Source organism: Lacinutrix venerupis (genome assembly GCF_003663945.1).
GTDB lineage: Bacteria > Bacteroidota > Bacteroidia > Flavobacteriales > Flavobacteriaceae > Lacinutrix > Lacinutrix venerupis.
Genome location: NZ_RCCH01000002.1, coordinates 250,612 through 308,282, shown reverse-complemented (window position 1 = coordinate 308,282; position 57,671 = coordinate 250,612). Strand labels below are relative to the sequence as shown.

The window sequence follows — 57,671 nt, the reverse complement described above, 5'->3', positions numbered from 1 at the left end:
GATAAAAAAAGCCGTTTAATTATTTCTGGAGGAAATAGACGAGATGTAGAGCAAATAGGCGCAAGTTTAACAAGTTCTACAGATGTTTTAGGAAGAAGTTTAGCATCATCTTCTGTAGTTGGAACAGGTACTAACGATAAATTAACTAATGTTAATTTAACAACAATGGCTATAGAAGCCGAGCCGTCTAGGAATTTTGTAACACGAATAAGCGGAACATATAAAACATTAGAATCTGCATCCTCAACATTTAGTTTAGACTATTTTACCGATGCATCTCAAACAGAAACTAAATCTGAAATTAAGCAATATGAAACGGCCTTATCGTTATCGTATTTTCCAAAAAGGGAAATGACAGGTTTTGGTGTAGAACGCCGAATAAAAAATGATGACTTTGCAAGATTATTTGCTCAAGTAACTGTAGGAGATCCAAATATGTTTAATAGTGATTTCGATTATAAAAAACTTCAATTTTCTTATTACCAACCATGGTCTTTAGGAGGTTTAGGTAGATTAACAACTAGTATTGAAGTTGGAAAAACTTATGGAGATATTCCGTTAGGTTTAATGAGTGTTGTTCCTGGTAACCAAAGTTACTTCTCAATTTACAATACATTTTCAAATTTAGATTTTTACGAATTTGTTACCGATGAGTATGCAACACTTCATGTAGAGCATAATTTTAACGGACGTTTATTTTCTAGAATTCCATTTCTAAAAAAATATAACCTTAGAGCTATTGTAGGTTTTAGAGGTGTTATGGGTGACGTATCACAAGATAATAGAAATATTAATGCTTCTGGGCTAACTTATGTGGCGCCAAATAAGGAGGCTTATTATGAATATAGTGTAGGTGTAGGGAATATTTTTAAAGTGTTTAGAATAGATTTTAATTTTAGAGGCAACTACTTAGATCCTATTTTAAATCCTGATGCTAGAAAATTTGGTGTTACAGGTAGTTTTGGTTTTTATTTTTAAAACTAAAACTTATATTTTATCGTTAATAAAAAAAACTATTATTAAATAATAATTTACATATATGAAAAAGACATTTTACATTTTACTTTTAATTTTTATTGTAGCTTGTTCTAGTGATGATGACAGTGCTGCTAGTGGAAACAATAATACAGATAATCCAACATCACACCTTCAAGGAACAGGAACTTCTTCTAACGACTTGCTTTCAAGTACAACTTTTAAAAGTATGGTTGTTGAGTTGGTTTATGTAGAAGGTTTTGAGCCAACTCAAGCCAGTGTAGATAATTTTGTTTCTTTTCTTGAAGATAGAACATTTAAACCAAATGGTATTACAGTAGAGAAAAGAGCAATTGCTTCACCTGGACTATCTCCTTATACTAATGATGAGATTAGAGCAATAGAAGATGCAAATAGAACAAAATTTAATACTGGAGATGAAATTGCTGTTTGGGCATTTTTTGCAGACGGAGCATCTGCTAGTAATACTGGATCCGGAGTTGTTTTGGGAACAGCTTATAGAAACACATCGTTTGTTATTTACCAAGAAACTATTGAGGATTTAAGTAATAGTGCAGTAGAACCAAATCGTACAGTTTTAGAAACTACTGTAATTACACATGAATTTGGTCATATTTTAGGATTAACTAATTTAGGAGCATCATTACAATCTGCTCACGAAGATAGTGAGCATCCAAAACATTGTAATGTTGATACTTGTTTAATGTATTGGGCAGCAGAAACTGGTTCTGGAATAGATAACTTAATAGGTTTAAGTCAAGCGCCTCAATTAGATGCACAATGTATTGCAGATTTACAAGCTAATGGAGGAAAATAAAATACTAATTGGTAATTTATAAACTAGAAAAGGCTTCCATAACGGAAGCCTTTTCTGTTATTAAACTATTATATTTTTTTAAAATGAAGTAGATAGGTTAAGTGTTAATCCTGTATTTTCAGGCACAAATCTACATACGCCACCTACACAAAGTAATCCACCGCGTTGTCTTCCGTAATTTAAAGCTACTCTTGTGGCTCCTTTGGTAAAACTACCACCAATGTTGTAATAATGATTTTGATCTTCTTCTATATCATTTCCGTAATTATATATGTCTGTAACATAAAAGGCTAGTTTTCTGCTTGCCACATACTCTAATGTTCCGCCAGCCCAATTTTTCTTGTCATCTTTGGTCCATAAGTGTTGAGCTTCTATTCTTATAGATTTTCCGTTACCTAATTTGTGTGTAATATCTGCAATAGCAACCTGAGATTTAATATCACCATCTGTTCCTAAATTACCACCTAATGCAACTCCTTTGTCAACAATAGTGTTAACATATGTAAATATAGAAGACCAATTTTTTGAAAACCTTTTTCTAACTTCAAAATTAATATCTCTGTTAAGTCGTTTTCCAAATTTTAAAAACTCAGCCTCGTAAGTAGATTCAGCTTGATCAAACTCAGCTTCTAATAAAGCCCAATAAGAAAAATTCATTGTAAATTTCGTTCCGTATTTTCCACCTAATAAAGAACCTTTTTTAAAGTTGTAAAAAATATCTAAAGTATTTCCTATCTCTCCTGCTTGACCTCCAAAGTTTTGTAAAAATAATCCTGGTTGAGTATTATATATATAAATGTTTGCTAACGAATAATCTTGTTGTTTGGTTAAAGTTGGTAGGTAGTTAACATTTTGCATATTAAACTGAAATTCTGTTGAAGAAATATTCTTAGCCTCTCTTTCTGCAGTGAAAATCATGTTTTCCATACGTCTAAACGTATTGCTTACACCTAGGCCTTTTTTACTATATCCTGCAGTAAATAAAAGTGCATTACCATCAAAATACTTTCCTTCAATAATACCAGTTCCTGGTAATGCAGGAGGAATATAAGAGACGTCTTCACCTTTTAAAGCGTACTCTGTTTTAAAGTAAACGTTGCCAAAATCGACATCTAGTCTTGCGGAATAAGAGTTTATCATTTCTGGAAAATCTGTTGTGTCAAATTCATTAGTTGGATCAAACTCATCAACAGGAGGTGTAAAATCTTCTTTTTTGCCAACATAGCTTAATCCTAAATTTAATCTGCTAAAACCTTTAATTTCAAATGCTTTGGCAAAATCAAAATTTGTGTCGAAACCAAAAATATCACTTTCAGAAACATCAAAAGCAACACGTTGTTGCCCGTATAGTGCAGTTACGTCTAAATACTCTGTTGGATTGTATTTTATACGTCCACCTCTAAGCGCAGTATTTAAACCAAGTTGTCTTTCTTCAAAAGCACGAAGTAATAATCCGCTTCCAAATTGTTCGTAAAAATATCCTGCGGTAACATCTAAAGTTTTGTTTCTGTAATTTGCGTAATATGTGGCAATTTGTGTGTCGTTATATTCTGGATAATAGTTAATAAGTGGTAAAGGTTCGTAGCTTTCTACCTGTAAACCTACAGTAAAATTATCTAAAAAGCTATAGTCTAAACGTAAGTAGCTATTAACTCTAACATGCTCATCTCTTAATTCAAAATCTGGATTCGGATCTTCAAAATCACCTAATACAGCATCGTTTGTATACCATTGTGCGTTAGATTCTAAGTTACCCGATAAGTTGTTTAAAAACTCCTTAAAAATTGTATTGTTCTCTTCTGTATCTACTTCTTGCGAAAAATTTAACATAGGTAGTAATAGCACAAGAAAGATTGCGATTTTTTTCATAATAAAAATGGTTGGTAGTTGTAAGGTTTAAGAATGTTTTTTTATTTCATCGAATAATACATCTTCGGCACCAGGAGTGTACCCAGAATGTCTATAAACAATTTTTCCATTCTTTATAATTAGTGTTAAGGGCACGGTAGAAGCTCCTAATTCTCTTTTTAAATCGTTGTTGGTATCAAGTAAAATATCAAAATCCCAAGCTTTTCCATTAACCAACGGCTTTACGCGACTCACTGTTCTAGAGTCGTCTACAGAAATAGCATATAGTTTAACGTTTGTTTCGTCTTGCCAATCTACATACACATCATTAATTGCATCAAGTTCATTCTTGCAAGGCACGCACCATGTGGCCCATAAGGAAACTACAATAAGGTCGTTTTTTTTACTAATCTCTTGTAGAGTTGTTGTGTCTCCATTTAAAGATTTAATTTCTGCAGAAGGCAAATTTTCTTGCGCATAAAGATTGAAACTTAATGTTAATAGGAATATGTGAAAAAATTTTTTCATTAGTAAAATAGGAATTGTTTAGTTTAAAATAATGTTATTTTTTTGATAAAATTAGTGTTTTTTTTGTTAAAAAAATTAACAAAAAAATTATAAATTGCGAATATTACTTTTAATAACATAATATATACCATAATGAAATCTAAATTTTTTTTTAAAGAACTGTTTGTAATATCTTTTTTGATTTTTGCATTTTCGTGTAGTTCTGATGATAGTACAGATGAAGGACAAGTGCCTGCTAATGTTGCTTATATTACAGTAAGTGGAAAAGACTCTACAGCGTATGTTGATGCGCCATTAACTTTTGGTGTAGTAAACCAACTTGGTGAAGATGTAACAGCAAGTTCCGAATTTAAATTAGATGGTGTAACAATTACTAATCCTTATGCTTTTAATGCAGTTGGTAGTTTTGTTGTTACTGCAATTAATGGTGGTTTAACAAATACTACAACAATAACAGTTCAACCTTTGCCAACAGATATAACCTTAACTGTAAATAATGATGCGTTTTGGTACGATAATGGAGAGGCTAAATTTACTGCTGTAGATAATTTGGGTAATAATATTACAGATATGGTTACTTATTCTGCAGAGTCTGGTTCATTAAGTAATCCGGCTACTTTTACTGTTTCTGGAGAGTACAATGCTGTAGCAACTTATACAATGCCAGATAATTCTGCATTAAATTCTAATTCTGTTACTATAACAGCAGCAGAATCTACACATACGACTAAAGTTATGATAGAGGATTATACAGGAGCTTGGTGTGGATATTGCCCAAGACTTGCTACAGCTCTAGAGGATGCAATTACCGAAAATGCTAATGTAATTCCCGTTGCGATACATAATGGTGATCCTATGGCGTTTACTTACGATGCACAATTAAGAAGTTCTTTTGGAGTAACTGGTTGGCCTTCGGCTAGAATTAATAGAGTAAATAACTGGGCTAGTGAAAGTTTTATTCAAGTAGATCCTTATTTAAATGTTAGACAAAATATGGGTTTAGCTATAAACTCGTCTATTGCGGCTAATGTAATAAATGCTCAAGTTAAAGTGCATTATGATTTAAAAATAGGTTATGCTAATAGAATTGTAGTTTATTTATTAGAAAATGGTTTAGTGTATAACCAAGTAAATTATTATAATGGAGATGCTTCAAGTCCATGGTATCAAGCAGGAAATCCAATTGTTGGTTTTGTGCACGATCATACAGCACGAGCAGTGTTAACAGATGTAATGGGAGATGCTATTCCTGCTGCAGAAACAGAAACAGGAAACACATATGTTGTAAATTATACTACAACGGTTCCTTCTAATGTTCAAAATACAAATAACTTAGAGTTAGTTGCATTTGTAGTTGGTCCTGATAATAAAGTATTAAATGTGCAAAAAGCACAGTTAGGAGAAAATAAAGATTTCGATTAAAGGTTTTAATATAATTCAAACAAAAAAACGCAAGCTCAAAAGGCTTGCGTTTTTTATTTATATTTATTAAAAAAATAAATTATCTATTCTCCTAAAAAAGGATATCTATAATCTGTTGGTGTAACAAATGTTTCTTTAATCATTCTTGGCGATACCCAACGTTGTAAGTTTAAAATACTTCCAGCTTTATCGTTAGTACCAGAACTTCTTGCTCCTCCAAATGGTTGTTGTCCTACAACGGCACCTGTTGGTTTGTCGTTAATATAAAAGTTACCTGCACAATTTTGTAATGCTTTAGTAGCTTCAACAATAGCATATCTGTCTTGTGCTAAAATAGCTCCAGTTAATGCGTATTCAGAAGTTTCATCAACAAGCTTTAATGTTTTAGAGTAATCTTTATCTTCAAAAACATAAATTGTAATAACAGGACCAAATAACTCATCACACATTGTAGTGTATTTTGGGTCTTCAGTTACAATAACTGTAGGCTCAATAAAATAACCTTTACTCTTGTCGTAGTTTCCTCCAACAATAATTTCGGCTTTTTTATCTTTTTTAGCTTGATCAATATATTTTGCTAACTTATCAAAAGAAGCTTCGTGAATTACTGCTGTAATAAAATTCTCCATATCTGCAGGAGAACCCATTTTAAAAGATTTTACATCTTCTATAACTTGAGCTTTTACCTCGCTCCAGATACTTTTAGAAATATAAGCACGAGAGGCAGCACTACATTTTTGACCTTGAAATTCAAAAGCACCACGTGAAATAGCAGTAGCAACTTGAATTGGGTTTGCAGTTTTATGGGCAACAATAAAATCTTTACCACCAGTTTCTCCTACAATTTTAGGGTAGGTTTTGTAGTTGTGTATATTGTTTCCTATTTGTTTCCAAAGTTCTTTAAAAATATATGTAGAACCTGTAAAGTGTAAACCAGAAAAATCTGGACTAGCTAAAACAGTGTCTGTAATCATTTTTGGATCTCCAAAAACAACATTAATAACGCCTGCAGGAACACCAGCTTCTTCAAATACATCCATAATTACTTTTGCAGAATATACTTGAGAGTCACTAGGTTTCCATACTACAACATTTCCCATTAATGCCATACAAGATGGTAAGTTTCCAGCAATAGCTGTAAAGTTAAATGGAGAAACAGCGTATGTAAAACCTTCAAGTGGTCTGTATTCTAAACGGTTCCATGCGCCACTTGTACTTTCTGGTTGTTCGTGGTACATATCTGTCATGTACTGCACGTTAAAACGTAAAAAATCTATTAACTCGCAAGCAGCATCAATTTCTGCTTGGTGTATAGTTTTAGATTGTGCCATCATAGTTGCTGCATTAATTCTAGCTCTATAAGGTCCGGCAATTAATTCTGCAGCTTTTAAAAATATACCTGCTCTATGTTCCCAAGGTGTGTTTGCCCATGACTCTCTTGCTTCTAATGCAGTAGAGATAGCTTCTTCAACGTGAGATTTTTTTGCTAAATGATAGTGTCCAACAACATGTTGATGGTCGTGTGGTGGAGACATTGGTTTTGTATCTCCTGTTTTAACATCTTTTCCATTAATGTACATTGGTACGTCTAAAACGCTGCTGTACATTTCTTGATAAGCTTTAGAAATAGCTTCACGATGTTCGCATCCTGGCTCGTAAGCTCTTACAGGTTCGTTAACTGCAATTGGCACATTAAAAAATCCTTTTCCCATTTTATTTTGTGTTTTTAGTTGTCTAAATTTTAAAGCATCAAAGTTAAGCAATTTTAAACTATTTCTTTCTCAGGCAAATGTCAAAGAATTCTTATTTTTTTGTAAGTTGCTAATTCAATTTAGGACTATACTATTTATGTGTACAGTAAGTATTTTTTATAAAGGTGATAATAATTTTGTGTTAACTTCTAATAGAGACGAAGCACCAAGTAGAGTTGCTTTATCTCCAGATTTTTATTCCATTAATAATACAGAATTATTAATGCCAAAAGACGAGCAGTCTGGCGGAAGCTGGATAGGAGCAAGTGAAAAAAACAGAGTAGTATGTTTGCTTAATGGAGGTTTTAAATTACATAAAAGAAAACCAACGTATAGGCAAAGTAGAGGCGTTGTGGTTACCGATTTGTTAACCACAGATAATATTGAAGCAACCATAGCTTCGTATAATTTTAAAGACATTGAACCTTTTACAATCGTGATTGCCGACTGGAATACTAATTTAAAATTTTATGAACTAGTTTGGGATGAAACCCAAAAACATTTTCAGCAATTACCATTAGCAACAAAAATATGGTCTTCAACTACACTATATACTGAAGACAAAATACAAGCCAGACGCGATTGGTTTAATGTGTTTAAAGCTGAAAATAAATTAACAGCATCAACACTTTTAGAATTTCATAAAACAGCAGGAAAAAATAATAACGACTTTGGTGTGGTAATGGATCGTGGCTTTGTTAAAACAACAAGTATTACACAAATTGAAAAAACAGACAACCTTGTTGAAATGCGTTTTAATAACTTAAATACTAAAGAGCATACCATTAAAAATCTTAATTTTTCTGAAACTATAAATGGATTACATTAAAGAGAATACTGGTATTATTTTAACTTTAGCTTATCCAGACACTATTGTATCTCATGCTGAAGAATGGTACTCACCCTATTTAAAATATTTAGGAATAGGAAGTAAAACAAGTGTTCGTGCAGGTCATGCGGCTCTAGTTTTAATTGATAAGGAAACTGGAATTTTAGAATATCATGACTTTGGAAGGTACATTACATCTGAACCTAACGGAAGAGTTCGAGGAAGACTTACAGATAACGAATTGTATTTTCCATTTAAAGCAGAAATTAAAAACGAAAAGATTGAAAATCTTGAAGCTATTTTGCAATATTTAGCTACAAAACCAAAAATTACACATGGTGATGGAAGATTAATTGCTTCGGTTTGTAGTCAAATAAATTATAAAAAAGCAAGGTCTCATATAACCAAAATGCAAAATCGTGGTTTTATTTATTATGCAGCTTTTAAAAAAGATGCCTGTAATTGTGCTCGTTTTGTAACCGATAGTTTAATAGCTTCAGTTACAAACCTAAAAATTAAAAAAGCATTACAGCAATCAAAATGGTTTACACCAAGTACAGTTAGTAATGTGTTATTGGCAAACACTGGAGACTATGTTTTTGAGGTTTCAGAGATTGGAGAAATTACAGAGTATAAAGGTTCTCAAAAAAGTGAAAATCTAAAGAATTTTTTAGATAGATTAAAAGATTATACACCAAATCATGAAGGAACTTTAAAGCCTAGGAAAGTAGAAGGTCTTCATGAAAATGCACAATGGTTATCTGGTATTGCTGCTGGTGCATGGTATGAAATACATAAAACTGATATAGAAAATGAATACAGATATCGTCGTATTTCTCCTTACGGAAATGTAGATTGTGATGCTGTTTTTTTAGCTGAAGATGCTCAATTTAATTACAAAGAGTCTTATCAAATTGTACATTATTCAAATTGTCATTTTTTTCATGTAGAACAAAACGGAAAGAAATTTAGGTTTAATAGAAAATCAAATACTTAATTAATTGCAAAAGGTGCACTTAACTTAAAAGTAGGTATGGCAACATCAAACTTTTTAGTTGTTGTAAAGTTTACCATTTCATAATGGCCTTGCATTGCACCAAAAGGAGAAGTAAGTAAGCACCCAGATGTATAAGTATGAGATTCTCCTGGTTTTAATACAGGTTTTTTGCCTATAACGCCTTCTCCAGAAACCGTTTCTACGTTATTAAGAGCATCAAAAATTATCCAATGCCTTACGTTAAGTTGCACAGAGTCTTTACTCTGATTTTCAATAGTAACTTTATATCCAAAGGCATAATGTATTTTATAATTTTTATAAAATGTACCTTCAAAGTTCGTTTCTACAGAAATTTTTATGCCTTTTGTAACTTGTTGAACCATTTTTTGTTTTAAATATGCCAAGCTAAAATACTAATATTAGCTTAATTATCACAATAATAGCGTTTAATAAAGGTATAATTTAACTTTATATTTTTCTTTTAGTTTGTAATGTTGACAGAGTTGCCTTCTCCAACACCAATTATTCTATCGTATCTAGATCCTAAATCTCTATAATAAACTAATACTTTATAGTTGTTTTCTGTTTGGTAAAAATTACCACTAATAGCATTTTCATCAAAGCTACCGTCTTTATTTTTTATTATGTATTTATAATTGTAAAATCCTTGTTTTAAAAGTAGTTTGCCTTCGTAAGTGCTTCCTTCTTCATTGTATGTTAATTGAGTGCTTTCGTCTATGGCGTAGTTATTAAAATTACCATAAACATGTACGCTTTGTCCTTGTTTTACTTTGTTTAATTCTAATGTAAAATGTACTTGCGTATAATCTGCGCCAATAGCTGGATCGTCCGTATCTAAAGCTGTAATTAAAAAGTTTCCGTTAATATCTGGGTTGTATGTATAAGCACGATTTGCGCGTAATACATCTTTGTATAAATAGCTATTATAAAGGTCTTTAAGTTGTATAAATTGAATAGCATTGTTAGCGCCTCTTAAATCTTTATTTTCAAAATAGAGGTATTCATTACCCGCATAAAAACTAGTTTCCTTAGTGTAACGGTATTGCAATTCATTCCCTAACACATATTGCGGTTTTACATTTTTTATGGCAGTTTTTAAATTATTATTTTGAATAATTACTGTTTTTACAGTTTGTAAAGGATTGTTAAATCTTAGGCTTGAAGAGCTAATAGCTATGTCCACAGCGTGTTTTTCTTTTATTTCACTAACATCACGTGATCTTTTTATAGCTACTCCTACCGATGCAATGTCTTCGTAAACCATAAATTTTCTTGTAAATTCTATTTCATCATCTTCATTGTAAATTGTAATAAGATAGTTTCCAGATTTAGTTATAGCTCTTGTTTGTTCATTTGGAATTGTTAAAGTAAAATGCGAATAAATTTGATAGGTGTTAAAAGCGTTATCCCAAGTCCTAATTCGTTGTTCGTTAAAACCGTCTAAATATTCCGATTGTACTAAAACTGAAGGAGTCCAGTCGTAATTGTAATGTTTTATTTCGTAATAATAATCATCTTCATTTCCATTTAGTACATCAAACTCTAAAATTAAAGATTCTCCAAGTTTTAAAATAGGAAGTTGACTTTCTGGAGTGTCTCCTTTAAAAGTAATAGTTTTTATTTCTTCTGTAGGATTTATTTCTTCGACCTGACTAAAAACAGAGGTTGAAACTAATAAAATAAATAAAAAATGTCTAATGTTAAATGCCATTATTAAAGGTTTTCGAGTGGTAAATATAATCAAAATCTATGCCTTATTGGAAATCATTATTTAGAATAATTATAAATAGATTATCTGTATGCTATAATGGGAAGAATTTTTATTATTAATTTGTACTTTTGCAGCGATTTTTTACCATCATAAAATCATATAGCTAAACTATTAACAAATAGATTTATACGCATGTCAAAAGACATTAAGATTAAAAAAGGTCTAGATATAAAACTTAAAGGTGCTGCAGAAAAGGCTACAGAAAATGCCATTATAAGCAATACTTGTACAGTAAGACCAGAAGACTTTCACGGTGTAATTCCTAAATTATTGTTTAAAGTTGGAGAAAAAGTAAAAGCTGGACAAGCTTTGTTTTACGATAAATCCAATGAAAACGTAAAATTTGCTTCGCCAGTTTCTGGAGAGGTAATTGAAATTGCTCGTGGAGAAAAACGTAAAATACTTTCAATAAAAATTCAAGCCGATAAAGAGCAATCTTTTGAAGATTTTGGAGCTTTAAATGTAGATTCAGCAAAAGCTGAAGATATTAAAGCAAAGTTATTAGCTTCAGGTTGTTGGGCTTTTGTAAAGCAACGTCCTTATGATATTGTTGCAAAACCAGACGTAGCGCCAAAAGCAATTTTTATATCAGGTTATGCAAGTGCGCCTTTAGCAGCAGATTTAGATTATACTTTAGCAGGAAAAGAAGCAGAATTGCAAGCAGCAGTTTCAGCTTTAGCTAAATTAACAGAAGGTCAGGTGCATATAGGAGTTGGTAAAAGTAATAACTCACCATTAGCAGGATTATCTAATGCTACCATTCACAAAGTGTCTGGGCCACATCCAGCAGGAAATGTAGGGACACTTATTAATAAAATAGACCCAGTAAATAAGGGAGAAACAGTTTGGACTGTTGCTGCTCAAGATTTAGTTATTATAGGTGAGTTATTATTAACAGGAAAGTTTAATGCAGAGCGTACAATTGCTTTAGCAGGATCATCTGTTAAAAAGCCACGTTATTTTAGAACCAAAATAGGAAGCGAAATTGCGACTATGGTTTATGATAATGGAGTAGATAAAGATGGTAACGATCGTATTATTTCAGGAAATGTGTTAACTGGAAAACAAGTTAAACCAGATGGTGCTTTAGATTATTACAGCAATGTAATTTCTGTAATACCAGAAGGAGATGATTATGAGTTTTTTGGATGGAATAAACCAATTTTTAATAAAGTATCGACTTCTAGAGCGTTAACATTTTCATGGTTGACACCTAAAAAAGAGTTCGATTTAAATACAAATACTAATGGTGAGCATAGAGCCTTTGTTTTAACAGGTTCTTATGAAGAAGTATTTCCTTTAGATATATTTCCACTTCAAATATTAAAAGCTTGTATGTATCAAGATTTAGATGAAATGGAAGCTCTAGGAATGTACGAAGTTGCACCAGAAGATTTTGCTTTAACAGAATTTATTTGTGTGTCTAAACAGCCACACCAAGACATTATTAGAAATGGTCTTGATTTAATGTATAAAGAGATAGGATAATGGGTTTAAAAAGTAATTTACATAACTTAAAAGAAAAGTATAAAGGCACTAAAATGGCTCCTGCGTTTAACGCAATCCATACTTTTTTATACTTACCAAATGAGACCACACATAACGGAACTCATATTAAAGCTGCAGACGATTTAAAACGTACCATGAACATTGTTATTATGGCAATGGTACCATGTTTAATCTTTGGAATATTTAATGCAGGTTACCAACATTATTCTGCAATAGATACCTTAGCAGGTGTAACAAGAGAAGTTTCCTTATTTGGAAATTTTTTAACATGGGATAATTTTGTTGTTGGAGCATGGAAAGTGCTACCTCTAGTAATAGTATCTTATGTTGTAGGTTTAATAGTTGAATTTATTTTTGCTGTAATAAAAGGACATGAAGTAGAAGAAGGTTACTTAGTTACAGGAATGTTAGTGCCATTAATTGTACCTATTGATATTCCATTATGGATGTTAGCAGTAGCTGTTATTTTTGGTGTAGTAATAGGAAAAGAAGTTTTTGGAGGAACAGGAATGAATATTCTTAATCCTGCTTTAACAATTCGTGCATTTTTATTCTTTGCATACCCAACATGGATGTCTGGAGATAAAGTTTGGGTTCATGGAGCAGATCCTAGAGTACAAGATTTAGCACCAGGAGCAACACCAGATGCATTATCTGGAGAAACAATTTTAGGAAGTCTAGCACAAAATAATTCTAGCATGTTAGACTCTGCTGGAGATGTATGGAATGCATTTTATGGTTTTATTCCAGGTTCTATAGGTGAAACTTCAACATTGTTAATTCTTTTAGGAGGATTATTCTTGATTTTTTCTAAAGTAGGAAGTTGGAGAATAATGTTATCTTCTGTATTAGGAGCCATTGTAATGGGATTAATTTTTAACGGAGTTGTTTCAGCAGAATGGATTACAGAATCAAGTAAGTTTTATGGCTTAATGAGTACAGATTTCTGGATGCATTTACTAATTGGAGGTTTTGCATTTGGTACAGTATATATGGCAACAGATCCTGTAACAGCATCACAAACAAACAAAGGAAAATGGATTTATGGATTTTTAATAGGTATGATTTCTATTATGATTCGTGTATTTAATCCAGCATATCCAGAAGGAGTAATGTTAGCCATTTTATTAATGAATGTCTTTGCTCCAACAATCGATCATTATGTGGTACAAGGAAATGTAAAACGAAGAATGAAACGTTTAAAAGTTAAAACAGCATAATTATGGCAGTTAATACAGAAAAAAATTCATATACAATACTCTTTGCTATTGCAATGGTTGTGGTAGTTGGTTCATTATTAGCGTTTACCGCGTCTTCTTTAAAACCAGCAATTACAAAAAATAAAGAGATTGAAAAGCAACAAAATATTTTATATGCTTTTGGTGTAAATGAAAATGAAGGTACAGGAGATATTACTTTTGTATCTAAAGAAAAAGTTTCAGATGCATTTAAAGCTAATATAAAAGAGCAAATTGTTCTTGAAGCAAAAGATGGTAAGATTTTAAAAGAAATGACTCGTGAAGAGTTCATAAATTCTAAAGACCAAGGAGCTGGAATAGAACCATATTTAATAGATATTAAAAAGGAGCAAACTAAAGCAAAAAATGGTGAATCTAGATTTTTACCATTATTTAAAGGAACTCAAGACGGTAAAACTATTTATGTTGTGCCAATTAGAGGAAAAGGTCTTTGGGATGCTATTTGGGGTTATGTAGGCTTAGACGAAAGCATGACAGTTCAAGGAACGTTTTTTGATCACGCAGGAGAAACACCTGGTTTAGGAGCAAATATTAAGCAACGTTACTTTATGGACGATTTTTATGGTGAAAAACTTTTAACAGATGCAGGTGTCTTTAAAGGAATTAATGTTGCTAAAGGAAATAACGATCCAGTAAATAAGATAAAAGACGATTTTGAAGTTGATGCTTTAGCTGGAGCAACAATTACAGGAGATGGTGTATCTGCAATGATTAAAAAAGATTTAAAATTGTATTTACCATACTTTAAAAACTTAAAAAATAATAATAACTAATATGGGACTACTTTCAAAAAAAGACGCAAAGTTAATTACAGATCCATTAGCAGATAATAACCCAATTACTATTCAGGTATTAGGTATTTGTTCTGCTTTAGCAATTACTGCAGAGCTTAAAGCATCTTTAGTAATGGGAATTGCTGTATTATTTGTATTAGGTGTTGGTAATGTTGTTATCTCTTTAATGAGAAATATTATACCGTCAAAAATTAGAATTATTGTACAACTAATTGTAGTTGCAGCCTTAGTAATTATTGTAGATCAAGTATTAAAAGCATTTGCTTACGATTTAAGTAAAACGTTATCTGTATTTATTGGTTTAATTATTACCAACTGTATTATCATGGGACGTTTTGAAGCTTTTGCTTTAGCAAACAAACCATGGCAATCTTTTTTAGATGGAATTGGTAATGCTTTAGGTTATGCAGTAATTTTAGTTATTGTAGGTTTCTTTAGAGAGCTATTAGGTTCTGGAACATTATTTGGAATTCCTGTTTTAGGAGATCCAATCGAAATGACTGGAGTATATGCACTAGGTTACGAAAACAACGGATTTATGTTAATGCCTCCTATGGCATTAATAATTGTTGGATTAATTATCTGGGTACAACGTAGTAGAAATAAAGATTTAGTTGAAGATTAACACACAGTGTTATCCTAAATTTTAAAAAAATAAAAAAATGATAGAACATTTAGAATTATTTTTCAAGTCAATTTTTGTTGACAACATGGTATTCGCGGTTTTTTTAGGTATGTGTTCATACTTAGCCGTTTCTAAAAAAGTAGCAACAGCAGTTGGACTTGGAGCAGCAGTAATATTTGTATTAGCGATTACGGTACCATTAAACTGGTTATTAGACCAGTATTTATTACAACCAGGTGCATTAGCATGGATAGATGGAAGTACAAACGGAGAAGGTTTCTCTGGTATGGACTTAGGTTTCTTATCTTTCATCATGTTTATTGCTACTATAGCAACTATGGTTCAATTAGTAGAAATTGTTGTTGAAAAATTTTCACCTTCATTATATAATTCACTTGGTATTTTCTTACCACTAATTGCTGTAAACTGTGCTATATTAGGTGGTTCATTATTTATGCAATCTCGTGAAATAGAATCTTTTGGATTAGCACTTAATTATGGAATATCTTCTGGAATAGGATGGTTTTTAGCAATTTTAGCAATTGCAGCTATTCGTGAAAAAATTAGATATTCTAATGTACCGGCTCCATTAAGAGGTTTAGGAATCACATTTATTATTACAGGTTTAATGGGAATAGGATTTTTAAGTTTTGGTGGAATGTTAACAGGAGGAGATGAAGAAGGAGAACCAACTTCTACACCAACTTCTCAAGTTGAAGAATTAGAAACTGAACAAGCTAAAGAATTAGCAGAAAACACTAAAATAGTAGAGTAATATGATATTAGCAGTTGATTTCGGAATTATAATAACAACAGTAGTCGCGTTTTTATTAATAGCTTTAATATTAATAAGCTTACTACTATTTGTTAAACAAAAATTATCACCATCAGGACCTGTAAAAATCTTGATTAACGGTGAGCGTGAGATAGAAGTAGCTTCAGGAGGAACTTTACTTTCTACTTTAGGAAATAATAAAATATTCTTACCATCAGCTTGTGGTGGTGGTGGTACATGTATTCAATGCGAATGTCACGTTTTAGAAGGTGGAGGAGAAGCTTTACCAACCGAGACACCTCACTTTTCTAGAAAAGAATTAGCTCATGGTGCGCGTTTGTCTTGTCAAGTAAAGGTAAAACAAGACATGGAAATTACTATTCCAGAAGAAGTTTTTGGAATTAAAAAATGGGAAGCAACTGTAGTTTCTAACTATAACGTGGCAACCTTTATTAAAGAATTTGTAGTAGAAATTCCTGAGGATATGGACTACAAAGCAGGAGGATATATTCAAATTGAAATTCCAAAATGTGAAGTAAAATATTCAGATATGGATATTACTGCACACCCTGAAGATCATCCAGGAGAACCAAATAAATTTGAAGCAGATTGGGATAAATTTGGATTAAGACCTTTAGTTATGAAAAATGACGAATTGGTTGAACGTGCTTACTCTATGGCTTCTTATCCTGCAGAAGGAAGAAAAATTATGCTTAATGTACGTGTAGCAACACCTCCTTTCGACCGCGCAAAAGGTGGTTGGATGGATGTAAATCCAGGTGTAGCATCATCTTATATTTTTAATTTAAAAGTAGGAGATAAATGTACTATTTCTGGACCTTATGGAGAGTTCTTTATTAACGATTCTGAAGCAGAGATGCTTTATGTAGGTGGTGGAGCTGGTATGGCACCAATGCGTTCACACTTATACGAGTTATTTAGAACGCTTAAAACAAACAGAAAAGTAACATATTGGTATGGAGGACGTTCTAAGGCAGAATTATTTTACATCCATTACTTTAGAGCATTAGAAAAAGATTTCCCGAATTTCAAATTCTTTATAGCTCTTTCAGATCCTACTGAAGCAGATAACTGGAAATTAAAAGAAGACATTAACGACCCTAATGGAGATGGATTTACAGGATTTATACACCAAGTAGTAATCGATCAATACTTATCTAAACATGAGGCACCAGAAGATATAGAATTATATTTCTGTGGACCACCATTAATGAACCAGGCGGTTCAAAAAATGGGAGAAGATTTTGGAATCGACGATGAGAATATTAGATTCGATGACTTTGGAGGTTAATATCTAAGCCATATTTGGCATTATATAAAAAAACCAGCACCTATTAGTGCTGGTTTTTTTTATAGTATTTTGTAAGTTGTATTAATTAGAGAGAATATTTATTTAAAGAACAGAATCTATTAAATACTTGGGTTTGTTGTTTTCAATCTCGAACAGTTTTGAATAATTCATAACATTTTCTATATTATCTAATTCACATAAAAATGCTATAACTTCAGTTAAACCATTAAATAATACCGTTTTATTTTTTGGGTTTTGTGGTTTTTTGTTACTTCCGTCAAGTGGAAGAATATAACCACAACCTTTTAAAAATTTAGCTTCTATTTGTAGTAGCTCTAAAGGAGTGTAACCAAAAAAGCGTTTGCCAAAATTTTGATTTACCATTCCGACATAGTTTAATTTTACAGACCCATGTACGTCTGTTAAATGCGTCCAAAAATCAAGATTATCACAAATATTCCCAACTGCACATTTTGTACAATATTCAGGATTTAAAGTTCCATTATGGAAGGCATTATATAACTTTCTTAATGCATATTCTAATCTTTGAGGAAGTTTCATTACAAAAATTTTTATATAAGTTACAAAAAATAAATTCTGCTAAATAATAATTTTTTAAAATTAATGTTTTATAAGTTGAGCCTTAATAACTGTTTATTAATTATATATGAAAAAAAATCTCTTTCTGTTACTTTTTCTTATTGTGGTTGTTGCTCTATTATTTCAGTTTAAACCTTTAAATAAAACAGTTAATTATATTGCTAAAGGAGTAGTTTCAAAACCAAGATTAATTAATAAAGATAGTTTAACAATTAGATCTAGAGTAAACTTACCAAAAGGTTTTAAAAGAGTAAATTATGCTAAAGGTTCATTTCAAGATTATTTACGTAATTATAAATTAAAACCATACGGTACTAAAATAATTAATTATAATAACAGTCAATATTATTGGCAAAAAGGACATATAGGAATTTTAGATATTACAGTCCCTAAAAACGGTTTACAGCAATGTGCAGATGCTTTAATTAGAATAAGAAGCGAATATCTTTGGGATAACAATAGAAAGGATGAGATTGGCTTTAATTTTACATCTGGGCATTATTGTTCTTGGAAGAAATTTGCAGAAGGATATAGACCTATAATTAATGGTAATAAAGTAACTTTTAAAAAAACAGCTTCTGTAGATTATACAAAATCCAATTTTTACAAATATCTTAATTTAATATACATGTATTCTGGCACTTTGTCTCTATCTCAAGAATTGGAAGAAATTACAGAGGTTAAAGATTTGAAAATAGGAGATATGCTTATTTTAGGAGGAAGTCCAGGACATATTGTTATGCTTGGTGATGAAGCTATAAATACTAAAGGAGAAAAATTGTTTTTGTTATTTCAAGGTAATACTCCTGCGCAGAGTGTACATTTGGTGAAAAATCTTGAAAATATAAATATTTCTCCTTGGTATAATTTAAAAATGAATGCAGTAATTCCTGTATCTAATTTTACATTTTATAATTCAAAATTTGCAAGGTTTAAATAGCTTAATTACTGTTTTTTATAAGCCATTACCTTAATTTCTACCACCAAATCAGGATGCGGTAATTGGTGCACAGCAACTGTGGTTCTTGTTGGACCTGTTTCTTTGTCAAAAAACTCACCATATGCTTTGTTGTAATCTGCAAAATCGTTCATGTTTACCAAAAAAGAAGTAACATCTACTACGTCTTTTAAACTTGCTCCAACTTTTTTAAGGTTGGTATCAATATTTTTTAAAACTTCTTGTGTTTGGGTGTAGGCGTTTAGTTTTTTGGTGCCCATTTCATCAATAGTATCTACACCAGCAATGCTGTTGTCTGCTCTACGAGAACTAGTTCCTGATACGAAAATAAAATCGCCTACTTGTTTTACGTGTGGATATGCTCCTCTTGGTGTTACCTTAGTTCCTGCAGAAGCAAGAATCTCATTGTTTTTATTACTCATATTTTCTTTTTTATCTCTGTTCATTTTGCCTTGATGCAAAACGAACCAAAAAATCACGATCTAGCCAAGGAATTTTCAGTTTTGCAAACTGAAACCGATTTAAAAACTCCGCGTCGAACTGCGTTCTCCTGTTTTCGGAGCTTTTCTTCATCTATTCTTCGCCTTGATGTTTCAATTCTTTTGAATTGATCTGAGGACTTTATAATTTACTAAGTTAATTTTTAAGCCCTAAATTATTTTCATTTTTGCTAATTTTAATTTACTTCAATCCAGCAATTTTATCTTCTTCTAAAATAGCTTCTGTTTCTAGTTGTACTTTTTTTAATATACTATTTAAATCTTCGGTGATTGTGATTTTTTTATCTACTAAAAGGTTTAAAATAGCTTTGTCTTGCGCTCTTCCTTTTGTCATTGCTGTATGGTAAGGAATGTCTTCTTTAAAAGTAACCATAGAATATTTAGAAAAATAATTGTTTGGAAATTCTTTTTCTAAAGCCATTTCAATTACTCGTTTTTCTTTAAAAATAGGATTTGCAACGTGATCACGCATTTCGTAATAATTATCGATTGCCAAATCTGCTATAGCATCTGTATCTGCTTTTCTAGTTTTTTCGTAGACTTTAAAAATTGTTTCCCAATCGCCTTCGTGTTGTTCTAAAATAGCGTCGAAAACGGTAACATCTTCAAACGATGCATTCATCCCTTGGCCGTAAAAAGGAACGATTGCATGTGCAGCATCTCCTAAAATAACATTTTTGTTTTTATAATGCCAAGGTGAACATTTTACTGTTCCTAATGCGCCTGTTGGGTTGTTGGCAAACTCTTCAGCTATATTAGGAATTAGCGCTAATGCATCTGGAAATTTTGAATTGAAAAAGTTTTTTATAGCTTGTTCTGTTGTTAAATTATTAAAATTATATTCACCTTCATCATAGCTTAAAAATAGCGTTACTGTAAAACTTCCGTCTAAATTAGGAAGCGCAATTAACATGTAATCGCCTCTTGGCCAAATGTGAAGATAATCTTGACTAATAAGATGTTTTCCTTCCGCGGAAGCGGGAATTTCTAACTCTTTATAACCATGTGTAAGATAATTTTGCGAGTAGCTAAATAAAAATTTACGTTCTAAATAATAGCTTTTTCTAAGCGAAGAACCTGCACCATCTGTACCAAAAATAACATCGCCTTTGGCTGTAAATTCTTCTTTAGTTTTATAATCGTAGAAGCTAGCTATATTATTTTCTATATCTACACCTGTACATTTTTTATTGAAATGAATAGTAAGGTTGTCATACAAATCTGCTTCGGTTAGCAATAAGCCATTTAAATCTCCTCTAGAAATAGAGTTAATATATTCGTTATCTCTTCCAGAATAATTGGAAGGAAAAGTATTTCCTTCAGTATCATGAACCAATCTTCCGTACATAGGAATACAAAGTGGTTTTACTTTGTTTTCAACACCTGCAAGTCGCATGGCTTTTAATCCTCTATCTGATAATGCAAGGTTAATAGATCTACCAGCAGAAATATCTGTAGCACGTAAATCGGGTCTGCTTTCGTAAACATTTACTGTGTAACCACGTTGTGCTAAACGTAAGGCTAATAGTGAGCCACAAAGTCCTGCTCCTATAATTAGTATGTTGTCTTTTTTACTCATTTAGGTTAGTACGCTTTTAATATATTGAATCTCTTCATAAGATAATCTGAGTTTTTGCAATGCTATTGTTTGTTCTATATTTTCTTTATTTGAAAACTTTAAAGTGTCATTTAAAGCATTGAAATTTAATTTTTTAAAATCGGAATATTCTTGATTTATTATTATTTCTCCTTTTATTTCAATTATAATTCTGCGATTTGTAATAATAAAATAATCATGAGAATGATTAGTAAAAAAACTAAGAAGCCCTAAGATTTGATAATGCCAAAATGATATATCACTTTTCTTTTTAATTTTTAATAAAATTGTTTCTTCTGTAATTATTTTATTGATACTCTTCAAAATAATTAATCTAAGATCTCTTTCAATTTTTCTACCATTTTATATACATCTTCAAAGGAGTTGTATAAAGGCACAGGAGCACAACGTATTACATCTGGTTCTCGCCAATCTGTAATAATATTTGCTTCGGTTAATTGTTTGTGTAGGTTTTTGTCTGCATCTTTTACTTGAATAGATAATTGGCAACCACGTTCTTTTGGATTGGTTGGCGTGATTATTTTAATCTTATTGTTATTCAATTCGTTAATTAAATACTCGAAATAACCTGTTAGTTTTTCAGATTTTTCACGAAGTGCATCCATACCAACTTCATTAAATATATCTAAAGAAGCTTTAATTGCAGCCATAGATAAAATGGGCGGATTACTAAGTTGCCAACCTTCTGCTCCTGGAATAACGTCTAACGGTTGACGCATATTAAATCGTGTTTCTTTATTATGACTCCACCAACCAGCAAAGCGTTTTAAGTCTTTATTATGCGCATGTTTTTCGTGTACAAAAAGTCCGCCTAAACTTCCTGGTCCAGCATTTAAATATTTATACGTACACCAAGCAGCGAAGTCTACTCCAGAGTTATGGAAGTCTGGTTTTATGTTTCCTGCGCCATGCGCTAAATCGATACCAACCATACAGTTTTTTGCATGACCTATTTCTGCTATTTTTTTGATGTCTAAATATTGTCCTGTGTAGTAATTTACACCTCCAATAAGTAATAATGCAATTTCATCACCTTGTTCTTCTAAAATAGTTTCTAGATCTTCTATGTTTAAAAGCTCTTCGCCTTCACGAGGTTTCCATTCTATCACACCTTCATTAGCATCAAAACCATGAAACTCTAATTGTGTTTGTACTGCATACCTATCACTAGGAAAAGCATCACTTTCAATTACAATTTTATATTTTGTTTTTGTAGGTTGGTAAAAACTAACCATTAACAGGTGTAAATTGGTAGTTAAGGTGTTCATTATAACTACTTCAATAGGTTTTGCTCCTACAATTTTTGCCATGCTTTCGGTTAAAAATTCATGGTAAGGCATCCAAGGATTTTTAGCTTCAAAATGTCCTTCTACACCAAGGTTTGCCCAATCTTCTAACTCTTGATTTATGTACTCTTTTGTAGCTTTTGGTTGTAAACCAAGGGAGTTCCCAGTAAAGTACAACCAATCGTTTCCGTCCTTATCTTTAGGAATATGGAATTGATTTCTGTAATGTGAAATTTTATCTTCTTTATCTAATTGCTTAGCGTAATCGCTGCCTAATTTATAGTTTGACACTTGGTTGTTTTTTAATGTTATTCTGTAATTACTTTAATGTTGGTGAAGTTAAGGTTCCAGTTGCCTTCAGCCATTTTATGTTCTTGAGCTATTTTAATTCCATTAAAATCTTTATAGTTTTCAAAGGTATTTGTCATAGACGGCTCTGTAGCATTAGCTTCTCTAAAATTCCATTCTTTAATGTTATAGTTATCATCATAAAAAATATCGTAAACATCTCCAGGAGTATAACCACCATCTGTAGGATAGGTTAAAGTGACTTTGTTAAGTTGTTTTTTGCTAATAGGAGCTTCGGTTATAGAAGGCTCACTTAGCGTAGCACTTTTGTCCCATATTAATTGAAATGGTAAGAGTGCCCAGTATTTGTCGTTTATAAAAGCACGATCTGCTTTTAAACTTTCTTGTTCAACTTTAAATGTGTTGTAGGTAATTGTATCTTCTTTTGTAAGCATGGTAACCTCGTTTAGTTTAGGTTTCCATATCCAAGAACGCTCAAAATGAGAACTGTCTTTATCAACATTAAATGTAAAATGAAATGCTTTAACTTTATCCCAGTTTGCGAATCCATGCGCATTAGCAATTTTTTCGGCTAGTGTATATTCTTTTTTTTGTTCTTTTTCTTTACAAGATGAAAAAAGAAGTAAGCAAATAATTAGTAATCTGTACATGGATTTTGGTTTTCTTTCAAAACTAAGAAATATTAATTAGTTTTGGTAAAATACCAACAAGATATGAGTACTAATTCTAAATATTTTAGCACAAATAAAGCTACTTGGAACGACAAGGTAAAAGTACATGCTAAAAGTGATATGTATGCTATGGATGATTTTAAGAAAGGAAAATCTTCTTTAATGCAATACGAGAGAGAAGCTTTAGGTAATGTACACGGAAAAACGCTATTGCATTTGCAATGTCATTTTGGTCAAGATACTTTAAGTTGGAGTAGATTAGGTGCAAAATGTACAGGAATAGATTTAAGTGACGAAGGAATAAAACTTGCGCAGCAGTTAAATTTAGAATTAGAGTTAGATGCTAAATTTGTGTGTTGTAATGTACTTGACACAGCTAAGCACGTTGATGGTGAATTTGATATTGTGTTTACTAGTTATGGTGTTATAGGTTGGTTGCCAGATTTAAAACCTTGGGGACAAATGATAGCTCAAAAACTAAAAAAAGGAGGCACATTTTACATGGCAGAGTTTCACCCAATTGTTTGGATGTTTGACTATTTAGAAAATAAATCTATTATGAAATATGGTTACATGCAAGATGAAGTAATTTACGAAGAATATGAAGGAACTTATGCTAACCAAAACTCAAAAATGGTAAGTAAAGAATATGGTTGGAATCACGGTTTAAGTGAGGTTATAAACGCTTTAACTGAAGCTGGTTTGCATATTGAATATTTAAATGAATATAACGAAAGTCCTTACGATGTATTACCAGCATTAGAAAAAACATCATCAGGAATGTTTGCAACAAAAGATAAATTGTATCCTTTAATATTTGAAATAAAAGCAACTAAGCTTTAGGCTTATTTATAGAATATAAATTAATGAGAATATTGAAATAAATATCCAAAGTGACAGTGCTAAAAAAATAGGTTTAGTGCCTGTTAATTTTAAGTCTTTTATAGAAATTGTAGAACCTACAAGAAATAATGTTACTATTAAAAAACGTTTAGAAATTGTAACAATAGATTGAGTTATAGGTTCTGGTAAAATATGATAACTATTTATTATAATTGCTGCAATAAACAGAACAATAAAATAAGGAATCTTTATTTTTTCGCCTTTTGTTTTAAAAAGAAACATAGAGAAAATAGATAAAGGTATAATCCATAATGTTCTTGATAGTTTTACTGTTGTGGCTACACGTAACGCTTCTTCTCCATAACCTAATGCAGCTCCAACTACCGAACTTGTATCATGTATAGCAATAGCACACCATAAACCAAATTGTTCTTGTGTTAAATTTAGCCAATGCCCAATAGCAGGAAATACAAATAATGCTATAGAATTTAATAAAAATACAATACCTAATGCAACGCTTATAGTTTTACTTTTAGCTTTTATAACTGGTGAAATTGCTGCTATCGCACTTCCTCCGCAAATAGCAGTGCCAGATGTTATAAGATGCCCTAATTTTAAGTTTATTTTAAAAACACGTGTCAATATTAAACCTAAAGACACCGTTAAAATTATGGAGAATATGGTTAAACTTAGTCCTTCTTTACTCGTTTGTAAAGTTTCTTTTATAAACATACCAAAGCCTAATCCTACTACCGATATTTTTAAAAAATAGTGAATGGCTTTGTGGCTATATATTTTAAAAGGATTATTAAAAATAATAGTAAAAATAAAACCTAGAATTAAAGCTGTTGGACTGTTTATATAGCCTAATAGAGCAATAATAATTATAAGGAAGTAAATTGTTTTAGATAAATAAGCTTTCATACTGTTTAGTATTATTCAATATAAAAATAGTATGCACGGATAACTTTTTAGCAATTTAAAAAGTTATTGAGGATAACTAAAAGTTATAATTGTAACGAATAAATGTTTTGAAGTATTCGAAGGTTTGCGATAAATATCCGGTTCTATTAACAAAATAAAACCACCGCTCAATACTTAAATCTTTAATGTCTATTATTTTGAGTTTATTATTTATTAAATCATCTGAAATAGAATGAATTGAAAGCAATGCATAATGATCTGAATGATATAAATAATTTTTAATCGCTTCAGTACTATTAAAGAATACTACAGCATTAAGTTGTTTTACATTGTGTTTTGATAAAAAAGTATCTATAATTACTTTAGTTCCGGATCCTCTTTCGCGTTCTACGATTGGGATTTCTTTTAAGGTGTCTATATCAATACTTCCTTTTTGAAATGCATTATTATTTACATTGGTAACAAGAACTATTTCATCTTTAATAAATTTTTCGAATTGCAATTTTGGATTTGCAGTACTACCTTCTGTAATTGCAAAATCTATATCTTCATTTAAAATTGAATTCTCAATATTTTCAGAATTATTACTAACTATATTAAATTTTGTTTGTGGATATTGAGTTGTAAACTTAGCAATAACTTTGGGTATAATATAATTAGACAAAGTTGTGCTTACACCAAAATTGATAAAATTTGGAAACTCATCTTTTTTATGTAAAAATTTCTCGTCCATTTGAGCATAGATTTCTAAAATTTTATTGGTGTAAATTAGAAAAGACTTTCCTTCTGTTGTTAATTCTATAGAGTTTCTTTTTCTTATAAATAAAGTTGTTTTGTATTCCTGTTCTAAATTTTTAATAGCTTTAGAAATAGCAGGTTGAGAGATGTGTAGTTGTTCTGCAGCTTTTGTGAAACTTAAGTGTTTTGCAACAATTTTGAAGATATGTAATTTAGTTTTCATTAGCCAATGTGCAATTTTATAACATTTTCAATTTATTTTAAATAAGAGCTTATTAAAATAAACCGAAAGTTAGTATTTTTTATAGACTTATATAAGTTACTTAAAAGCTATAATTAACTAATGAAATTGTGTTAATATTTTAAAAGAAACCACTGCTAATGTTTAATTAGCAGTGGTTTTTTAGTTTTAATCAAAATCCATTCTTATTCCTAATGAAATATTGTTTTGATCTAAGGCATCATTTTTAAAAGTTTTAGATATATCGTACTTAGCGTATAAGCTAATATCTCCAACACCTATATACGCACCAACACCGTAAACTATTGGGTTTGTATTGTAATTTCGTTTAATCTTTTCTTTAACTCTATCACCATCTTGCTTATATTTTAGTTTTTGCATAGTTCCGGTTCTTAGTCCTGCAAAACCACCAACTCCAATTTTAAATTTACCATCGTTAACATATCTTACATAATCTGTTTTTTCAATTTTACGCATTTTACCAAATTCAAAATAAAAAGGAATAACAAGGTTTGTAATTCGTAACTCGGCTAGTTTTAAATTTTCACTAAAAGGTTCTAATGTTGTCGTGTTTCCGTTTTGAACAAATATTTTATTGTCTTCTAAAGAATATCTATTGGTTTGAAAAGTTAAACCATATTTTATTCTTGGAGCATTTCCAGAAACTCCAAGTCTTGTTTTCCAGTTTAAGCCTATTTCCCAAAATTCAGAATCTTGTATGTCGTATGGAGAATCGTTTAAGCTTCCACCATCTACAATAGCATTGTTAAAACCTCCCGCATATGATAGTTCAAAAGTTGTGCGAGTATCGTATTTAATTTTTTTCTTCTCTGGATTAACAACTGTAACGCCTGTAAAACTATTAACGCTATTTAGGTCTTTAAAGAAAAGATCGTATTCTTTTCTTTTTAAATTACCATTTTCATCTATTGGTGTTGGCAGGTTATTTCTTTCGTAAAAAGCTAATTTGTTTTCAAGAATTAATATTCTATTTTCAATATTTAAAGCTCGTTTTTTTGCGGCTATTTCTTTTAGGTTTTCTGCTTGACCATAAGTAATTTTTTTTTCTGTTACTTGTTGGTTTATTGCTTCTACTTCAATTTTTAATGCCTCTTTTTCTTCATTTTTAATGTTTTGTTTTAATGTTTTAATGCTTTGTTCTTTAGATTTTGGAATACTGTCTTGAGCAGCAGCATTAGAAGCGAATATTGCTAATATAGCAATGATAATGTACTTTGTAATTGATGTCATAAATGTTCGTTTTTGGGTGCAGATAGTAGTACCAGCACATGTTGATAATTGATTTTTATTGATGATTTTTTATGGTTATTCGTTACGTTCTGCAACCGATTCTTTTACCGTTTGGTAGCCTTTTCTTACCGTTTTTAGTATTTTATCTCTAAATCTCTCGTCTAGATCGTCTTCTACAGCAATTAGTAACTCGTTATGGTCAATAGGTGTATGTTTATTTATAGTTTTTTTACTTTTAATACTTTCTGTTGCTTGAGCAAGAAGCATATCTACTTCATCTCTCTCAATAGGTTGTTTTTTTATTTTGGGTATTTTTATTTCAGTTATAATAGTATTATTTTGAGGTAAGTTATTTAAGGTTTCTTTATTTTTAATTGGAGTTTTTTTACTGTTATTATTTATGGCTAACTCATTAGAAACTTTAAGATTCTTACTATTTGTTTTTTTAATATTTCTTTTAACTTCAACAATTACTTCGTTTTTAGGAATTACTCTTTCTATTTCTTGTTTTTCTATTTTTTGAGTGTTTTGAGTTTTATTTTGGTTAACAATAATTGTGTTGTTATTATTTGTTTTAGAAGAAAAAAATAAATTTGTTACTAATAATATACCAACAATACTTGCAGCTATGCCAAGCCACCATAGTCCTTTTTTATTATGCTTTTTTTCCTCGTTATCTAAACGTTGAGATAGTGTCTCCCAAGCTTTAGCTGAAGGCTGAATTGTTCTTTTTTCGAGCCTCTTTTTCATATCTTCTTCATTTTTAATTGGTGCCATAACTCGATGTGTTTAATTTTTTTATTTCTGCTTGAAGCAATTTTCGTGCTTTAAATAATTGTGATTTTGAGGTGCCTTCATTAATGTTTAATAGATTGGCAATTTCACTGTGTTTATAGCCTTCTATGGCATACATTATAAAAACAATTTTATAACCTTCTGGTAGTTTGTCTATAATTTCTTGTATGTGTTCTACTTCAATTTCACTATTTATATGGTCTGAATAATCATTTTTTATATCTATATCTTCTACCGCAAATTCTATATTTTTTTGTTGTCTTAAAAAGGATATAGATTCACGAACCATAATGCGTCTTATCCAACCTTCAAAACTACCTTCGTTTTTAAAACTTTTTATGTTTGTAAAAACTTTAAAAAATCCATTTAACATTGCTTCTTCTGCATGTTGTAGATCTTTAATATAATATCTACAAACACTTAACATTTTTGGTGCATGCAACTCATACAATACGTGTTGTGCTTCACGATTGTTTTTTTGAGCTCTTTTTATAAGCTTTGTTTCATTTTTATAGAGTTGAATGACTTTCAAAAAACTTTTAGTTTAGTGGTTCTATTTATAAAGACGCAAAATTTAAATAAATGGTTGCCTAGATATTAAAAAAATCTACTTTTTTTTTAATTTTTAAAAAAACAGTCTTGTTTTAAAATCTTAAAAAAAGCACATTTTATGCTTTTATTTCAAACAATTTCTCTATTCTCCATTTAATTAGCAGTAAAGTACGGTTTTTATTGAATTATTTTTATGTATTTTAGTGCTATTATTAATCAACAAAATTTTTAAGGGTATGAAAAAAATTACTTTACTATTACTATTATTATCTATAAATGTCACTTTTGCGCAAGTGTTATTTGAAGATGACTTTGATGGTTCTGGACCAGGACTAGCTGGTTGGACATTATACGACGAAGATGGCTTGACACCTAATGCTTCTGTAGCTCAATTTACATCTGCATGGATTGAAGCCGATGATTTTGATAATACAGGAGACGTTGTTGCTATGAGTACATCATGGTATAATCCAGCAGGTACGTCGGACGATTGGATGGTAACTCCTGCAATAACACTAACGGGTAATGCAGTATTAACTTGGGAGGAAGAAGCTCAAGATGCAGGTTATCCAGATGGATATGAAGTTCGTGTATCTACAACAGGTAATGCAGTTGCAGATTTTACAGATGTAGTATACTCAACTACTGCTGCTTCTGGTGCTGTTTGGTCTACTCAATCTGTAGATTTAACTGCCTATACAGGAAGTACTATTTATATAGCTTGGAGAAATAATTCTACAGATCAATTTGTTTTAATGATAAATAATGTTTCTGTAGAGGTGCCACCTGCTTTTGATGTGGCAATTACTAGTTCAGGAGAATTACAAAATCAATATACTCAAATTCCACTAGAGCAAATTTCTTCAGTAGGAACAAATGCAACTATACAAAACACGCAGGCTGGAGCAGTAACTAATGCAATTGCTACTGTTACTGTAACAGATGCTACAAATGCAACTGTATATACAGAGTCTAGTGCACCATATTCTATTGCAGGAAACGCAACTCAAGATGTTACATTTACAGGATTTACACCAACTGCAGTAGGAACGTATTCAACAACTTATACAGTAACAATTACTGAGGCAGATGGAGATGCTACTAACAATACTTTTACAACTATGGACACTGTAGTTACTACTAATACTTATGCAAGAGATGATAATACAGTTACAGGTACATTAGGTATTGGAGCAGGAACTAGCGGTCAACTTGGTCAACAATTTGATGTTTTAGTTACCGAAGATATTTCTTCTGTTACATTTCAATTAGAAGATACTAATGGAGAATTAGCTGGTACAACAACATATGTAACGGTTTGGGACATGGTTGGAGGTGTGCCTAATGCAATTATAGCACAAACAGATCCTGTTACTTTAGTAGCTGGTTCTAATGTGTATACAGCACCTATTGCTGTAGAGCCTTATACGCTTGCTCCAGGTCAATACCTTGTAGCTATAGAAGAAGGTGCTTTTAATATTACATTAGCAACAACTACTCAGATTTTTACTCCAGGTACAACTTGGGTTAACTGGCCAACAAACCCAAATGGAACATGGTCTAATAACGAAGATTTTAATTTTAATGTTTCGTATCTATTACGTCCTAATTTCCAAGATGAAAACTTAAGCGTTGATAATTTTTCAATTAATAATATAACTATAGGTTTATTTCCAAATCCAGCAAGTAATATGCTTACTATTAGTAATCCTAATCAAGAACAACTTGAGCAAGCTACTATAACAGATATTACTGGTCGTGTTGTAAAAACTTATAACTTAAATGGAACGGTAGAAAATAATACTACTATTGATGTTTCTTCTTTAAGTAGTGCAAGTTATTTTATGACTATAAAAAGCAACGCAGGAGCTGTAACTAAGCAATTAATTATCGATTAATTTCCTAGTAGAATAATTATTTAAAAAGCCAGTAGCTAAATTTAGTTACTGGCTTTTTTATTTTTTTAAATAAGAAAAGTATTTTATTTCTTCCTTTCTATTACGTAATTCACCATCAACTCTAATGAAGATTTATAATCGGAATCTGGAAACTGTTGTAGTATTTGTAACGCTTCGTATTGAAAAGCTTTCATTTTTTTAACAGCATATTCTAAACCACCATTATCTTTTACAAAAGCAATAACTTCGTTTACACGTTTTTTGTCTTTATTATGGTTTTTAATAGAGTTTATAAGCCATTTCTTTTCTTTATTACTTACTGTATTTAAAACATGAATAAGTGGTAAAGTCATTTTTTGTTCTTTAATATCTATACCAGTTGGTTTTCCAATACTTGTAGAACCATAATCGAAAAGATCGTCTTTTATTTGAAAAGCCATACCTATTAATTCTCCAAATTTCCGCATCGTTTCTACTTCTTGGCTATCTGGTTTAACAGAAGCTGCACCAAGACTACAACAAGCAGCAATTAATGTTGCAGTTTTTTGTCTAATTATTTCGTAATAAATTGTTTCTGTAATATCTAAGCGTCTGGCTTTTTCAATTTGAAGCAACTCACCTTCGCTCATCTCACGTACAGCAACAGATATAATTTTTAGTAAATCGAAATCATTATTATCTATAGAAAGAAGTAAGCCTTTAGATAATAAATAATCACCAATAAGTACTGCTATTTTATTTTTCCATAATGCATTAATGCTAAAAAAACCACGACGTTTATTACTGTCGTCTACAACATCATCATGCACTAAAGTAGCGGTATGTATTAATTCTATAACAGATGCTCCTCTATAAGTTCTGTCTTTTACCTCTCCATTTGACACCATTTTTGCAACAAGAAATACAAACATTGGTCTCATTTGTTTGCCTTTTCGGTTTACAATGTAATGTGTAATTCTATTTAATAAAGCAACTTTAGAGGCCATTGCTAAACGGAACTTTTGTTCAAAAAGATCCATTTCGTAAGCAATAGGTTGTTTTATTTGTTCGGTTATTTTCAAAGGAAAAATTTCAGTGTTACAAAGCTACTGATAAAAAGTGAATAGTTAAAAGTGAATATTAAAACTAAAAACAAAATTTAATAGTTAAATAATTACCATTCATTTATTCTATTAGAATCTAATTTAACAAAAATAAATACAAGAATAGTAAATCCCCAAAGACCAGAACCACCATAACTAAATAAGGGTAGTGGAATCCCAATGGTTGGTATCAAGCCCATAACCATACCTATATTAATTAGAAAGTGTATAAATAATATGGCTCCCACAGCGTAACCATAGACTCGACTAAATTGAGATTTTTGAAGTTCGGCTAGATGAAGTATTCTTAAAATTAAGAGCACAAAAATAAGTACTACTCCAAAACTGCCTATAAATCCCCATTCTTCACCAACGGTAGTAAAAATGTAATCTGTATGCTGTTCTGGTACAAATTTACCTGTAGTTCTCGTACCTTCCATAAAACCTTTGCCTTTAAAACCACCAGCGCTAATAGCTTTTTCGCTTTCTAAAAGATTGTAGGCAGCTTCTTTTTTCATTTTTTCTAATTTGTCGGCATCTTTTTCTAAGCTTAACCAAATAGTAATTCTATCTTTTTGATGAAAAGGTAAAAGCGAATCGTAAGTGTAACGCACAACAAAAGAGATAAGTAATGCAATAACTAAAGCTATTATAGGTTGAAAAAATGAAGGCTTTTTCTTTAAAGTGAAATAATATCCAAATACTACAATAGCTGCAACAAGCATAGTTACAATTACTCCAAATTTTAAAGCACAAATAGCTAATACTATAAGTATAGAACCTAAAATAAGATAAATTTTAGGAAGTCCTTCTCTATATAAAACAAAGAAAAATGCACCATACACTAATGTACTTCCAGCATCTTTTTGTAATAAAATTAAAAAAGCCGGAATTACAATAATTGCAAAAATTCTAATTTGATGTTTAAACTGTTTAATATCGGTTTGCAAATCGCTAATATATTTAGCAACAGCTAATGCTGTTGCAGCTTTTGCAAATTCACTAGGTTGCAATGTCATGCCTCCTAAATCGTACCATGAAGTAGCGCCGTTAATATTTTTTCCAAAAATAAATAGACCTATTAAGGAGAGAAGTGAAGCAAAGTAAATAATACTTGAAAACCTTTCGTAAAACTTAGCGTCTATAGATAGAATAAGAATGATTAATACTATTGAAAGTATAATAAATACAAGCTGTTTACCGTAAAATTCTGTAAAACTAAAATAGTCAACTATTTCACCAGAATGTGAAGCCGATAAGATATTTAACCAACCAAAGCCTGCTAAAATAAAGAACAGTAAAATAGTAATCCAATCGAATTTAAAATGTCTATCGGTTTGTCTCATTTAAACGTTACTTATGGATTAGAGTTATCTGGCAACCCAATAACTTCTTCCATAGGAATTACTTGGTATTGTGTTTCTCTATTTATTTTAAATGGTTCTCCAGAATAAGGTTTAGCATATTCATTTTCTAAACTGTGTGTTAATAACCAGTTTTCTAAATCTTTACGAGTAATTTTTTTATTAACGTATTTTTCTATCATTAAACTCGCAATTTTACCAGCAAACCTACTTCCAAAATAACCGTTTTCTACAAATATAGCTAATGCTATTTTTGGGTTATCTTTAGGTGCAAAAGCTACAAAAATAGAATGATCTGTTAATTGTGTTTTTACACTATCTATTATTACAAAATTTTCTACGGTACCTGTTTTTCCACAAATTTCAAGTCCTTTAACCTGTAGGCTACTTGCTGTTCCTTTTTCATAAACTTTAAGCATACCTTCAATAACAGGCTCAAAATGTTTTTTGTCTATTGTTGTATATTTAGGAGTAGTAAATTTATCTGGTAAAGTTTCTCCTTCAATAGCTTTAACAATATGTGGTGTATAGTAGTAGCCTCTATTTGCAATTGCTGCAGTCATATTTGCTAGCTGTATAGGTGTTGTAACAACTTCTCCTTGTCCAATAGCATTAGAGATAGTATAGGTTGAATAAAAACGTTCGGGATATGCTCTTTTATAATAAGCTTTATCTGGAATTCGACCTTTTTGACCAACGGCTAAATCATTATTTAAAAAATTACCTAAACCAAAACTTTTAGCATGATTACTCCATATTTCTATTCCTTCTCTTGCATTTGCTGGTTTCTCTAATATTCTTCTATATGCAGTTGCAAAATAGGCATTACAAGATTTTTGAATACCAAGCGACATGTCTCTAGAACCTCCTCCACAATGGCAACCCATGAATCTATTACCGTATTTATAACCATTATGACAATATACTTTTTCAGTATTAGATATAACACCTTCTTGTAAAGCAATTAATGAGTTCATTAATTTAAAAGGCGATCCAGGATTGTAAATACCTTGTAAACTTCTATTAAATAAAGGTTTTGCTATAGAATCGTTATATAGTTTTGTGTAATTTTTAGATCGTTTTCTACCCACCAAATCGTTTGGGTTATATGTTGGTGCCGCTATCATGGCTAAAATTTCTCCAGAACTTGGTTCTAAAGCAATAATACCACCACGTTTATTTTGCATAAGCCATTCGCCATAGGCCTGAAGTTCAGAATCAATTGTAATTTTTATGTCTTTACCTTGTTGAGGTAATGTATCATACTTACCATCTTTATAAGGTCCAATATTTCTATTAAATCTGTCTTTTTGTATAAATTTAATACCTTTTCGACCTCGTAAAATAGAATCGTAAGATTTCTCTACACCTTGTTTACCCATTAAATCACCTATTTTGTAATAAGGGTCATTTGCAATATCTCTATTATTAACTTCGCCAATATCTCCTAAAACATTTGCTCCAATAGTAGTTTCATATTGACGTAAAGAACGTTTTTGAATATGAAAACCAGTATATTTTCTCATTTTTTCTTGAAGTACAGCGTAATCTTCTTTAGATAAATGAGATACAAATGGAGAAGGTAATCTCCATGAATAATTTTTGGCTTTTTTTAGTTGGCTATCAAAACGTGCTTTATCTATTTTTAATAATTTACAAAACTCTAAAGTATCTAATGGTTCTATTTCACGAGGAATAACCATAACATCGTAAGATGGTTGGTTTGCAACTAAAAGTTTACCGTTTCTATCGTAAACAAAACCTCTTTTTGGGTAATCGTAAACTTTTCTAATAGCATTATCATCGAAAATACTATTAAAACTAGAATTATAGATTTGTAAGTAAAATAATCTTGCAGTAAATATTATACCAACAAGAATAACAGTAAGAAATAATAAAAGTTGTCTCATTTTTTATTGGTACCACTAAAAATTATAGTTATTAATATACTTAATAGTATAGTAAATATACTTGAGAATAACGTGTTTTGTAGTACTAAAATTATCTTAGAAAAGTTAAATATTTCAAGAGAGAATAAAATAAAATGATGTATAAGTGTTAAAATTGAAATGTATATAAAACGCTGTCCAAAATCAACTTGGTTAAACTTTATAGCTTGATGGTCATAAAGTGCTCCAAAACTAAATTTTAAAGCTGCTGGTCTTATAAAAGCTATGGTTACAGATGCTGCAGCATGAATACCTCCAGAGTCTAAAAACATATCGATAAACAACCCTAAAAGAAAACTTAATAAAATAAATAACATTCTATTATTTTTTATTGGGAATAATAAAATGAATAAAATATATGGATATGGGTTTATGTAACCCATAAAATTAACATGACTTAATAACAGTACTTGTAATAATAATAAAATTACAAAACGGATGGTATGTATAGATAAAAAATTAGTCATTGTTTTCTAATAGGTTTTCTATCTGTTCTACATCTCTATTTTCAATTATATAAACATGTTCAATATTTGTCATGTCGTTAAAAAGAGTAACCTCAATTTCGTAATAATTTTCTGCAGTATCTAAATTAAAACTAGATACAATACCAATAGGAATGTTTTTTGGAAAAATAGCAGAGCGACCAGAGGTAACAATAGTATCTCCAGTTGCTACAGGTGCAATTTTTGGAATTTCACTAAGTTGTATTTTGTTTGGTAACAAACCATCCCATTTAATAGATCCGAAATGGTTGGTTTTTTTAAGTTTTGCACTAATGCTACTAGTTGTATTTAAAATAGATAATACAGTTGCGTAATTGGCATTTGTTTTTTCTATAATACCAATTATTCCCTTACTGGAAATAACACCAAAATCCTGTTTAATACTGTCTTTTTTACCTCTGTTTAATAATAAAATATTATTTGTAGAAGAGTAGCTGTTTCTAATAACTTGAGCAGGAGTAAAAATGTAATTTTTAGCAAAATTTAGACTATCTACATATGGTGAATTTAAATTGTTTTCTACATTAAATAGAATAGACTTTAATTGGTTATTCTCTTCTTGTAGTAGTTTGTTTTGTTCACGCAAACCAAAATAATCACTAATGTTATTAGAAGCATTAAAAATACCTCCACTTAAAAAATTTGCTGAATTTATAAAGCGGCTTCTATGGTAACTATGAGATTGTATAGTTAACATTACCGAAATAAATAACAATAGCAGGAACAGAAGAAACGTTTTGTTTCTTAGTATAAAGTTTACTATTTGTTGCATTTATTAGGGCTTTTTTATTTAATCAATACACTTTTGTATTTAGCTAAGTTTTTAAGCGTAATTCCTGTACCACGTACAACAGCACGTAATGGGTCTTCGGCAATATAAACAGGTAAATCTGTTTTTTGAGATAGACGTTTGTCTAAACCACGTAACATAGAGCCTCCACCAGCTAAATATATTCCGGTATTGTAAATATCTGCTGCTAATTCTGGAGGTGTTTGCGATAATGTTTCCATAACCGCATCCTCAATTCTAAGTATAGATTTATCTAAAGCTTTTGCAATTTCTCTATAAGAAATTTGAACCTGTTTAGGTTTACCTGTAAGTAAATCACGTCCTTGAACGCTCATATCTTCTGGTGGTAAATCTAAATCTTCGGTAGCAGCACCAATTTGTATTTTTATTTTTTCGGCAGTACGTTCACCAACATATAAGTTATGTTGTGTGCGCATGTAGTATATAATATCATTTGTAAAAACATCACCGGCAATTTTAACAGACTTGTCGCAAACAATTCCACCAAGAGCAATTACAGCAATCTCGGTTGTACCACCACCTATATCTACAATCATGTTTCCTTTAGGTTGCATAATATCTACACCAATACCAATTGCTGCAGCCATAGGCTCATGTATTAAATATACTTCTTTTCCATTAACACGTTCTGCACTTTCTTTTACCGCTCGCATTTCTACTTCTGTAATTCCAGATGGAATACAAATTACCATACGTAACGATGGAGTAAATAATTTCTTTTTAAGTGCAGGAATATTTTTAATAAACATGCTAATCATTTGCTCAGACGCATCAAAATCTGCAATTACACCATCTTTAAGTGGTCTAATAGTTTTAATGTTTTCATGGGTTTTACCTTGCATCATGTTGGCTTCTTGACCAACTGCTATTATTTTTCCCGAAATTCGATCTCTTGCTACAATGGAAGGTGCATCTACAACAACCTTATCATTATGTATAATTAATGTGTTTGCAGTTCCTAAATCTATTGCGATTTCTTCTGTTAGGAAGTCAAAAAATCCCATGCGTTAAGTGTAATTATTGAAGTTATTATTGAATTGCCGTAAAAGTAATAAAACTAAAGAAAAAAACAGCGATTATTATGTATAGTTCTAATATAAATTTTTAATACTGAAAGATTTAGATTTATCATTAAATATTAAATACGGTTTTATAATGTTTTTAGATGTTTTTATAGCAATTGTTTTCGCTTTCGCGGAATTGTTTTGAATTAGAATTTAAACAGTTAGGATTAGTAATTATGTGTGTAAATAATTTTATTTTCTAGACGCTATTATTTTAATGAAGCATCCTGAAATAAAAAAACCTGATATGTATAGTAACACATCAGGTTTTTTAATAATCTTTAAAATGTTCCTTTTTTAAGGAATCTATTAATGTTTAAAATGTCTAGTGCCTGTAAAAACCATAGCAACATCATTATCGTTACAATAATCGATACTTAATTGGTCTTTTATAGAACCACCTGGTTGAATTACGGCAGATATTCCTGCTTTATCTGCAATTTCTACACAGTCTGGAAATGGAAAAAAAGCATCACTAGCCATCACACTTCCTTTTAAATCAAAATTAAAAGATTGCGCTTTATGTATTGCTTGGTTTAAAGCATCTACACGACTGGTTTGTCCTGTGCCACTAGCACATAATTGTTTGTCTTTTACTAAAACAATAGTATTAGATTTTGTGTGTTTACAAATTTTTGAAGCAAATATTAAATCGTCTAACTCTGCAGTTGTTGGTGCTTTTGTAGTTGCGTTTTTTACGTCTTCTTTTTTGTCTGTTGCATTATTTCTGTCTTGAACTAACACACCATTTAAACATGTTCTAACAGTGGTTTGTGCAAGTTCGGCATCTTTTAAAACTAAAAGAATACGGTTTTTCTTTCCTTTTAAAATGGTTTCAGCTTCAGTAGAAAAAGAAGGCGCAATTACAACTTCGCAAAAAAGTTTATGTATTTCTTCGGCAGTAGTTGTATCAATTTCGGTATTAGAAATTAAAACACCACCAAAAGCAGAAACTGGATCTCCAGCTAAAGCATCTGTATAGGCTTGATGTAAAGTCTCACGTTGTGCTAAACCACAAGCGTTATTATGTTTTAAAATGGCAAATGTTGGTGCATCGTTTTTAAACTCGTCCATTAAATTTACAGCTGCATCAACATCTAAAAGGTTGTTGTAGCTTAATTCTTTACCATGGAGTTGTGTAAATATATCGTCAAAATTTCCGAAGAAAAAACCACGTTGGTGTGGGTTTTCACCGTAGCGTAAAACTTTTCCGTTAGTTTCAGAAACTTTTAAAGCAGCTATTTTATGGTCTGCATTAAAGTAATTAAAGATAGCAGAATCGTAATGAGAAGATACATTAAAGGCTTTTGCAGCAAATGCTTTTCTATCATCTTCAGATAAATTACCTTTTTTGTCTGTAATTAGTTCTAGAAACTCAGCATAATCTTTAACTGAAGATACGCAAATTACATCTGCATAATTTTTTGCAGCAGCACGAATTAAAGAGATGCCTCCAATATCGATTTTTTCAATTATATCTTGATTTGCAGCTCCAGAAGCTACAGTTTTTTCAAAAGGATATAAATCTACAATAACAACATCTATTTGTGGGATGTCAAAGTCTTGCATTTCTTTAACATCTCCATCGTGATTTTGTCTGTTTAAAATTCCACCAAATACTTTTGGATGTAATGTTTTTACACGGCCACCAAGAATTGATGGATAAGATGTAACATCTTCTACAGGTACTACTTTTATACCTAAATCGTTAATAAATTTTTCTGTACCACCGGTAGAATAAATGGTAACACCTTGTTTGTCTAGTTCTCTAACAATAGGTTCTAAACCCTCTTTGCTAAATACCGAGATTAATGCAGATTTAATTGTTTTGTTATTGCTCATTAGTAGTTGTGTTAATAAGCATACAAATTTACGAAAAAAGGCATTTAATTTTAGCTAAAAATATGCAGTCTTTTTTAACTAAAAACAAGTAGTTGTTAACAACTAAATTATTTTAGCAACTTTAGCGCAAACAAACTCTAAAAATCTTTCGTCTTCTTCTGTAAAGGGATCTGGTGTATTAGAGTCTATATCTATTTGTCCAACATTTTCACCATTAACAAAAATAGGAATTACAATTTCGGCTTTAACGGTAATGCTACATGCAATATAATTATCTTGTGCAGCAACATCTGGTACAACAAAATTTTCGTTACTAACAGCAACTTGACCACAAATACCTTTACCAAATGGAATAATTGTATGGTCTGTTGGTTCGCCAACGTATGGCCCAAGTTTTAATTCGTTTTTATCTCCGTTTTTAAAATAAAAACCTACCCAATTGTAATATTCTATATTGGCTTCAAGTAACTCGCAGATATTTAATAGTAGTTCGTCTTTAGATTTGTTATTGTCTAAAAGAATAGTTTCTATTTCTGTTTTTAATTTTTCAAAAATCATAGTAAGATAAAAATTTTGGCAAAAGTATTTAAAAAGACGTAATTTCAGCGTTTTAAAAACTATAAAATTTTCTAAAATTTAATTGAAATCACTTTTTATAAAATATAAGTCTGTAATAAAATTTATCCTTACATTTTTGTTAGTTTATATTGGCATGTCTTTACTATATAAATTGTATTTAAATGCTTCGGTTGGGTCTCAATATTTTCCAGATTATATAACAAATTTGGTTGCATACCAGTGTCAAGCTTTGTTAAATTTTATAAATTATAATACAGAACTTGTTAAACATTTAACGGAGCCTTCAATAAAATTAATAATTCGCGGACATTATTTAGCTCGAGTTGTAGAAGGTTGTAATGCTGTAAGTGTTATTATATTATTTATGGCTTTTGTTATTGCGTTTTCCGGAAAGTTAAAAACAACAATTATATTTTTACTTTCTGGAAGTGTTATTATTTATGTAGTTAATTTAATAAGAATTGTTTTAATATCTGTTGCATTATACCATTTCCCAAAGCAAAGTGAGATTTTACACTCAGTTGTTTTTCCCGGTATTATTTATGGTATGGTTTTTTTGTTATGGATGTTTTGGGTAAATAGATTTTCTAATATTGGCAAAAACAATGAATAAGTATAAAAAATATATTTGGTTGTTTTTTCTTTTTGGGTTTTTAATTTTAATTAGAGCTTTCGAAAATTTTTTGTTTTACGATCCTTACTTAAAGTTTTTTCACAACGATTATTTATATATAGATTCTCCAAGACGTGAGGTTTTAAAATTAACTTTATCTACAACAATGCGTTATGTAATTAATACCTTAATTTCTTTAGCTGTTTTATATGTTTTTTTTAAAGATTGGAGCATTATTAAATTTTCTGTTATAATCTATAGTATTAGCTATTTAATTTTAATTCTTCTATTTCTTTACTTTGTTATGAATCCGCGACAAGAAGATTATTATATATTTTTTAATATCAGACGTTTTTTAATTCAGCCATTACTATTGTTATTACTCTTACCAGCTTTTTATTATCAAAGAAAAGGACTGTAAAATAATGTTAAAACTAAATTTAAGTCACTATCTTAAATAAGCAATTTTGTAAATTTGCATCGTGAAAACTAACTTTTTACATAAAATATTATCTTTTACAATGGCATTTGTAGTGTTGTTTTCAACACTATCTTTTACTGTTGAATCGCATTATTGTGGAAGTAGTTTAGTAGATACGGCTATTTTTACAAAGGCAAAAGTTTGCGGCGAAGATATTACAAGTGATGCTCCGGCAATGAAAGGTTGTTGTAAAAATGAAATAGAAGTTGTTAAAGGTCAGGACAATTTAAAACTTAACGTTTTTGATGATTTAGATTTAAGCCAACAATTATTTATTACTTCATTTGTTTACGCTTATACAGCACTTTTTGAGAGCTTGCCTAAACAAATAATACCTCATAAAAATTACTCACCACCCAATCTCGTCTTCCATATACAACTGCTTGACGATGTGTTTTTAATTTGATTTTAATAATTCAAACCATTTCGCTTACGCGAAGTTTTTAACCGAATTATTAATTTAAATTATAAAAATGAAATTCAATACATGGCTTTTAGCCACATTATTTTTTCTTTTAATAGGAAAAATGCTAGCACAAGAAAACTATCATTCTCAAAGTAATTCTAATGCTAAAGAATACACATTAACAATTGCCAAAAAAGACATAAATATAACAGGTAAGCTTGTAATGGGTATGACTGTAAATGGCACCATTCCTGGTCCAGTTTTAGAATTTACCGAAGGTGATGAAGCAATAATCCATGTAAAAAATACTATGGATGTAGAAACTTCTGTGCATTGGCATGGTATTCTGCTTCCAAATTTTTACGATGGTGTGCCATACTTAACAACACCGCCAATAAAACCAGGTACGACATTTACCTATAAATTTAAGCTTAAACAAGCAGGAACCTATTGGTATCATTCTCACACTATGCTACAAGAGCAAAGCGGTGTATATGGCTCTTTTGTTATTCATCCTAAAGAAGAAACATTACAATATGATAAAGAATTGGTTTTAATGCTTTCAGACTGGACCAACGAAAAACCAAAAGATGTACTAAGAACTTTAAAAAGAGGAACCGAATGGTATGGCATTAAGAAAGGAACTACAACACCACTAAATCAAGTGATTTCAAGAGGTGCTTTTGGCGCTCAGTTAGATTTTTGGCGACAAAGAATGGAAGGCGCAGACATTGCAGATGTATATTATCCAGCCTTTTTAATTAATGGAAAACAGTCTATTAACTATTCAGATTTTAAAAGTGGAGAAAAAGTAAGGTTGCGTATAATTAACGGCGCAGCATCAACAGCATTCTGGATGACTTTTGGTGGCGATTCATCAACTTTAGTGGCAGCAGATGGTTTAAATGTTGTGCCTGTTAATAGAAACAAAACATTTATAGGTAATGCCGAAACATACGATTTTATTGTAACGATTCCAGAAGATAAAAAGTTAGAATTCAAAATTTCTGCTCAAGATGGTTCTGGTACAGCTTCAGCATATTTAGGTGAAGGTGAGATTTTAAAGGCTATGGAGGTTCCAAAACCTGATAAAATTGAAATGATGAAACAAATGGCTAAAATGGATATGAAAATGGGAGCACACGCTTTAAAATTTCAGCCAAATAAGGATGAACGTTTTAAAATAAAAGCTGAATATGGCATGCAGATGGATCATGGAAAAATGAATCATGATGATATGAAACACGATTCTATGCAAAAGGAGAAGATGAATCATGATAAAATGAAAATGGAGAATGATATGAACCATGCAGAACATAAAGAAATGGATATGAACGACATGGATGGTATGAAAATGAATGCCGAATACAATTACGATTATTTAAAATCTCCAGAGAAAACAGTATACGATGCTGACGCACCTATAAACGAAATTCTCTTAAACCTTACAGGTAATATGAATCGTTATATATGGAGTTTTAACGGTGTAGTTTTATCCGAAACCGACAAAATAAAGATTAAAAGTAATGAGGTAACACGTATTACTTTTAATAATTTAACCATGATGCACCATCCTTTGCATTTACACGGTCACTTTTTTAGGGTGTTAAACAAAAACGGAGATTATTCTCCTTTAAAACATACCGTAAATGTTCCACCAATGAAAGAAGTTACCATCGAGTTTTATGGCGATGAGTATGGCGACTGGTTTTTTCACTGTCATATTTTATATCATATGATGAGTGGCATGACACGAATTATTAGTTACGATACTCCAAGAGACGAAAGAATGAAAGCCTATCCAATCAATAATTTAATAAAAGAAAGTAATCTTTATTATTCTTGGGGAATGGTTGATGTAGCCTCTCATATGACAGAGTTAAACTTAGTAACTTCAAACTATAGAAGTCAATTTAACGTAATGGCAGAATACGGCTGGAATAAAAATTTTGAAGCCGAAGCAACTTACGAGTATTATTTACACGATTACCTAAGAGTATTTGGTGGTGTAAATATTGAAAATGAATTGGAAGATAGTTTAGAAGAAGTAAATACAACTGCAATTGTTGGTTTACGATATTTAACACCTTATTTATTTAGTCTTGATGTTCGTTTAGATAATGAATTAAGACCTCAGTTAGGTTTAAGTCGTGAAATTATGGTATTTCCAAGAACAGTTGTATTTGGAGAAATTGAATACCAAGCCGATTTAGGATTAGTAAATACACTACCACAAAACTCAAATTTTGAAAAAGAATTAGTTTGGAGTGCTGGTGCTGAATATTTACTCTCAAAAAACGCATCGCTAATGGCGAGTTACGACAATCGATTTGGAGCAGGAGGCGGATTATCTTTAAGATTTTAAAAAAAATAACAAACAGAAAAACCATTTTATTATGAAAAATCATGAAATGAAAAAAAACAATTACACGAAGTTTGTTTTAATGTTAGCAGCTTCATTTGTAGCTATGTATATAACTATGTATTTAAATACTTATGCAATAGATCATGTGTACTTTAGTTTAACACGTTTTTACATGAGTTGTTTAGGTATTGCAACAATGGCTATAATTATGTTTGTAGCCATGCGAAATATGTATCAAAACAAGAAAAAAAACATTGCAATTGTTTTAGGAAGCATTATACTTTTTTTTGGAGCACTAACTTTAGTTAGAATACAAAAACCAATTGTTGGTGATATTTTATGGTTAAAAGCCATGATTCCTCATCATTCAATTGCAATATTAACAAGTAGCAGAGCAGACATCAAAGATCCGGAAGTTAAAAAATTAGCCGAAGATATTATTAAAGCTCAAGAAAGAGAAATTAAAGAAATGAAAGTAATGATTGAGCGCCTTCAAAGCACTAATAATTAATATTAAAAAAAATGAAACACACATATAAAGTTACAGGTATGACCTGTGGCAATTGTAAAGCTTCAGTTGAAAAAGCATTAAATAATATTGAACATGTTACTAGTGCTTCAGTCGACTTAGAGAAAGCTGAAGTTGAGGTTAAAATGTCTCAGCATATTTCAATAGAAAAATTACAAGAAGAATTGCTAGAAAAATTTTCAATTTTAGAAATTGAAAAACAACAAAGAAATGTTTTCTCAACAGTAGCAAATAAAGAAGAAAAAACAGATTTACAAAAGCTAAAACCACTATTTATAATATTTACTTACATAGTTATAGCTTCAATTCTATTACATTACAAAAACTGGAATTGGAGTGATTTTATGCTCGATTTCATGGGCTTATTTTACATAGTATTTAGTTTCTTTAAAATTTTAGATTTAAAAGGATTTCCAGAGTCTTTTAAAATGTACGATCCTTTGGCTAAAGTATTTCCTGCTTACGCAAAAATATATCCTTTTATTGAGATTGTTTTAGGACTTATGTTTTTAATGCGTTTTCAAATTTCTATAGCACTTATTGTAACCATTATTGTATTGGGTATTACTACAATTGGAGTAATAAAAACACTTTTAAATAAACAAGAAATACAATGTGCATGCTTAGGTACAGTGCTTAAATTACCTATGACTAAAGCTACTTTTATTGAAAATACAATCATGATTATTATGGCAATAATTATGCTTTATAAAACCTACAATTAAATGAAAAAATTAATATATATATTATTGCTATTGCCGTTGTTTGCGATATCTCAAGAAAAAATAACTGGAACAATTTTAGAAGATAATGCTTCTAAAAATCCATTACCGGGAGCTAACGTTTTTTGGCTAGGAACTAAAGTTGGAAATGTTACCGATTTTGATGGAAATTTCTCCATTCCGTATAAAGAAGAATACAAAAAATTAGTAATAAGTTTTGTTGGTTATAAAACCGATACGCTAACGGTTTTAAATGCAAAACCAATTAAACATAGATTAAAACCAACTAGCGAACTTGAAGAGGTTGAAATTACAGCTAAGCAAAAAACAATGGGAACATCGTATTTATCATCTCAAAATATTATTACTGTAAGTAGTGATGAGTTGTTAAAGGCCGCTTGTTGTAACTTGTCGGAAAGTTTTGAAACTAATCCATCAATCGATGTTAATTTTGCAGATGCAGTAACAGGAACAAGGCAAATTAAAATGTTAGGCTTAACAAGTCCATATATTTTAATCGCTACCGAAAACATACCATCTATTCGTGGAGCATCTCAAGCTTTTGGACTTAGTTTTATTCCTGGAACTTGGGTAGAAAGTATTCAAATTACAAAAGGAGCTGGAAGTGTTGTAAATGGTTACGAAAGTATCGCAGGACAAATAAATACCGAGCTAGTAAAACCTAAAACAGATAATAAATTGTTTGTAAACCTTTATGGAGCAAGCAGTACACGTTTAGAATTAAATACACATTTTAATACTAAAGTAAGTGATAAGTGGGATACTGGTTTTTATATACATGGTAATACACAACAGAAAAAGCATGATGTAAATAATGATGGTTTTATAGATATGCCATTATACAATCAAGTCAATTTTATGAATCGCTGGCAATATATTAATCCAGAAAAAGGATTGGTTAGTTTTATTAATTTAAAGTATTTAAATGATGAAAAACAAACAGGACAAATAAATTTCGATCCAGATAGAGATAAATTAACTACAAATTATTGGGGAAGTGAAATTGATACAGAACGTTTTGAGGTTTCAGCAAAATTAGGATATGTAAATCCTGAATTACCATGGCAAAGTTTAAGTATTCAAACTGCATTTAGTGGTCATCAACAGGATTCATATTTTGGATTAAATCAATACGATATAGAGCATAATAGTTTGTATACCAATATTATGTATAATACTATAATAGGAGACTCGAGACATAAAATTAAAACAGGAATAAGTTATACTTACGATCATTACGATGAGTTTGTAAATACTCTAAATTACGAAAGAACCGAAAACTCGATAGGTGCATTTATGGAGTATAATTATTTTAATTTAGATAAGCTTAACATTACTGCAGGTTTAAGAGTAGATAGACACAATTTATTAGGGACGTTTGTAACACCACGTTTACATATGCGCTATACGACTTGGGAAAAAGGTGTATTTAGAGCATCTGCAGGTAGAGGTAAACGAAGCGCTAATATTTTTGCCGAAAATCAAAAATTATTTTCGACCTCTCGAACAATTAATATTTTAAATAATACAGGTGAAATTTATGGATTAGATCCAGAAATAGCATGGAATTACGGAGTGTCTTTTTTACAAGGATTTAGACTGTTTAATAGAAAAGCCGAAATTACAGCAGATTTTTATAGAACAGATTTTAAAAATCAAGTAGTTGTAGATTATGAAAATGCACAAGAAGTAAATTTTTATAATTTAGAAGGAGATAGCTATGCTAACAGTTTTCAAGTAGAATTAAATTACGAACCGTTAGATCGTTTTAATACCCGTATAGCTTACAAAAACTACGACGTAAAAACACAATATACATCTGGTAAATTAGAAAAACCATTAACTCCAAAGCATAGGTTTTTTGCAAACGCTTCATACGAAACACAAGTAAAAAATAACTCGAATTGGAAATTTGATGCCACATATAATTGGTTAGGAGAACAACGTTTTTCTTCTACAGCAAATAATCCTGCGCAGTATATGTTACCAGACTATTCTCCAACTCTAGCTACGCTTAATGCACAAGTAACTAAAGTGTTTTCTCCAAAATTTGAAGTATATTTAGGAGGAGAAAATATAACCAATGTAAGGCAAGATAACCCAATAGTATCTGCAGATAATCCTTTTGGCTCAAGTTTTGATACTACGTTTGTATATGGTCCAATATTTGGTGCAAATTATTATGCGGGATTACGATATAAAATAAAATAACTCAACAGCTATAAAATTAAAAATCTAATAAATAAATTTATATAATTATGAAAACAATAAAAAGTACAATTCTAGTTTTAGCAGTGTTAATGACGTCTATAACTTTTGCTCAAGACAAAAATAAACGCGCTTCTATAGAGGTAGATGGTGTTTGTTTAATGTGTAAAAAACGTATTGAAAAAGCAAGTTTAAATACAAAAGGTGTAAAATCTGCAAAATGGGATGTGCAAACACACGAACTTAAATTAATTTTCGATGAGCGTAAAACAAATATTGAAGCTATTTCTAAAAGTATAGCCGAAGTAGGGCATGATACAAAAGAATTAAAAGCTACAGACGAAGCTTATAATTCTGTACACCCATGTTGTAAATATCGTGATGAAGAAGTGTTAGATAATCATTAAAAAAACTATAAAATAGTTATAAAGAAAAAGCCTAAACTTATGTTTAGGCTTTTTTATTTTAAACCATATTATAATAAGTAATTAGAAGGCGTTAAATAATAATAAAAACCACCCAGTAACTAATAATAAGCCTCCTAAAGGAGTAATTGGTCCTAAAAATTTAAGTTTTTTACCTTTAGCATCACTTAAAACTAAACCATAAATACTAAACGAAAATAGTATTATACCGAATACAAAACACCAGTAAATTGCACTGCTTTTTGGACCTTGACCAAAGCCTAGTACCAATAAAACAATAGCATGATACATTTGGTATTTAACTCCAACCTCGAAACTTTGTAATTGTTCTTTAGATAGTGTTTTTTTTAAGGTGTGTGCTCCAAAAGCACCAAAAATTACTGCTAACATACCAAATAAAGCAGCTGTTGCAATTAGTGTTTGTGATGTCATAATTAAATTATATTGTTAATTTTTGTAAACTACAGGTATAATTTCGCCTTCAGCTAAACAATATTTTTCTATTTCTTTGGAAGATAACTTAGCTGTATAATCTACTTCTTCTACTTTAAAACCAATAGATCTTAGTTTATTAAAGTAGTCGCGTCCATATACGCGAACATGGTCGTATTGGCCAAAAACTTGAGCTCGTTCTTTTTTGTCTGTAATAGTATTATCTTCAAAAGTTTTATCTCTATTTAAATCTTGTGGGATTTGAAAAATTCCATATCCACCAGGTTTCAAAACACGATATAATTCTTCCATAGCTTTAGTATCATCTGGTATATGTTCTAGTACGTGATTGCATAGAATAATATCAAAACTATTATTATTAAAAGGAAGATTGCAAATATCTGCTTTTACATCTGCAATAGGCGAGAGCAAGTCGGTAGTTGTATACTCTATATTTTTAAGTTTTCTAAATCGTTTTAAAAAACATTGTTCTGGTGCAAAATGAAGTACTTTTTTTTTAGCTGAAAAAAAAGTGGTTTCATTTTTTAAATACAACCATAATAATCTATGGCGTTCTAAAGATAGTGTTGACGGTGATAATACATTATCTCGTTGTTTGCCATATCCATATGGTAAAAAACTTCTAAAGCCTCTTTCGTCTATAGGATCCATATACTTTGAGCCGTAAAGAGATACGGCTAGCATAGGCCTAATAAGATAGCTTAGCCTAATAAGAATAGGTCTTGGTATTATATTTAGTATTAATTTGAAGAGTTTTTTCAATTTAAACTATACATTTAAAATTTATCTTTAGTAAAAATTTTATAAAAAATACTAAAATAGAGCTTAGTGATATTTGTATTGCTATTAAATATTTAAAGTAAAATCTAAAATTAAAAAATAACAGCAGTTTTAACCTAAAAAAGAAATTAAAGCACTAAAGCCTTTTGTCTAAAAGCATCTTCCTCGTCACTTACAATACCTAAAGCTTCATAAATGTAAGCAAAAGTAGATAGTATCTCCGGTTTTCCGTCTAAAATGGCAACGTCATGCTCAAAATGTGCACTTGGTTTACCATCTTGAGTGGTAATAGTCCAACCGTCTCTATGTTGTTTTATACGTCTAGTACCCATATTAATCATAGGTTCTATGGCAACAACCATACCTTCAATAAATTTTTTACCACGACCACGTTTTCCATAATTAGGCATTTCTGGATCTTCATGCATTACACGTCCTAAGCCATGTCCAACTAATTCTCTTACAACACTATATCCATGATCTTCGCAGTATTTTTGAATAGCAAAACCAACATCTCCAACACGATTGCCCACTTTTAATTCTTTAATACCAACGTATAAAGATTCTTTTGTTACTTGTAGTAATTTTTTTGTTTCAGCATCTATTTCTCCAACAGCAAAAGTATACGCGTGGTCACCATAAAATTCATTTTTTATAGCACCACAATCTATAGAAATAATATCTCCTTCAACCAAAGGTGTGTTGTTAGGTATACCATGTACAACTTGAGAGTTTGGACTCATACAAAGCGTGTTAGGAAAATCATACAATCCTAAAAATCCAGGCACTGCTCCTTGATCTCTTATGCACTCTTCTGCAATTTTATCTAGTTCTAAAGTTGTTACGCCAGGTTTAACAGCTTTTGCAACTTCACCTAATGTTTTAGAAACAACTAATGCAGCTTCTCGCATTAACTCTATTTCTTCTCTTGTTTTTACTACTATCATAACCTGTTAATCTTTTTTTTAGAATCTAAAAAAACCTTTTTTCTTTTTTTGTTTGGGTTTAGGTGCCTCGTTAGTGAGCATTTGGTATATTTCTCCCCAACCAAGTACACCTCCTATATTTCTATCGTCTATAAATAAATCTGCATGAATTTTTCTACTGGCATTTTCTAGTATGTCTTCTTCAGGAAAACTACGGTTTATAGCATAAAATTCTATTCCGTTAGCTTTACAGAAATTTACTGCTTCATCTAGTTTCTTACCATGACGATACGTCCATAAAATTAAACGATGACCATCTGCTTGTAAACGTTTTAAGGTATCGAAAGCAAAAAGGCGCTCATCTCCAATTCCAGGATAAGCATCTTCTACAATAGTGCCATCGAAATCTACAGCAATAATAAGTCCTTTAGAAATATTCATTTTAATTATAAATAGAATACAAAAGTACAATTTTTATAATCAAAATAGAGCCTTGTTTACTTACTACGATTATTTGTAAGTGGTGATTTTTAAAACTATTTCTATGTTTTTATAACTTATCTATAAGGTATAGAGCAGTAAACTATTAAATTAATGAGTTTTGTGTCATTACTTTAGGTTGTTCTACTCCCATTAATTTTAAAATTGTAGGTGCAACATCTCCTAAAACTCCATTTTTAATAGCTTTTAGTTCTTTATCTATTAAAATAATTGGTACAGGATTGGTGGTGTGTGCAGTATGTGGAGAGCCATCTGGATTTACCATAGTTTCGCAATTACCATGATCTGCGATTAATAATATTGTATAATCGTGTTCCATAGCAGTAGTAATAACTTTACTTACACATTTATCAACTGCTTCACATGCTTTAATTGCTGCTTGCATAGAGCCTGTATGGCCAACCATATCGCCATTTGCAAAATTTAAACATACAAAATCAACCTCACCTTTTTGTAATTCTGGAACTAGAGCATCAGTTAGTTCAAAGGCACTCATTTCTGGTTGTAAATCGTAAGTTGCAACTTTTGGCGAATTTTTTAAAATTCGAGATTCTCCTTTAAAAGGTTCTTCTCTTCCTCCTGAAAAGAAAAAAGTAACATGTGGATACTTTTCTGTTTCTGCAATTCTAATTTGTGTTTTATTGTTTTTTTCTAATACTTCTCCTAAAGTTTCTGTAATGTTATCTTTATTAAAAACAACATGTAGGTTCTTAAAATTTTCATCGTAATTAGTTAGGGTAACATAATATAAATTCAATTTTTTCATATTGAATTCTGGAAAATTTTCTTGAGTTAGCGCATTAGTTAATTGTCTACCTCTATCTGTTCTAAAATTAAAGAAGATTACAACATCATCTTCTTTAATGGTTGCTAAAGGAGAACCTTTGGCGTTAGATTTAATTATTGGTTTTATAAACTCGTCTGTAATATCTGCATCGTAATTTTCTTGAATGCTTTCTTGAAGATTGTAAGATAATGTACCTTCTCCGTTAACTAACGCGTTATAGGCTAATTGTACACGTTCCCAACGTTTGTCTCGATCCATAGCATAATAACGACCAGTTATTGAGGCTATTTCTGAATTTTTATCTTTATTAAACTCTTCTAAATCTGCAATAAAGTCTTTTCCAGAATGTGGGTCTACATCACGTCCGTCTGTAAATGCATGAATATAAGATTTTTGTACTCCATAAGCTTCAGAAGCTTCAATAAGACCTTTTAGATGGTTAATGTGAGAATGTACACCACCGTTACTTACTAATCCTAAAAAGTGAATAGGTTTATTGTTTTTTTTAGCATATTGAAAGGCGTTTTCTAAAACAGGTTCTTGTGCTAAAGATTTATTCTCTATGGCTAAATTTATTTTTGCCAAATCTTGATAAACAATTCGTCCTGCTCCTAAATTCATATGGCCAACTTCACTATTTCCCATTTGTCCTTCTGGTAGTCCAACATGTAAACCGTCGGTTCTTAATTGAGCATTAGGGTATTTAGTGTATAAACTATCTATAAATTGTGTATTAGCATTATCTATGGCAGACACTTTAGGATCAGGACTTTTTCCCCAACCATCAAGAATCATTAGGATGACTTTTTTATTCATTTTCTTAGAATTTGAATAACAAATATAAAAAGAAAAGTCCCGCAAATGCAGGACTTTATATTATAATTAAACGAAAACGATTTAGTTTCGTCTGTATTTTTCTATTGCTTCTCTTATTTTTTCAATTCTGTTATCTGGATCTGGATGTGTACTAGCAAATTCTGGCTGCCTGTTTGGACCTGCGGCATCTTTTAAAATTTGCATAACGCCTATCATTTCTTCAGGGTCGTAACCAGAACGCATCATGAAACGAACTCCAAGTTCGTCGCTCTCAAGTTCATCACCTCGTCCATTTTTAAGTAATGTGCCATTTCCAATTTGGCTAACTACACCACCCATATCTGCGCCAACAGAACCTGCTGTACTTAAGCCTTGCCACATTTTACTATTTGCAATACGTTCTGCAGAGTGTTTTCCTAAAACATGACCTATTTCATGGCCAAGAACACCAGCAAGCTGATCTTCGTTTTTTAATTTTGAAAATAAGGCATACGTAATACATATTTGACCACCAGGTAATGCAAAAGCATTAATAGTACTTGGGTCTGCTAATAGGTGAAAATCGTATTTGTAAGGAGTGTCTTTTGCAATGCTATTGTTAACTAATTTGTTCCCTACTTTATCTACCAAAGCTTGATATTGCTCATTTGGGTATAGTCCACCATGCTGTTGTGCCATTTGATTTATACTGGCTAATCCCATTTGTATTTCTTCTTCTGCAGTCATGTCAATCGCTTGTACTTTCCCGGTGTAAGGATTGGTTTCCCTGCTCATGTAATGTTTAATTAAAAAAAATGCTGCTATGGCTACACCTATTAATAATCGTCCTTTAAGTCCACCTTTTCTCATTTTAGTATTTCTTGGTTATTTTATAAAGTTACAAAAGTTCGGGATTAATATCTAAAATATTTTCTTTAGTATATTGGTTTATAAACTCTTCTGAAAAGTTGCTGCTCCCGGTAAGTTTATCTTTTTTTAGTAATTCTGAAATATTTATTTCTTGATATTTTTTTAAATATTGAAGAGATAGAGGTTTGTAGGTGTAATGCCAAGGCTCATATTTAAAGCCTTTTCTAGTTGGTGAATTTGTATAAACTAAATAAAAGCCAAATTGTTCTGAATTAGCATCCATCCATTTTTTTAGTTTGCAAAACACTCCATTTTCACGATAGTTTTTTGTTTGTAAAATGCCATTTGGTTGTTTAACATTAGTTTGATAAATATCAATATCTGTTCCCCAATGATGGCGCGAGGTGCCAGGAATTGTAGAATATTCTATAATTTTCTTAATGTTTTCTTTTCCGGAAAGTCCTTTAGATTTATTTCTATTAAATTTTCTTTCCCATATACGTTTTTGATGCGCAAAACTTCTATAGCTAGAAGCAATACCAATTGTTATGTTACTTTTTAATGCTGCAGCTTGCATTTTTTTAAAAGCGATGTAAGCTTCTTCTCTTAATTTGTAATCTTTTCCAAAGAGTTTTGGGTTTCCTTTGCCTATTAATTCTTCAGTTGAAATTATATTTTGAGCAATAGTAAACTGAGAAAAAGAGCTAATAGTAAGAAGTAATAATACTAAAAGATTTATACTTTCTTTTTTAATCATATTTTTTTGTGCATTACAAAGTGATCACCTACGTTAGGTATATTAAAAACAGGTCCAATAGTTTCAAAACCATTTTTTTTATAAAAGTTTAAAGCAATAATTCTTGCATTAAACCAAAGACGCTCTACTTTTTTTTCTTTTAAAAAATGAACACCAAAATTTAATAGCTGTTTTCCAAGTTGTAAGCCTTGGTAATCTTCAAGAACACCCATTGCTCTAAGTCTATATTGGTTAGGTTCTTTAAAATAAACAGATTTATCTATTACAAAAGTGCTAACCGCAACAAGTTTGTTATTGTAAAATAACCCAAAATGATAGGTTGTTTTTAGGTTGTCTTCCGGAATAGGACACGCTTCGATAGGTTTTCCTTTTCTTAGCACAGCATGACGAATAGGTAGAGTTTGTTCTCCGGTAATAGCTTCTATTTTTATGTTTGAAAAATTGTTTGTTTTCATAGAAAGTAATGTCTTTCAAACTTAATGATTTTATTTAAATTTACTAAAAATTATCAGTATGTCTTTAAGCTTTAAAATTATTAATAAAAAGGATATAAATTCTATTATTCCTTTAATTCAAAAGTTAACAAATAATGCAAATTCTGACGCTATATTAAAAGAACGTTTTGCAATAATTGTTGAAGAAAATTATGAATGTGCAGGTGTTTTTGAAAATGAAAAGCTAATAGGTATTTGTGGAATGTGGTTTCAAACAAGACATTATGCAGGAAAATCTATGGAAGTTGACCATGTTTATATAGATGAAGAGTATCGCGGTAAAGGTTTAGGAAAACGTTTTTTTAATTGGCTTTACGATTATGCAAAATCTAAAGGATGTGTAATTTCAGAGTTAAATACCTATGTGCAAAATTATCCTTCGCATAAATTTTATTATAACGAAGGATATGAAATTTTTGGCTATCACTTTTATAAAACCTTGTAATTAATAGTTAATATATATCCAACCAGAATAAGTTTTATTATCTTCTGTTAATTGTAATATATAAAAATAAGTTCCTACGGGTAATCTGTCTCCTTGACTACCAATATTTTTTTTGTTTGAAACTCCATTAAAAGTGTTTTTGTAATCTACAGCATCATATACAACACGTCCCCAACGATTAAATATTTTTAGTTCATTTTTAAATAAATCTATGCCTTCAATAATAAAAGTTTCGTTTACTCCATCGTTATTTGGGCTAATTCCATTATAAACAACAAGTCCATCGCTTCCAATAAGTGATCCAAAAGTTATAATTTCAAAATCATTTGGAGTAAATTGAAAAGAGCTTATAGTACCATTATTAAGGTCTCCAGTAACATTAGTATTTCCTAAATCTAACCATTTGTTTTCTGCTTTACTCCATCCTACAACTCTTAAATTTAGTAAATCATTAGTAAGTAAAGGGATTTGGCTTTCTTGATCCCAAGTTAAAGTAACTAAGGTTTTATTAGTACCATTAAAATCCCAAAATTCTTCATTACTGATTTTGCTAATAATTACTTCAGAGTTATTAGTATTAAAAGATTGTAAGAAAGTAGAAGGGAAGTTTGGGTCTTCATTAAAATAAGCTGCTTTAAATTTAGAACTGATATTTTGTGTTGGAATAATTAAAGGTCTCAATTTGTTATCGTCTCCAATTGGAAAAGTAAAAGAATTATTACCTGTAATAGCAGCATATCCATCCGTTAATCTAAAATCATCTTCACTTACAAAAAAAGAATTACTTAAATAATCTAAAGATATTTCAGAATTTGTTCTAGGTGTAATAATATCTCCAATAATATAGTACAAGCCATTTGAAACTTCTGTATTTATTTCTAAAAATAAATTATCGTCTACTGCAATATCCATATCAAAAAATCTTGGAGTTTTTGTTCCTGATATTTTTAAAGAATTATCGGAATTGTAAAAGCCTGCCAAACCTAAATTTTCATTAAAAGTTCCGTTATTAATTAAATCAATATGAAACCCTATTTGACCTTGATCATGAATTTGAATATTTCCAGAATTTTGAAGCGCTTGCTGTCCAAAATTAATTTGAAATAGAAGCAATGCTATATATATTAAATTTCTCATGCTTCTTAATTATTTATAAGCAGTAAATATTACAACAACATTATCTGATTTGTTAGTTACATTTATTGTAAATCCATTAGCGTTAAATGAAGTTAAGCTAGCTAGTGTTCTTCCAACAGCATCACCATTTTGATTACCATATCTTAAACCAATACATCTAGAGCTTGAAGCGAATCTTGAAATATCGTTAATAGAATTACCACTTCCACCTACATAAATTACTTGTTGTGTTATCGTTCCAGAGTCATTTCTAGCAAAGCCATTCATTGTTCCAAAAGAGTTAGCAATGCCTGTGTTATTATTGCCTACACCGTTGTCTGCGTCTATATCTAATGTTTCTACATTCGCATGAGCAACAAATGTTATCGATGATGGTTCAAATGGTATTCCTGTTATGGTTTGGTTTCCAGTTGCTGTAATAATAAATTGTCCAACATAAGCATTAGAAGGGCCTAGTGGACCTTGAATACCTTGCTCTCCTTGAGGACCAGTTTCACCTTGAATACCTTGCTCACCTTGTGGGCCTTGAGCACCATCTGCACCATTTGCTCCAGCAGGACCTTGTTCTCCTTGAGGACCAACTTCACCTTGAATACCTTGCTCACCTTGTGGGCCTTGAGCACCGTCTGCACCATTTATTCCAGCAGGACCTTGTGGACCTTGAGGACCAACTTCACCTTGAGGACCAGTTTCACCTTGAATACCTTGCTCACCTTGAGGACCCTGAGCACCATCTGCACCATTTATTCCAGCAGGACCTTGTGGACCTTGAGGACCTTGAGATCCAGTTTCACCTTGAATTCCTTGTTCTCCTTGTGGGCCTTGAGCACCATCAACACCATTTGTTCCAGCAGGACCTTGTTCTCCTTGAGGACCAACTTCACCTTGAGGACCAGTTTCACCTTGAATACCTTGCTCACCTTGTGGGCCTTGAGCGCCATCTGCACCATTTATTCCAGCAGGACCTTGTGGGCCTTGAGCACCGTCTGCACCATTTGCTCCAGTAGGACCTTGTTCTCCTTGAGGACCAACTTCACCTTGAGGACCAGTTTCACCTTGAATACCTTGCTCACCTTGTGGGCCTTGAGCACCATCTGCACCATTTGCTCCAGCAGGACCTTGTTCACCTTGTGGCCCAGTTTCACCTTGAATACCTTGCTCACCTTGTGGGCCTTGAGCACCGTCAGCACCATTTATTCCAGCAGGACCTTGTGGACCTTGAGGACCTTGTTCACCTTGTGGCCCAGTTTCACCTTGAATACCTTGCTCACCTTGAGGACCCTGAGCACCATCTGCACCATTTGTTCCAGCAGGACCTTGTTCACCTTGTGGACCTTGAGGACCAGTTTCACCTTGAATACCTTGCTCACCTTGAGGACCCTGAGCACCGTCAGCACCATTTGTTCCAGCAGGACCTTGTTCACCTTGTGGACCTTGAGGACCAGTTTCACCTTGAATACCTTGCTCACCTTGAGGACCCTGAGCACCATCTGCACCATTTGTTCCAGCAGGACCTTGAGGACCAACTTCACCTTGAGGCCCAGTTTCACCTTGAATACCTTGTTCACCTTGAGGACCCTGAGCACCGTCTGCACCATTTGCTCCAGCAGGACCTTGAGGACCAACTTCACCTTGAGGACCAGTTTCACCTTGAATACCTTGCTCACCTTGAGGGCCTTGAGCGCCGTCTGTACCATTTGCTCCAGCAGGACCTTGTTCACCTTGAATACCTTGCTCACCTTGAGGACCCTGAGCACCATCTGCACCATTTGTTCCAGCAGGACCTTGTGGACCTTGAGGACCAACTTCACCTTGTGGTCCAGTTTCACCTTGAATACCTTGCTCACCTTGAGGGCCTTGAGCACCGTCGGCACCATTTATTCCAGCAGGACCTTGTTCACCTTGAGGACCAGTTTCACCTTGAATACCTTGTTCACCTTGAGGACCCTGAGCACCGTCTGCACCATTTGCTCCAGCAGGACCTTGAGGACCAACTTCACCTTGAGGTCCAGTTTCGCCTTGAATACCTTGTTCGCCTTGAGGACCCTGAGCACCGTCAGCACCATTTGTTCCAGCAGGACCTTGTTCTCCTTCAGGACCAACTTCACCTTGAGATCCAGTTTCACCTTGAATACCTTGTTCTCCTTGTGGACCTTGAGCACCGTCAGCACCATTTATTCCAGCAGGACCTTGTTCTCCTTGAGGACCAACTTCACCTTGAGGACCAGTTTCACCTTGAATACCTTGCTCACCTTGAGGACCCTGAGCGCCATCTGCACCATTTGTTCCAGCAGGACCTTGTGGACCTTGAGGACCAACTT

Annotated in this window: 57 protein-coding genes (1 of these 57 running past the window's edge); 23 read left to right on the top strand and 34 right to left on the bottom strand. The window is 31.4% G+C overall.

All coding sequences use genetic code 11. The features are described from left to right. Positions 1–978 carry the 3' portion of a DUF5686 and carboxypeptidase-like regulatory domain-containing protein gene (locus CLV86_RS04165; RefSeq protein WP_121049987.1) on the top strand. It extends 1,521 nt beyond the left edge of the window, so the window shows 978 of its 2,499 coding nt (coding positions 1,522–2,499); its start codon lies off the left edge, out of view; its stop codon occupies positions 976–978. 61 nt (positions 979–1,039) lie between these two features. Continuing rightward, positions 1,040–1,813 (top strand): membrane metalloprotease, encoded by a 774-nt coding sequence (locus tag CLV86_RS04160; protein ID WP_121049984.1) that lies wholly within the window; start codon positions 1,040–1,042, stop codon positions 1,811–1,813. A 78-nt stretch (positions 1,814–1,891) separates the two neighbouring features. Here the strand turns inward: CLV86_RS04160 and CLV86_RS04155 are convergent, their stop codons facing one another. Next, positions 1,892–3,682, bottom strand: a complete 1,791-nt coding sequence (locus tag CLV86_RS04155) for a DUF6029 family protein (RefSeq protein ID WP_249037447.1) — start codon at positions 3,680–3,682, stop codon at positions 1,892–1,894. A gap of 27 nt (positions 3,683–3,709) precedes the next feature. Next, positions 3,710–4,189: a TlpA family protein disulfide reductase gene (locus CLV86_RS04150; RefSeq protein ID WP_076734084.1), complete on the bottom strand. Its 480-nt coding sequence runs from the start codon at positions 4,187–4,189 to the stop codon at positions 3,710–3,712. Between the two features lie 132 nt (positions 4,190–4,321). Between CLV86_RS04150 and CLV86_RS04145 the strand changes: the two genes are divergently transcribed. Then, positions 4,322–5,611 (top strand): Omp28-related outer membrane protein, encoded by a 1,290-nt coding sequence (locus CLV86_RS04145; protein WP_121049978.1) that lies wholly within the window; start codon positions 4,322–4,324, stop codon positions 5,609–5,611. Between the two features lie 83 nt (positions 5,612–5,694). Here CLV86_RS04145 and pruA read toward each other — a convergent pair whose 3' ends face one another. Continuing rightward, on the bottom strand, positions 5,695–7,323 hold the full coding sequence (gene pruA, locus CLV86_RS04140) for an L-glutamate gamma-semialdehyde dehydrogenase (protein WP_121050255.1): 1,629 nt from the start codon (positions 7,321–7,323) through the stop codon (positions 5,695–5,697). Between the two features lie 136 nt (positions 7,324–7,459). Here pruA and CLV86_RS04135 point away from each other — a divergent pair, with 136 nt between their 5' ends. Together CLV86_RS04135 and CLV86_RS04130 are read left to right on the top strand one after the other, a co-directional pair. Beyond that, positions 7,460–8,191: an NRDE family protein gene (locus tag CLV86_RS04135; protein WP_121049975.1), complete on the top strand. Its 732-nt coding sequence runs from the start codon at positions 7,460–7,462 to the stop codon at positions 8,189–8,191. Then, positions 8,178–9,188 (top strand): DUF6695 family protein, encoded by a 1,011-nt coding sequence (locus tag CLV86_RS04130; protein WP_121049972.1) that lies wholly within the window; start codon positions 8,178–8,180, stop codon positions 9,186–9,188. The genes CLV86_RS04135 and CLV86_RS04130 overlap by 14 nt, the downstream gene beginning before the upstream one ends. On the opposite strand, the gene apaG is transcribed toward CLV86_RS04130, so the two are convergent. Together apaG and CLV86_RS04120 are read right to left on the bottom strand one after the other, a co-directional pair. Continuing rightward, on the bottom strand, positions 9,185–9,571 hold the full coding sequence (apaG, locus tag CLV86_RS04125; protein WP_076734080.1) for a Co2+/Mg2+ efflux protein ApaG: 387 nt from the start codon (positions 9,569–9,571) through the stop codon (positions 9,185–9,187). The genes CLV86_RS04130 and apaG overlap by 4 nt on opposite strands. Positions 9,572–9,669: 98 nt before the next feature. Next, entirely contained in the window at positions 9,670–10,920 is a 1,251-nt protein-coding gene (locus tag CLV86_RS04120; RefSeq protein ID WP_121049969.1) for a type IX secretion system plug protein, read from the bottom strand. A 192-nt stretch (positions 10,921–11,112) separates the two neighbouring features. Here CLV86_RS04120 and CLV86_RS04115 point away from each other — a divergent pair, with 192 nt between their 5' ends. The 6 genes from CLV86_RS04115 to nqrF are packed head-to-tail and all read left to right on the top strand — an operon-like array spanning position 11,113 to position 17,254. Further along, on the top strand, positions 11,113–12,468 hold the full coding sequence (locus CLV86_RS04115; RefSeq protein WP_121049966.1) for a Na(+)-translocating NADH-quinone reductase subunit A: 1,356 nt from the start codon (positions 11,113–11,115) through the stop codon (positions 12,466–12,468). After that, positions 12,468–13,709, top strand: a complete 1,242-nt coding sequence (locus tag CLV86_RS04110) for an NADH:ubiquinone reductase (Na(+)-transporting) subunit B (protein WP_121049963.1) — start codon at positions 12,468–12,470, stop codon at positions 13,707–13,709. Before CLV86_RS04115 ends, CLV86_RS04110 begins: the two co-directional genes overlap by 1 nt. 2 nt (positions 13,710–13,711) lie before the next feature. Then, positions 13,712–14,521, top strand: a complete 810-nt coding sequence (locus CLV86_RS04105) for a Na(+)-translocating NADH-quinone reductase subunit C (RefSeq protein WP_121049960.1) — start codon at positions 13,712–13,714, stop codon at positions 14,519–14,521. A gap of 1 nt (position 14,522) precedes the next feature. Next, on the top strand, positions 14,523–15,167 hold the full coding sequence (locus CLV86_RS04100; protein ID WP_076734075.1) for an NADH:ubiquinone reductase (Na(+)-transporting) subunit D: 645 nt from the start codon (positions 14,523–14,525) through the stop codon (positions 15,165–15,167). A 37-nt stretch (positions 15,168–15,204) separates the two neighbouring features. Then, positions 15,205–15,942 (top strand): NADH:ubiquinone reductase (Na(+)-transporting) subunit E, encoded by a 738-nt coding sequence (nqrE, locus tag CLV86_RS04095; protein ID WP_076734074.1) that lies wholly within the window; start codon positions 15,205–15,207, stop codon positions 15,940–15,942. Between the two features lies 1 nt (position 15,943). Further along, positions 15,944–17,254 carry an NADH:ubiquinone reductase (Na(+)-transporting) subunit F gene (nqrF, locus tag CLV86_RS04090; protein WP_076734073.1) on the top strand — a complete coding sequence of 437 codons (1,311 nt, stop codon included), beginning with the start codon at positions 15,944–15,946 and terminating at the stop codon, positions 17,252–17,254. A gap of 102 nt (positions 17,255–17,356) precedes the next feature. Here nqrF and CLV86_RS04085 read toward each other — a convergent pair whose 3' ends face one another. Further along, on the bottom strand, positions 17,357–17,815 hold the full coding sequence (locus CLV86_RS04085) for a Na(+)-translocating NADH-quinone reductase subunit F (protein WP_121049957.1): 459 nt from the start codon (positions 17,813–17,815) through the stop codon (positions 17,357–17,359). A gap of 106 nt (positions 17,816–17,921) precedes the next feature. Between CLV86_RS04085 and CLV86_RS04080 the strand changes: the two genes are divergently transcribed. After that, a complete protein-coding gene (locus CLV86_RS04080) occupies positions 17,922–18,794 on the top strand; it encodes a DUF4846 domain-containing protein (protein ID WP_121049954.1) in 873 nt (290 codons plus the stop codon). Between the two features lie 5 nt (positions 18,795–18,799). On the opposite strand, the gene CLV86_RS04075 is transcribed toward CLV86_RS04080, so the two are convergent. The 5 genes from CLV86_RS04075 to CLV86_RS04055 form a co-directional block, all read right to left on the bottom strand. Then, positions 18,800–19,234, bottom strand: coding sequence for a RidA family protein (locus CLV86_RS04075; protein WP_121050252.1), 435 nt, complete (start codon positions 19,232–19,234; stop codon positions 18,800–18,802). 259 nt (positions 19,235–19,493) lie between these two features. After that, positions 19,494–20,891, bottom strand: coding sequence for an FAD-dependent oxidoreductase (locus CLV86_RS04070; RefSeq protein WP_121049951.1), 1,398 nt, complete (start codon positions 20,889–20,891; stop codon positions 19,494–19,496). Continuing rightward, positions 20,892–21,233 (bottom strand): hypothetical protein, encoded by a 342-nt coding sequence (locus tag CLV86_RS04065; RefSeq protein ID WP_121049947.1) that lies wholly within the window; start codon positions 21,231–21,233, stop codon positions 20,892–20,894. It lies immediately after the preceding gene. 5 nt (positions 21,234–21,238) lie between these two features. Then, positions 21,239–22,507: a kynureninase gene (kynU, locus tag CLV86_RS04060; protein ID WP_121049944.1), complete on the bottom strand. Its 1,269-nt coding sequence runs from the start codon at positions 22,505–22,507 to the stop codon at positions 21,239–21,241. Positions 22,508–22,524: 17 nt separating this feature from the next. Next, positions 22,525–23,175, bottom strand: a complete 651-nt coding sequence (locus CLV86_RS04055) for a hypothetical protein (RefSeq protein ID WP_121049941.1) — start codon at positions 23,173–23,175, stop codon at positions 22,525–22,527. 63 nt (positions 23,176–23,238) lie between these two features. Here CLV86_RS04055 and CLV86_RS04050 point away from each other — a divergent pair, with 63 nt between their 5' ends. Next, positions 23,239–24,039, top strand: coding sequence for a class I SAM-dependent methyltransferase (locus tag CLV86_RS04050; RefSeq protein ID WP_121050249.1), 801 nt, complete (start codon positions 23,239–23,241; stop codon positions 24,037–24,039). A 6-nt stretch (positions 24,040–24,045) separates the two neighbouring features. On the opposite strand, the gene CLV86_RS04045 is transcribed toward CLV86_RS04050, so the two are convergent. From CLV86_RS04045 to CLV86_RS04025, 5 genes are all read right to left on the bottom strand, one after another. Next, the gene (locus tag CLV86_RS04045) at positions 24,046–24,963 is read right to left on the bottom strand and encodes a YeiH family protein (RefSeq protein WP_121049938.1); all 918 of its coding nucleotides are present in this window, start codon (positions 24,961–24,963) and stop codon (positions 24,046–24,048) included. Positions 24,964–25,039: 76 nt separating this feature from the next. After that, the gene (locus tag CLV86_RS04040) at positions 25,040–25,924 is read right to left on the bottom strand and encodes a LysR substrate-binding domain-containing protein (protein WP_121049935.1); all 885 of its coding nucleotides are present in this window, start codon (positions 25,922–25,924) and stop codon (positions 25,040–25,042) included. 186 nt (positions 25,925–26,110) lie between these two features. Next, entirely contained in the window at positions 26,111–27,193 is a 1,083-nt protein-coding gene (locus CLV86_RS04035; RefSeq protein ID WP_121049932.1) for a hypothetical protein, read from the bottom strand. Positions 27,194–27,268: 75 nt separating this feature from the next. Further along, entirely contained in the window at positions 27,269–27,970 is a 702-nt protein-coding gene (locus tag CLV86_RS04030; protein WP_121049930.1) for a hypothetical protein, read from the bottom strand. Then, positions 27,957–28,520 carry an RNA polymerase sigma factor gene (locus CLV86_RS04025; protein ID WP_076734062.1) on the bottom strand — a complete coding sequence of 188 codons (564 nt, stop codon included), beginning with the start codon at positions 28,518–28,520 and terminating at the stop codon, positions 27,957–27,959. Before CLV86_RS04025 ends, CLV86_RS04030 begins: the two co-directional genes overlap by 14 nt. Before the next feature lie 256 nt (positions 28,521–28,776). On the opposite strand from CLV86_RS04025, the gene CLV86_RS04020 reads away from it, so the two are divergent. Continuing rightward, entirely contained in the window at positions 28,777–30,438 is a 1,662-nt protein-coding gene (locus CLV86_RS04020; RefSeq protein WP_121049927.1) for a T9SS-dependent choice-of-anchor J family protein, read from the top strand. A gap of 83 nt (positions 30,439–30,521) precedes the next feature. Here the strand turns inward: CLV86_RS04020 and CLV86_RS04015 are convergent, their stop codons facing one another. From CLV86_RS04015 to CLV86_RS03980, 8 genes are all read right to left on the bottom strand, one after another. Next, on the bottom strand, positions 30,522–31,499 hold the full coding sequence (locus tag CLV86_RS04015; RefSeq protein ID WP_121049924.1) for a polyprenyl synthetase family protein: 978 nt from the start codon (positions 31,497–31,499) through the stop codon (positions 30,522–30,524). Between the two features lie 92 nt (positions 31,500–31,591). Next, a complete protein-coding gene (rodA, locus tag CLV86_RS04010) occupies positions 31,592–32,866 on the bottom strand; it encodes a rod shape-determining protein RodA (protein WP_121049921.1) in 1,275 nt (424 codons plus the stop codon). Between the two features lie 11 nt (positions 32,867–32,877). Beyond that, the gene (mrdA, locus tag CLV86_RS04005; RefSeq protein ID WP_121049918.1) at positions 32,878–34,794 is read right to left on the bottom strand and encodes a penicillin-binding protein 2; all 1,917 of its coding nucleotides are present in this window, start codon (positions 34,792–34,794) and stop codon (positions 32,878–32,880) included. Next, on the bottom strand, positions 34,791–35,300 hold the full coding sequence (locus CLV86_RS04000; protein ID WP_076734057.1) for a rod shape-determining protein MreD: 510 nt from the start codon (positions 35,298–35,300) through the stop codon (positions 34,791–34,793). The genes mrdA and CLV86_RS04000 overlap by 4 nt, the downstream gene beginning before the upstream one ends. Then, positions 35,293–36,111 carry a rod shape-determining protein MreC gene (gene mreC, locus CLV86_RS03995; RefSeq protein WP_121049915.1) on the bottom strand — a complete coding sequence of 273 codons (819 nt, stop codon included), beginning with the start codon at positions 36,109–36,111 and terminating at the stop codon, positions 35,293–35,295. The genes CLV86_RS04000 and mreC overlap by 8 nt, the downstream gene beginning before the upstream one ends. Positions 36,112–36,125: 14 nt before the next feature. Beyond that, complete coding sequence (locus CLV86_RS03990; RefSeq protein ID WP_076734055.1) at positions 36,126–37,154, bottom strand: rod shape-determining protein; 1,029 nt, start codon at positions 37,152–37,154, stop codon at positions 36,126–36,128. 369 nt (positions 37,155–37,523) lie between these two features. Beyond that, positions 37,524–39,056, bottom strand: a complete 1,533-nt coding sequence (gene purH / locus CLV86_RS03985; RefSeq protein WP_121049912.1) for a bifunctional phosphoribosylaminoimidazolecarboxamide formyltransferase/IMP cyclohydrolase — start codon at positions 39,054–39,056, stop codon at positions 37,524–37,526. Positions 39,057–39,158: 102 nt separating this feature from the next. Then, a complete protein-coding gene (locus tag CLV86_RS03980; RefSeq protein ID WP_076734053.1) occupies positions 39,159–39,614 on the bottom strand; it encodes a GAF domain-containing protein in 456 nt (151 codons plus the stop codon). 82 nt (positions 39,615–39,696) lie between these two features. Here CLV86_RS03980 and xrtF point away from each other — a divergent pair, with 82 nt between their 5' ends. The 8 genes from xrtF to CLV86_RS03940 all read left to right on the top strand — a co-directional run bounded on the left by xrtF (position 39,697) and on the right by CLV86_RS03940 (position 47,387). After that, the gene (gene xrtF, locus CLV86_RS03975) at positions 39,697–40,248 is read left to right on the top strand and encodes an exosortase family protein XrtF (RefSeq protein WP_121049909.1); all 552 of its coding nucleotides are present in this window, start codon (positions 39,697–39,699) and stop codon (positions 40,246–40,248) included. Next, on the top strand, positions 40,241–40,669 hold the full coding sequence (locus CLV86_RS03970) for an exosortase F system-associated membrane protein (protein ID WP_076734051.1): 429 nt from the start codon (positions 40,241–40,243) through the stop codon (positions 40,667–40,669). Before xrtF ends, CLV86_RS03970 begins: the two co-directional genes overlap by 8 nt. Positions 40,670–40,730: 61 nt before the next feature. Beyond that, positions 40,731–41,135, top strand: coding sequence for an HYC_CC_PP family protein (locus CLV86_RS03965; RefSeq protein ID WP_346226651.1), 405 nt, complete (start codon positions 40,731–40,733; stop codon positions 41,133–41,135). Between the two features lie 67 nt (positions 41,136–41,202). Further along, entirely contained in the window at positions 41,203–43,500 is a 2,298-nt protein-coding gene (locus tag CLV86_RS03960) for a multicopper oxidase domain-containing protein (RefSeq protein WP_121049903.1), read from the top strand. A gap of 31 nt (positions 43,501–43,531) precedes the next feature. Then, positions 43,532–44,011: a DUF305 domain-containing protein gene (locus CLV86_RS03955; RefSeq protein ID WP_121049900.1), complete on the top strand. Its 480-nt coding sequence runs from the start codon at positions 43,532–43,534 to the stop codon at positions 44,009–44,011. 11 nt (positions 44,012–44,022) lie between these two features. After that, positions 44,023–44,754, top strand: coding sequence for a heavy-metal-associated domain-containing protein (locus tag CLV86_RS03950; RefSeq protein ID WP_121049897.1), 732 nt, complete (start codon positions 44,023–44,025; stop codon positions 44,752–44,754). Then, positions 44,755–46,983, top strand: coding sequence for a TonB-dependent receptor (locus CLV86_RS03945; RefSeq protein ID WP_121049894.1), 2,229 nt, complete (start codon positions 44,755–44,757; stop codon positions 46,981–46,983). Positions 46,984–47,030: 47 nt separating this feature from the next. Then, positions 47,031–47,387, top strand: a complete 357-nt coding sequence (locus tag CLV86_RS03940) for a heavy-metal-associated domain-containing protein (RefSeq protein ID WP_121049891.1) — start codon at positions 47,031–47,033, stop codon at positions 47,385–47,387. Positions 47,388–47,468: 81 nt separating this feature from the next. On the opposite strand, the gene CLV86_RS03935 is transcribed toward CLV86_RS03940, so the two are convergent. The 8 genes from CLV86_RS03935 to CLV86_RS03900 form a co-directional block, all read right to left on the bottom strand. Continuing rightward, a complete protein-coding gene (locus tag CLV86_RS03935) occupies positions 47,469–47,837 on the bottom strand; it encodes a DUF423 domain-containing protein (RefSeq protein ID WP_076734045.1) in 369 nt (122 codons plus the stop codon). Positions 47,838–47,852: 15 nt separating this feature from the next. Beyond that, complete coding sequence (locus tag CLV86_RS03930; RefSeq protein WP_121049889.1) at positions 47,853–48,620, bottom strand: class I SAM-dependent methyltransferase; 768 nt, start codon at positions 48,618–48,620, stop codon at positions 47,853–47,855. A gap of 146 nt (positions 48,621–48,766) precedes the next feature. Continuing rightward, entirely contained in the window at positions 48,767–49,585 is an 819-nt protein-coding gene (map, locus tag CLV86_RS03925; protein WP_121049886.1) for a type I methionyl aminopeptidase, read from the bottom strand. Positions 49,586–49,603: 18 nt separating this feature from the next. After that, positions 49,604–50,005, bottom strand: a complete 402-nt coding sequence (locus tag CLV86_RS03920) for a BT0820 family HAD-type phosphatase (RefSeq protein ID WP_121049883.1) — start codon at positions 50,003–50,005, stop codon at positions 49,604–49,606. 145 nt (positions 50,006–50,150) lie between these two features. After that, a complete protein-coding gene (gene gpmI, locus CLV86_RS03915) occupies positions 50,151–51,668 on the bottom strand; it encodes a 2,3-bisphosphoglycerate-independent phosphoglycerate mutase (protein ID WP_121049880.1) in 1,518 nt (505 codons plus the stop codon). 81 nt (positions 51,669–51,749) lie between these two features. Next, positions 51,750–52,517, bottom strand: a complete 768-nt coding sequence (locus tag CLV86_RS03910) for a M48 family metalloprotease (RefSeq protein WP_121049877.1) — start codon at positions 52,515–52,517, stop codon at positions 51,750–51,752. 28 nt (positions 52,518–52,545) lie between these two features. Further along, positions 52,546–53,274 carry a M15 family metallopeptidase gene (locus CLV86_RS03905; RefSeq protein WP_121049874.1) on the bottom strand — a complete coding sequence of 243 codons (729 nt, stop codon included), beginning with the start codon at positions 53,272–53,274 and terminating at the stop codon, positions 52,546–52,548. Beyond that, on the bottom strand, positions 53,271–53,729 hold the full coding sequence (locus CLV86_RS03900) for a GNAT family N-acetyltransferase (RefSeq protein WP_121049871.1): 459 nt from the start codon (positions 53,727–53,729) through the stop codon (positions 53,271–53,273). Before CLV86_RS03900 ends, CLV86_RS03905 begins: the two co-directional genes overlap by 4 nt. Positions 53,730–53,787: 58 nt before the next feature. Between CLV86_RS03900 and CLV86_RS03895 the strand changes: the two genes are divergently transcribed. Beyond that, positions 53,788–54,213 (top strand): GNAT family N-acetyltransferase, encoded by a 426-nt coding sequence (locus CLV86_RS03895; protein WP_121049868.1) that lies wholly within the window; start codon positions 53,788–53,790, stop codon positions 54,211–54,213. On the opposite strand, the gene CLV86_RS03890 is transcribed toward CLV86_RS03895, so the two are convergent. Beyond that, positions 54,214–55,350, bottom strand: a complete 1,137-nt coding sequence (locus tag CLV86_RS03890) for a T9SS type B sorting domain-containing protein (RefSeq protein ID WP_121049865.1) — start codon at positions 55,348–55,350, stop codon at positions 54,214–54,216. A 9-nt stretch (positions 55,351–55,359) separates the two neighbouring features. Beyond that, the coding region (locus CLV86_RS03885) for a collagen-like domain-containing protein (RefSeq protein WP_121049862.1) at positions 55,360–57,671 on the bottom strand (2,312 nt) is incomplete at its 5' end.

Excerpts from the sequence above, each read along its gene's own strand:
- CLV86_RS04160 (WP_121049984.1), top strand. The coding sequence starts at position 1,040 with ATGAAAAAGACATTTTACATTTTACTTTTAATTTTTATTGTAGCTTGT.
- CLV86_RS04155 (WP_249037447.1), bottom strand. The coding sequence starts at position 3,682 with ATGAAAAAAATCGCAATCTTTCTTGTGCTATTACTACCTATGTTAAAT.
- CLV86_RS04150 (WP_076734084.1), bottom strand. The coding sequence starts at position 4,189 with ATGAAAAAATTTTTTCACATATTCCTATTAACATTAAGTTTCAATCTT.
- CLV86_RS04145 (WP_121049978.1), top strand. The coding sequence starts at position 4,322 with ATGAAATCTAAATTTTTTTTTAAAGAACTGTTTGTAATATCTTTTTTG.
- pruA (WP_121050255.1), bottom strand. The coding sequence starts at position 7,323 with ATGGGAAAAGGATTTTTTAATGTGCCAATTGCAGTTAACGAACCTGTA.
- CLV86_RS04135 (WP_121049975.1), top strand. The coding sequence starts at position 7,460 with ATGTGTACAGTAAGTATTTTTTATAAAGGTGATAATAATTTTGTGTTA.
- CLV86_RS04130 (WP_121049972.1), top strand. The coding sequence starts at position 8,178 with ATGGATTACATTAAAGAGAATACTGGTATTATTTTAACTTTAGCTTAT.
- apaG (WP_076734080.1), bottom strand. The coding sequence starts at position 9,571 with ATGGTTCAACAAGTTACAAAAGGCATAAAAATTTCTGTAGAAACGAAC.
- CLV86_RS04120 (WP_121049969.1), bottom strand. The coding sequence starts at position 10,920 with ATGGCATTTAACATTAGACATTTTTTATTTATTTTATTAGTTTCAACC.
- CLV86_RS04115 (WP_121049966.1), top strand. The coding sequence starts at position 11,113 with ATGTCAAAAGACATTAAGATTAAAAAAGGTCTAGATATAAAACTTAAA.
- CLV86_RS04110 (WP_121049963.1), top strand. The coding sequence starts at position 12,468 with ATGGGTTTAAAAAGTAATTTACATAACTTAAAAGAAAAGTATAAAGGC.
- CLV86_RS04105 (WP_121049960.1), top strand. The coding sequence starts at position 13,712 with ATGGCAGTTAATACAGAAAAAAATTCATATACAATACTCTTTGCTATT.
- CLV86_RS04100 (WP_076734075.1), top strand. The coding sequence starts at position 14,523 with ATGGGACTACTTTCAAAAAAAGACGCAAAGTTAATTACAGATCCATTA.
- nqrE (WP_076734074.1), top strand. The coding sequence starts at position 15,205 with ATGATAGAACATTTAGAATTATTTTTCAAGTCAATTTTTGTTGACAAC.
- nqrF (WP_076734073.1), top strand. The coding sequence starts at position 15,944 with ATGATATTAGCAGTTGATTTCGGAATTATAATAACAACAGTAGTCGCG.
- CLV86_RS04085 (WP_121049957.1), bottom strand. The coding sequence starts at position 17,815 with ATGAAACTTCCTCAAAGATTAGAATATGCATTAAGAAAGTTATATAAT.
- CLV86_RS04080 (WP_121049954.1), top strand. The coding sequence starts at position 17,922 with ATGAAAAAAAATCTCTTTCTGTTACTTTTTCTTATTGTGGTTGTTGCT.
- CLV86_RS04075 (WP_121050252.1), bottom strand. The coding sequence starts at position 19,234 with ATGAGTAATAAAAACAATGAGATTCTTGCTTCTGCAGGAACTAAGGTA.
- CLV86_RS04070 (WP_121049951.1), bottom strand. The coding sequence starts at position 20,891 with ATGAGTAAAAAAGACAACATACTAATTATAGGAGCAGGACTTTGTGGC.
- CLV86_RS04055 (WP_121049941.1), bottom strand. The coding sequence starts at position 23,175 with ATGTACAGATTACTAATTATTTGCTTACTTCTTTTTTCATCTTGTAAA.
- CLV86_RS04050 (WP_121050249.1), top strand. The coding sequence starts at position 23,239 with ATGAGTACTAATTCTAAATATTTTAGCACAAATAAAGCTACTTGGAAC.
- CLV86_RS04045 (WP_121049938.1), bottom strand. The coding sequence starts at position 24,963 with ATGAAAGCTTATTTATCTAAAACAATTTACTTCCTTATAATTATTATT.
- CLV86_RS04040 (WP_121049935.1), bottom strand. The coding sequence starts at position 25,924 with ATGAAAACTAAATTACATATCTTCAAAATTGTTGCAAAACACTTAAGT.
- CLV86_RS04035 (WP_121049932.1), bottom strand. The coding sequence starts at position 27,193 with ATGACATCAATTACAAAGTACATTATCATTGCTATATTAGCAATATTC.
- CLV86_RS04030 (WP_121049930.1), bottom strand. The coding sequence starts at position 27,970 with ATGGCACCAATTAAAAATGAAGAAGATATGAAAAAGAGGCTCGAAAAA.
- CLV86_RS04020 (WP_121049927.1), top strand. The coding sequence starts at position 28,777 with ATGAAAAAAATTACTTTACTATTACTATTATTATCTATAAATGTCACT.
- rodA (WP_121049921.1), bottom strand. The coding sequence starts at position 32,866 with ATGAGACAAACCGATAGACATTTTAAATTCGATTGGATTACTATTTTA.
- mrdA (WP_121049918.1), bottom strand. The coding sequence starts at position 34,794 with ATGAGACAACTTTTATTATTTCTTACTGTTATTCTTGTTGGTATAATA.
- CLV86_RS04000 (WP_076734057.1), bottom strand. The coding sequence starts at position 35,300 with ATGACTAATTTTTTATCTATACATACCATCCGTTTTGTAATTTTATTA.
- mreC (WP_121049915.1), bottom strand. The coding sequence starts at position 36,111 with ATGCAACAAATAGTAAACTTTATACTAAGAAACAAAACGTTTCTTCTG.
- CLV86_RS03990 (WP_076734055.1), bottom strand. The coding sequence starts at position 37,154 with ATGGGATTTTTTGACTTCCTAACAGAAGAAATCGCAATAGATTTAGGA.
- purH (WP_121049912.1), bottom strand. The coding sequence starts at position 39,056 with ATGAGCAATAACAAAACAATTAAATCTGCATTAATCTCGGTATTTAGC.
- CLV86_RS03980 (WP_076734053.1), bottom strand. The coding sequence starts at position 39,614 with ATGATTTTTGAAAAATTAAAAACAGAAATAGAAACTATTCTTTTAGAC.
- CLV86_RS03970 (WP_076734051.1), top strand. The coding sequence starts at position 40,241 with ATGAATAAGTATAAAAAATATATTTGGTTGTTTTTTCTTTTTGGGTTT.
- CLV86_RS03960 (WP_121049903.1), top strand. The coding sequence starts at position 41,203 with ATGAAATTCAATACATGGCTTTTAGCCACATTATTTTTTCTTTTAATA.
- CLV86_RS03955 (WP_121049900.1), top strand. The coding sequence starts at position 43,532 with ATGAAAAATCATGAAATGAAAAAAAACAATTACACGAAGTTTGTTTTA.
- CLV86_RS03950 (WP_121049897.1), top strand. The coding sequence starts at position 44,023 with ATGAAACACACATATAAAGTTACAGGTATGACCTGTGGCAATTGTAAA.
- CLV86_RS03945 (WP_121049894.1), top strand. The coding sequence starts at position 44,755 with ATGAAAAAATTAATATATATATTATTGCTATTGCCGTTGTTTGCGATA.
- CLV86_RS03940 (WP_121049891.1), top strand. The coding sequence starts at position 47,031 with ATGAAAACAATAAAAAGTACAATTCTAGTTTTAGCAGTGTTAATGACG.
- CLV86_RS03935 (WP_076734045.1), bottom strand. The coding sequence starts at position 47,837 with ATGACATCACAAACACTAATTGCAACAGCTGCTTTATTTGGTATGTTA.
- map (WP_121049886.1), bottom strand. The coding sequence starts at position 49,585 with ATGATAGTAGTAAAAACAAGAGAAGAAATAGAGTTAATGCGAGAAGCT.
- CLV86_RS03920 (WP_121049883.1), bottom strand. The coding sequence starts at position 50,005 with ATGAATATTTCTAAAGGACTTATTATTGCTGTAGATTTCGATGGCACT.
- gpmI (WP_121049880.1), bottom strand. The coding sequence starts at position 51,668 with ATGAATAAAAAAGTCATCCTAATGATTCTTGATGGTTGGGGAAAAAGT.
- CLV86_RS03910 (WP_121049877.1), bottom strand. The coding sequence starts at position 52,517 with ATGAGAAAAGGTGGACTTAAAGGACGATTATTAATAGGTGTAGCCATA.
- CLV86_RS03905 (WP_121049874.1), bottom strand. The coding sequence starts at position 53,274 with ATGATTAAAAAAGAAAGTATAAATCTTTTAGTATTATTACTTCTTACT.
- CLV86_RS03900 (WP_121049871.1), bottom strand. The coding sequence starts at position 53,729 with ATGAAAACAAACAATTTTTCAAACATAAAAATAGAAGCTATTACCGGA.
- CLV86_RS03895 (WP_121049868.1), top strand. The coding sequence starts at position 53,788 with ATGTCTTTAAGCTTTAAAATTATTAATAAAAAGGATATAAATTCTATT.
- CLV86_RS03890 (WP_121049865.1), bottom strand. The coding sequence starts at position 55,350 with ATGAGAAATTTAATATATATAGCATTGCTTCTATTTCAAATTAATTTT.